Origin of the sequence: Nostoc foliaceum FACHB-393 (assembly GCF_014698505.1) — a bacterium.
In the GTDB taxonomy this organism is placed as follows: domain Bacteria; phylum Cyanobacteriota; class Cyanobacteriia; order Cyanobacteriales; family Nostocaceae; genus Nostoc; species Nostoc foliaceum_A.
Genome location: NZ_JACJTD010000021.1, coordinates 1 through 57,671, shown reverse-complemented (window position 1 = coordinate 57,671; position 57,671 = coordinate 1). Strand labels below are relative to the sequence as shown.

Here is a 57,671-nt window from a genome sequence, read left to right as displayed (position 1 = left end):
AAGCCTGGAGTGAGGATCTGGTAAACCAGTTATGAGCCTATTTTTTAAATATCTTTCACAGGTAATTTTCCTGCCGAGAGGCTGCGCGAACCTCAAATCTCTCAGACACCGAAGAAGATGGCTTGGTAGGCTGGCTCTAATACTGTGTACTTGGGGTTACTGGATACAACCAGTTCAAGCAGAAGGCAGTAGGAATTTGTATCCTAGCGGTACTACTGGTGCTAGAGCCAACCTTGAATGGCGGGCGACAGACAAGTATGGCCCTACAACCCCTGCGGATCATTCTCTTCTGCGGCGCACATTGCTACAGGTGTATGCTAAAGCTGGAGAATACATCCTCTTGGGTTCTAGTTCTGTGGGAGTAGATAGTGGTGATATTTTGATCTATGGCACCAAAACAGGTCGAATAGGTAATGAAACCCTCTCTAATCTTAAGTTCCAATGCTCCACCCAAAGAACTCAGACTCTAAACACAAATCAGGGTAAAATATCTAGCCGTAACCAAGAATTAGCAGGCCCAGACACAATTACAAACCCAGCAACTGCAACAACGGGTGGGGCGATCGCTAACGGCTACGTACCCTGTTACTATCAAGTTCCAGTCGGCGGTGATGGGATTTATTATGTAGCTTTCTATGGAGGTCAAGGAGGTAATAGTAACTTTGATGGAACTCCTACATCAGCAATTGACTTCGACACCAACTTTAAAGATCCATCAGGAACCAGTATAGCTGCGTGGGATGTGACAGTACGCAGCAGCTTGACTTCCACAACAGATATTAACGGGCGACTCTTTGCCGACTACTTAGCACTATTTACTGGAGGCAATGGCAGACCGATCGAATCTTCATTCTACATTGTCACTAAAGATGGTTATCAATATAAAACTGCCCTCAATGGCTTAGACCCCAATGGTTTTGTCATTTATGGCAATGATGTAGGCTACTATGACAGCGATGGAAAAACACCACTCTACCATGATGTTCTGAGTGCAGTTAATAATGCTCTGATGCCACAACTTCAAGGTGGAACAAATTTCGCCTTACCCAACCACGTCATTTTCTTCAATAATCCTCAAACTAGCGCCGGAACAAATGACTCTCTCTTTGCCCGTGGTATCCCTACTGTAGCGACACTTCCAAGCATCAGTAATTCTAGCTTTACTGGTACAGCTGGGGCTAATAACTCTAACCAAAACACAGGTGGAGTTTTTAAATTCGACAGCAATGTAGCAGGCAACTATGAAATAGTCATCAGCAGAGATGGTAATGATGATGATCCTGCTAATCTACAAAACCGAGTACTGCGGGGAACTATGACGGCATCTGGAAGTCAAACCGTTACCTGGGATGGTAAAGATAATAATGGTAATTTTTTCCCCGTTGGCACAGACTACCCTGTTAACATCACAACTCATGCTGGCGAATACCACTTTCCTCTTATAGATGCTGAAAACAGTACCAAGGGAGGGCCAAGCTTTACTCTCCTCAACGTCACCAATCGTTTGGGAAATAATACAGGGTTTTACGACGATCGCGGCTATCGTACCTTGTCTGGGACAAATGTGGGAACACCAGGTAGTCTATTGTGTGGAAATTCCCCACCATCTATATCTCACAGTAACCTGGTAACAGGATTTAATACTACTAGTACTCAGCGTGCCTTTGGTACAGCCACTGGTGGTAACACTAATGAAGTTTGTACAGGCTCCTTCGGTGATGTCAAAGGATTAGATATATGGACTTATGTTCCTAGTAATGCAGTTCTAACTTATTTAAATATTATCCCAACAACTTCTTATCAAGTTTCACCATTGGCGGGTCAAGTTATTATCAACGAGGTGCTTTATAACGAAACTGGTACTACTACTGATACCAATGATGAGTTTATTGAACTCTACAATGCTTCTACATCCCCGGTAGATTTGAGTGGTGTGAGGTTGACAGATGGCAACCTTATCGTCGGTAGTAGTGATGCTGCTGGCGGCTTTCATTATACTTTCCCCAGTGGCACTACTTTACAACCAGGGAAATATGCTGTCATTTGGATTGGTAATAATAATGCCAACCATCAAGCAACAGGAGCAGCTTTTCAAGCTTGGTTAGGACAAACTCCCAAGCTCAACAATTCCGGTGATGATGTTTGGTTATATGATAACCAAAATAAGATTATTGATTATATCGCCTATGGTGCGGGTAATGAGGTTAATACACCTCCCCAAAGTTCTCTAAATTTGTGGGACAACACCTATCAGTCTTCTCTGGCTGGGGCTAACTCGGGCAAGTCTATCAGCTTGACCCCCAATGGTAAAGATACTAATATCAGTGCTTGCTGGGAAGCAACCACCAGTGGAAACGCTAGCACACGGTGTCCAAACTTCCTACAAACTAGAGATACTGATACTACAGGTAGTCGTGTTACCAGCGTTGGAGAAAGTAATAACGGTGCGACTACGGTTAATGCAAAGCTTTTGTTAGTGAAACGCATCACCCGCATCAATAACCAAGATTTAACTGATATTGTGGATGGTCGCAGTGACGTTGCTATTACTGCTGCTAATTATGTCCCAGAACCCTATGCCTCTGATGATAACGATCTTGCATGGTCTGCTGGCTACCTGCGGGGATTGATTAATGCTGGGACTGTTAAACCAGGAGATGAGTTGGAATATACTATCTACTTCCTCTCAAAAGGCCCAAATGATGCTACTAATGTTAAATTCTGTGACTTAGTTCCTGCCAGTACTACTTTTATTCCCACTGCATTTAATGGTAAGACTCCTCGTGATGGTGGCTTAGGAGGAGCAGATCAAGGTATTGCCCTTGCTGTTAGTTCTAGCAGTCCCACAGTTTACCTCAGCAATATAGAGGATGCAAGCGATCGCGGACGCTTTTATGCTGCTAACGATCAAACCCCATCATACTGCGGTGCTAACACCAATGGAGCAGTGGTGGTGAATGTCACACGAAGTCCAGATTTACCCAATTTAGCCAAAGATTTTTACGGCTTTTTTCGCTTCCGAGCCAGGGTGAAATAATCGCAAGTGAGGAATGAGTAGTTATAAGTTAGAAGTTTTGAATTTTTAACTCATCACTCCTAACTGTTGTGCTAACCGCCGCTGACTGGTGGAATCAGTACGACTTCATCCCCATCTTGTAGTAGGGTATCTGGTTCGACAAATATTAAATTAATCCCAAACCGGGTGATGTCACGCCATTGGGAGAGTTCGGGGTGTTCAGCTATGAGGCGATCGCATACTGCTTGGACTGGTATACTATTGGGAAATTCCAGCACCAGTTCCGAAACCCTAAAGGCTTCTTGATAAGCAGCGAACAATTTGACGGTAACGGTGATTGCAGATTTAGACATACAATATGCTTTTGCAGTACCAGCAAGTGGTTTTATACTTGACAAGCACCCTGAACTCTTGGAGTTAATTATACATTACTAACTACATGATTTCATGTCATATTCGGTTAATTTAGTTATGATTCCCACAATCATTGCGCAGCTTCTTGCAAGCTCTTTAGGCTTCTTGGTCTCTCTGCGTTTCAAAACGTAATTTTTTGAAACACAGAGGGAAGCAAATTTTTGCCAAATTTAATATATAGAGTGGCATTCTTTGTGAGTTCAGCTTTCCAGCTAAACTAATCGCAGCCAACATGGCAGGGTGTCACCAAAGCCAATTCTAAAGGTTGCGATCGCATCGGAATTGTAATCATAAACTCTGTTCCCTGCCCAGGTGCTGAAAAACACTTTATTTGGCCACCATGTTTAGAGACAACAATTTCCTGGCTAATTGACAAGCCTAAACCCGTGCCTCTACCTACGGGTTTTGTGGTAAAGAAGGGGTCAAAAAGGCGATCGCGTACTTCCTCTGTCATACCGGGGCCAGTATCGCCAATCCAAATAGTCACAAACTCATTGTCAGTTACTTCGGTGCGAATTCGAATCGTGCTGCGGCAAAAGTAAATCTCCTGGGGCGATCGCTCTTTGTCATACTCTTCTAAAGCATCAATTGCATTTGCCAGTAAATTCATAAACACTTGGTTAAGTTGTCCCGCATAACACTCCACAAGGGGTAGATCGCCATACTCTTTAACGAGTTGAATCCCTAACTGGTTGGAACTGGCTTTAAATCGGTTGTGCAAAATTAGCAGCGTACTATCTAACCCAGCATGAATATCCACTGGCTTCATTTGGACTTCATCCACGCGGGAAAAAATCCGTAACGACTGAATAATCTCGCGGATGCGGTCAGCCCCAACCTTCATCGAACTCAGCAATTTGGGCAGGTCTTCACTGAGAAATTCTAAATCTATCGCCTCAGTCAGTTTCTGAATTTCAGCTAGCGGTGAGGGAGTGTACTTGGCATAGAGGTTCAACAGGTTGAGCAAGTCTTGGGTATATTGATAGGCGTGAGTCAGATTTCCATAGATGAAGTTGACGGGATTATTAATTTCATGGGCAACACCCGCCACCAATTGTCCCAAACTTGACATTTTTTCACTATGAACCAGTTGGCTTTGAGTTTCTTGAAGTTGGCGAAAGGCAAGTTCTAACTTATTGGCTTGTTCTCGATAGCGTGCTTCTGATTCTTGCAGTGCTTGCTCTGTATTAATACGTTCTTGGATTTCCTGTTGCAGCAGCTGATTAGATTGCCCCAGTGCAGATGTCCTTTCTTCCACCCGTTCTTCTAACTCAGATGTCAGTTTTAAAAGGGCGTTCTCTGCCTTAGTTCGATCATGAATCTCCTGCTCTAGACGCACATTTTGCTCTTGTAGTCTTTTGGTTAGGTTTCGTATGCTTAAATGGATTTTGACACGGGCTAAAACCTCTTCATGCTGAAGCGGTTTAGTGATGTAATCGACCGCCCCAAGATTCAACCCTCTGATCTTATCCACCGGATCAGAAAGCGCCGTCATAAAAATTACGGGGATGTCTTTAGTTGACTCTTTAGCTTTCAAGTGCTGGCAAGTTTCAAACCCGTCCATTCCGGGCATGAGTATATCTAACAAAATCAGATCGGGAAGAGCATATTCGACCTGCTCAATTGCATCCTCGCCATCCTGGGCTACCAACACTTGGAAACCAGAATCAGCCAAGAAATCGAATAACACTCCTAAATTTGTAGGGTTGTCATCAACGATTAAGATAATACCGTTTTCAATATTTGAAATACTCATTAATTTACCCCTACGTTTTTTAAAATTTCACGAATTTTTTTAACTTGAAAACCTTTAGCTAATTGACGAAATTCTAAAGAAAAAGGTGCAAAAGTAATATCTAATTCTTCCAAGTAATTAACTCGCTCCACAATCCCTTTGAGATCGCCTTTCATTGCTAAATTCAATAGAACGGCAATTTCCTCTGCCGAGGGAAATACTAATGATTGCTGAGGATTTTCTTGTTTGTTGTCTTTAAATATTTGAGTTTCATCCTCTTCATAAATCCATTCCAGTTCTAAGTGAGTTCGTAACTTTTCTAAAAGCTCTGTTATCCGAATTGGCTTAGGTAAAAAATCATTGCAACCTGCCTCTTTACTTTTGTTTAGATCAAAATCAAAAACACTGGCAGAAGTACCAATTATTATTACATTCTTTAGTTCAGGCGATCGCCTGATCCTACGAGTAGTTTCAAAGCCATTCATTTGAGGCATCATCAAGTCCATCAAGATACAATCTGGCTTTAATTCAGATGCCTTATTGAGACAATCTTGACCATCTATTGCTTCGGCAATTTCAAATCCTAAAGGTGACAGCATCTTGACCAAAATTGAGCGATTTCTTGGTCTATCATCTGCGATGATAAGTTTTCGTTTATAGCCTTTAAAACCTTGGATATTTCGTTGTTCTTCTTTGATAAAATCAGCGTAGTGAGAAACTTCAGGCAAATCTAAATCAAAGAAGAAAATACTCCCTTTCCCTAAGGTACTCTTCACTTGGATTTCGCCACCCATCATCTGAACTAATTGGCGGGTAATTGCCAGCCCTAGTCCAGTTCCTTCGGCTTTGCGATTGTGATCTCCTACCTGCTGAAACGGCAAAAATATCTCTTCTAATTGCTCTGGTGCCATGCCAACTCCTGTATCTTCCACCTGAAACCGAATTTTACCTTCGTGATAGCCGACTTTGAAAGCCACGCCTCCAGTTTCAGTAAACTTAACGGCATTTCCCAGTAAGTTAATTAAAGCTTGGCGTAACCGTTTTTCATCAGCCTTGACACCTGTAGGAAGTTGAGTAATCTGTTCAAAAATTAAACAAATACCTTTTTGTTCGGCGCGGATGCGACAGATTTCAGCAATGCCTTCTAAAAATTCTGGAAAATGAAAATCCGTTTGTTGGAGTTCCATTTTTCTCGCTTCAATTTTAGAAAGGTCTAAAATGTCATTGATCAGATTTAAGAGGTGGTCGCCACACTGATAAATAATACCCACATTATCTTTTTGCGAGTTAGTTAAAGTTTTGTCTCGTTTAAGAATTTGGGCGTAACCTAAAATGCCATTGAGTGGTGTTCTCAATTCATGGCTCATGTTAGCAAGGAAATCACTCTTAGCCCGGTTGGCAGATTGTGCAGTTTCTTCTGCTTTTTGCAGATGCACATTTTTTTCCTGTAACTCTAAAGTTCGTTCTTGTACTTTGGCTTCTAAGCCAGTGTTTGCTAATTTTAAGTCTTTATAAAGACGAGCATTATCAATGGAAATCGCTGCTTGAGATGATAACAGTTGTAATACTTCTAAGCGATCTGATGTAAACGCGCCACTGGTGAGATTATTTTCTAAATAAAGGATGCCGCTAAGTTTTCCTTGATGGATGAGTGGTGTACATAAGACGGATTTGGGTTGATGAGTAAGTATGTATGGATCTGTGGTAAATCTTCCTTCACAAGTCGCATCGTTTAGTACAACATTTTCTTTGGTTCGGGCTACATAGTTAATCAAAGAAATGGGTAGTTCTTGACTAGTTGATCCTGGAATTTTTTGTAGCACAGTTACATCAGTTTTGTCTACTAATCCTGATGCTTCTATTAGCAACTGCCCTGACTTTTCTAAAATTAGGTATCCTGTTTGAGCGCCAGCATTTTCTAACACAATTGTCATTAATTTAGCTAGTAACTTGCCCAAAACTATTTCTCCAGAAAGGGCTTGAGATGCTTTCATAACTGTGGCTAAATCCATCAAGTCTGAAGCACTTTCACCCGTGTAGCTTATCATCCGAGTTGCATCAGTACTGACGGTTTCTCGCTTTGATATCCGAAATAGTTGAGGATATCTTTTTTCCAAGTCTTTGACTTTTGCATTCGCTCCCCAACGGCTATAGCCATAGTAGGCATCGTTGAGATACGTATTAGCAACTTTATCTCTACCACGAGCAAAATAGAACTCTGCTGCCAACTCCGAGGCTAGCGCTTCTTCTTGAATATATCCCTGTTCTCTGGCTCCATTTATTGCTCGATCATAAAACGCGATCGCTTTGATATCTTGTTCCAGTACTCGTGCTTTTTCTGCCTCCACTAGCTCGTACTTATGCTGATAGTTGGCAGGAGAATGCAATGCCCATTGCTTCATTTTTTTCTGATGCGCTGCCACTTGGGTGAGATATTGTTGGCGTAGCTTGCCGCCGTAGGCATCGCTTGTTGATGCGGTGCGATATAAAGCCAGGAGAGTCAGAGAGTGATAAAACTTATGTTCTGCTTTATACATCAGTGCTCGTCCGCCTTGTTCGTATTTTTCTGCCAGCAAGGCATCTTCAGCAGCGCGATCGTAATTTTTAAATAAATAACCCAGAATCAGTTTAGAAACATAAATAGGATAAATAGCCATATAGTTATTGCTATTTATCAGAATTGGCAACATTTTATTTTCATCAAAACTTTCACCAATTAATCGATATGGTTCAGGCGTTTTTTTAATTAAATTTAAACCTGTTTGTCTAACTATGTTCGCATAAATAATTTGAAATTCTTGTTTAGTTCTTTGCATCAAAGCAATATAGTGTGCCTGCTTTTTGAGAACTATTTCTAGATTTTCACCGATAAAAAACAAATGCGTACAATAAAAACAGGCTGAATAAGAAGCATATTCTAAATCTCCTGTTTCCAAACCTCTTTGGACACCCTCTATTAAGGGTTCTATAGTATTAATAGCTGGCTCTTTCCAATGCCTGATAAAATAATTAAATGTTTCATAGATTTTCGCCGTCATTTCTTTAGCATTGAATTGATTCAATAGCTTTAAGCCTAGCTGACCGAATTGATAACCAGAATCCATGTCTTCAAAAGCGCCACATAGGAACATTCCATAAAGTACATACGCATAAGCTGACAGAGGAGAGTTCCCGTCTTTGAGGCAGAGATTGGTCATTTTAAAAACGACCTGTGGATAAAGTTCGGGAGCTGCAATATAAACCGGAGGAATCAGATTTATCAAAACTCGCAGTGCTGCTAATTTATAAGCATCAGTCATTTCTGGCAATTCTATTAAATCCTCAATCCGTTTCCCTCCTAAATTCAATCTAGTCAGTCTTGTTGGGGGTTTGGCTGCTAAAGGTAACCCTAGCATTTTCAGCACTTGCAGTCCGGTATTTAACGCGGCTTGCATTTGGTTTTTAGCAATATAAAACTGCATTTGTGTCTCATACACCTGGACTCTATCAAGCAGAGTTTTTGCTTGTGACAAAACTACATCAGAAAGCATTTCTGCTCGCTCGAAGTTGGTGTTAAGAAATTCTACTGCTGCTGTTTCTACATAGAGATTCAGTGTTAGGTCATACTGACACTGCCAACTATCTGCTGTAAGGAGTTCCAAACCTACATTTAAATATTTAACAGATGATTCATAAGCTGTTGCTGCTTTTGCTTTCTGTCCAGCGATAAGATTGAGTTGAGCCAGTCTATCTTTTTGAGGCTGCTGGGTGATGAATTCAGCACCAACATTTAGTTGGTTGACAATTTCAAAAATGTTTTCTTCAATGTCTGTTTCTGGGGTATGTATTAGTAGCAATTCACCGATTTTTAGGTGAGTCTGTTTTTTCTCGTCATCGGGAATGAGTGAGTAAGACGCTTGCTGCACCCGGTCATGTAAGAATTTATAGGTGATGGGTGATGAGTGCTGAATAATGGGCGATCGCCTTTTCTCAGTCTCCATTTGTTCGGAGTCAAAAACCAGCGGTGTTTTGTATGAATTGTTTAAGGGTAGAACCAAACCTGATTGCAAAGCTTCCCACAAATCTGCTGCTGTTTCTGACTGAGATTTTTTATTAATAATCGCCAATATATCTAAAGCAAATTTGTCTCCAATACAGGCGGCAAATTTTAACACGTTCTGCGTTGTATCTGACAGCTTTTGAATTTGGGTGACCATCAAATCAACGACATTATCAGTTATATTAACTCTATCAATAAATTCAAGATTCCATCTCCAAAAACTGCGATCAAAGTCAAAAACTAATAAGTTATCTTGACAAAGAGATTTGAGTAAATGAGTTAGAAAAAACGGGTTTCCTTGGGTTTTACTAAAAAGTAATTCAGACAGTGGCTTTGCCTTGAAAATTTCAGTGCGAAGAGTTTCGGCGATTAACTGGTTGACATGAGCGATATCCAAAAGCTGGAGGATAATATTATTGACGATCGCACCAGTCTTTTGAATCTCATCCAAGGTCTGAATCAAGGGATGAATGGCACTTACTTCGTTATCTCGATACGCCCCAATTAGCAATAAATATTGGCTATCTGGGTCAGTCATAATTAACTGAATCAGCTTGAGTGAAGCTGAATCTGCCCACTGTAAATCATCCAAAAACAAAACTAGCGGGTGTTCGGGTTGACAAAATACATGAATGAATTGTTGAAATACCCGATTAAATCGGTTTTGCGATTCTGATGACCCTAATTGAGGAACTGCTGGCTGCGGGCCAATAATCCGTTCTACTTCGGGAAGAACGTCTATAACTACTTGACCATTGGAACCAAGGGCATCTATTAGTTTTGATTTCCAAACAGCTATTTGGTCATCAGTTTCTGTAAGCAACTGCCGCATCAAATCTTGGAATGCTTGAATTAATGAAGCAAAAGGAATATTCCGCTTGAACTGGTCAAATTTACCAGATATAAAATAACCACGCTGCCTCACAATTGGTTTGTGAACTTCGTGAACTAAACACGATTTACCAATACCTGAGTAACCAGAAACTAGCATCATTTCCGTAGTACCAGAACTGATGCGATCAAATGCTTCTAATAAAGTAGCAACTTCTATTTCCCGTCCGTAGAGTTTCTGCGGAATGGAAAATTGGCTGTATGAATCTAGCTGACCGACAATAAAGTGGGAAATTTCACCATCCGTTTGCAACTGAGTGAGACAAGTTTCTAAATCGGCTTTTAGTCCTAGAGAGCTTTGATATCTATCTTCAGCAGTTTTAGCTAACAATTTCATTACAATGTCAGAAACCACTGGGGGAATTTTGTGATTTAACTCGTGAGGCGATATTGGTGTTTTTGCAATATGGCAATGAACAAATTCTAGAGGGTCAACGGCATTAAAGGGCAGCAATCCTGTCAGCACTTGATAAAAGGTAACGCCTAAAGAATAGAAGTCAGTCCGGTAGTCAATTGAACGATTCATGCGTCCAGTTTGCTCCGGTGACATATAGGCGAGAGTGCCTTCTAATAAATTGGGATTGCTGATGCTTTGATTTTCTTTTTCTAAACGCGATGCAATACTGAAGTCAATAATTTTAACTTGCCCGGTTTCTGGGTTAATAACGATATTGTCAGGTTTAATATCTTTATGAATAATCTTGGCTTGATGCAATTGAGTGAGAGTGGATGCTAACTGAATGGCTATTGTGAGAAATTCGGTTAATGATAATTGGCGATCGCTAATATAATTTTTTAGAGATTCTGCACCAAAGTCTGCCAAAATTAAGGCTAGACCGTTATGATGATTCTCTAAAGCTAGGGACTTGACAATTCCTTCTATATCTACTAGCGTCTGTGAGATTTTATATTCATGTCTGAGTCGGGTTAGTTCTTCGAGGCTGGGATACTCCGCTTTCAGAGCTTTAACGATCGCAAGGGTTTGATCTAACTGCTTGGAAGCGCGATAAATAACTGTGTTGACACCTTCATGCAGAGCTTCAATAAAGTTGTAACCGGGAAGGACAGGTATCATTTTTCTAGGACTGAGTGGTAATGGGCAATATCCACCACTGTCAAATAAAAGGACAATGAGGTGCTTTCTTTAGCATTCCCAGCCAGCCACAAAATTCTATAAGGCTAAATAAACCTCAACATTTAGAAATATAAGTTTGCTGCTATGTCCTGAAATTTTAATAAAAGTGCCACATCTGATGATTTTGGCAGATTCCTAGTTTTAAGTATTTATTTATATAGCAGCATCACTAATAATATTAACGTGAGTTCCATAAACCTCTCCCTGCCTTGAACTAATGTTCAAGCCTGTCCCTCTCCGACTCGGAGAGGGACGGTTTTGCGTAGTAAAACCAGGGAGAGGTCTTTTTTTAGGGCTAATTAGATGGACACTATATTACTCGTCGAACTCACGTTAATATTAAGGCTGATGTGGCAATTGTTCTGGGAGCAGCAGTTTGGGGAGAAGAACTGTCTCCTGTCTTCAAAGAACGAATTAACCACGTTATAAATTTGTATAAATATGTGGATGTCAGTCCAATAATTTTTACTGGCAAAGTTGTATTATTAGTAGATGATAATATTTCTTAATCCAACATTTCTGGGTCAATCCCTAAAGCGTTAAGTTGTTCAGCAGAGAGCGATCGCAACTTTTCTACAATTATCTCACGCTTTTGTCGCTCAACTTCAGTGCGTTCATAACCCGTTAGCAGTAAATTTCCTTGTGCATCCCACCAGCGCAACCAAGGTAACTCTGCATTCTGATAAAATCCTTGCCAGATTCCTAACTCTACACCCATAGGAGCAATTGGGTAATGTCCTCGTTCATTGGGTTGCATCAGTTGATAAGTATTATCCACTAGATGGTAAACTTCAACTTGCGCTTTTGCTACTTCATAAATTCCATAATAAGGCACTCGAATAGCTTGCTCATAAACCCAAAATTTACCAACATTTCCACTTTCCCCTTGAGATGGTGGTGTGTTATCTCGTTCTTCTGAACCATCTCCAGAGACAAATTCCAACACAATCAAGGGTGCAATATACTCCTTCCATAGAACGTATGAACGCCGCGTTTTACCTTCAAGGGTCGGTGGTACATTGGATACATAAAACCAGTCTGGTGCTTCAGCGCCCTTCTCAGGAGGATCTGTCAATCTCCAGTAGATACCTAAATCTTGCCCAATACAATATTCACTATCAGGATGAAGTTTCTCTAAGACAGGTGTAATCGAGTCAGTGAGTAAGATACTTTGGGGATGCTCTTGCCAGTTTTTCACAAAAGTACCATCTGAGTCTGGTAACTGGGTGTGGTCAGGTAAAGTTAATGCCGATAGCGAAGTCATAGGCTTTAACAAAGGTTTGTCTGATTCTTATTGTAGATTGCTATTTTGCTATTTTTGAATAGACGCGCTACTTAGTTAGATGCCATTCACATCACAAAATTCAATCTTTCTATTATTCTGTTTCGATGCTTTTTAGAGGGCGGGCTGGCCCACCCCACAATAATTACAAACCAGATACCACTCGCCCAGATGCCAAATTCCGCAACAATAGATGCATATAGCGGTTCTTGTTTACGTGAGGTACACCCGTAGGGGCACGGCATTGCCGTGCCCCTACACTTGGCTAATCGTCAGCAACTCTTATTAACTTTTATCCACTAAATAATGTGATTCTCATGAAATACCAGGGTCATCAGCAGTTTTTATCTCTCGCAAAATTCGTTCTACTTGGTTAACTTTTTCACCTCTATTCTGTTCTTTGAAAATATTTAAAGCTTTTTCTAAAGAAGATAACGCCTCATCTTTTTTATTTGTTTGCCACAATGCTAGTGCAAAATTAGTTAGCCCCTCACCATAATTAGGATTAATTTCTAGAGCTTTTTTATATTCAGTAATGGCTTCATCCCAGCGACTTTGGCTAGCGTAAACCATACCGATCGCATTGTGAGCTAGAGCGTATTTTGGCTGGAGGCGAATGGCTTCTTGATAAGAGCTAATTGCTTCTTCTGGTTTCTTTTGCCGAAAAAGCACGTTTCCTAGTTGAAAGTGTCCGAAGGAATCATCAGGGAATTGTTTAATTAATTTGCGTAAATTTTCTTCTGCACCTGTCAAGTCTCCCTGATTAAATAAAGCATTGGCTTGTTGCAGCATCTGCGATCGCTCTGATGGCCCTGTGTCTGAAAACTGTGCTAGTTTTTGCGGTTGTCTCTCAACAGAATGTTCAGACGGATGCAAAGAAACTTTTGCAGAAACCGCTAACGCTAATGGTGATAGACCAATTACACTGATAATACTCAGCGTTATGCCGCTAAAAGATTGAACAAATGCTGATTTCAGTTTGCGCTTCACCTTCATCGCCCTGAATGCCTCAATAATGTTCTAATCTTTATGATAAATTGAGGTGCGTTATCGCGTAATGCATCACGAGACAGACGGTAAAGGCGCACATATATGCGCCCCTACTAAGCTCATTTGGAATTATTTACGTACCTTCCCGCAATTTATCCAATACGCTTCTATCTTCCAATGTCGAAGTATCCCCAGATACTTCTTGACCTGCGGCTAGATTCCGCAGTAAGCGCCGCATAATTTTACCCGATCGCGTTTTGGGCAAAGCGTCTGTAAAGCGAATTTCTCCCGGACGTGCGATCGCACCAATTTCTTTGACGACGTGCTGCTTTAGTTCTTTACTCAGTTCCTCGCTTCCCTGATAAGTGCCTTCTAAAGTTACAAAAGCAACTACTTCTTCACCCTTAAGTTCATCTGGTTTACCCACTACCGCCGCTTCTGCAACCGCTGGATGAGAAACCAATGCTGACTCTACTTCCATTGTACCGAGTCGGTGTCCTGATACATTCAGTACATCATCCACACGACCCATTACCCAAAAGTAGCCGTCTTCATCTTGTCTTGCGCCATCGCCAGCAAAGTAAATATAGTTACCATCTTTGGGTGGAATGTGTTCCCAGTAGGTGCGGCGGAAGCGTTCTGGATCGCCGTAGACTGTCCGCATCATTCCTGGCCACGGATGGCGTACCGCTAGATAACCGCCTTCGTTATTGGGTACGGTGTTTCCTTCCAAATCCACGACATCTGCGATAATTCCGGGGAAGGGAAGAGTTGCGGAACCGGGTTTGGTGGGAATTGCTCCTGGTAGCGGTGTAATCATGATACCGCCAGTTTCCGTTTGCCACCAAGTATCAACAATTGGACAGCGATCGCCACCAATTACTTTGTGATACCACATCCAAGCTTCTGGGTTAATCGGTTCACCGACGGTTCCCAACAAACGCAACGAAGACAAGTTTCGCGCGTTGGGATGCTGTTCACCCATCTTAATAAATGCCCGAATTGCCGTAGGTGCAGTATAAAAAATATTAACGCCGTATTTTTCAATTACATCCCAGAAACAGCCAGGATTAGAAGCACGGGGCGCACCTTCATACATCACAGTGGTTGCACCGTTGGAAAGCGGGCCGTAGACAATGTAGCTGTGTCCCGTAATCCAACCTACATCAGCAGTACACCAATATACATCTGTGTCTTGCAGGTCAAATATCCACTTGGTGGTCATGTGGGTATACAAATTATAACCAGCAGTTGTATGCACTACGCCCTTCGGTTTACCGGTGCTGCCGGAAGTGTAGAGGACAAACAGCATATCTTCGCTGTCCATTGGTTCGGCGGGACAATCTGCTGATACTCCTTTTTGCAAATCATGCCACCAATGATCGCGTCCCCCCAACTGCATATAAGTTTCCTGTCCGGTGCGTTTGACAACGAGGACATTTTTAACGCTGGGAACAGCACCATCAGCCAAGGCTTTATCTACCTGTTCCTTGAGAGGAACGATCGCATCTTTGCGCCAACCACCATCAGCCGTGATTACTAGTTTAGCTGTGGCATCAACTAAACGATCACGCAAAGCTTCGGCACTAAAACCACCAAATACCACACTGTGGGGTGCGCCAATTCTGGCACAGGCTAACATAGCGATCGCAGCTTCGGGAATCATTGGCATATATATACCAACACGATCGCCTTTTTCTACACCCAGTTGCTTCAATACATTGGCAAACTGGCAAACTTCCCGGTGCAGTTGGGCATAGGTGAGGGTACGCGAATCACCTGGTTCCCCTTCCCAAATCAATGCTGCTTTATTTTTGCGCCAAGTAGTGAGATGTCTGTCAAGGCAGTTGTAAGAAATATTCATCTTTCCGCCAACGAACCACTTAGCAAAAGGTGGTTGCCAATCTAGCACAGTATCCCATTTTTGGAACCATTCTAATTCTGTTCCAGCCAAATCTGCCCAAAATTGCTGCGGATCAGCTTTTGCTTGGTCATAGAGGCGCTGATAGTCTTCCAGGCTTTTGATATGGGCGTTTTTTGAGAATTCCGAGCCAGGATGGAAGAGGCGATTCTCTTGTAGGATTGATTCTATAGTTGGTTGAGACATGATTATAAGTGCGATCGCTATTGTTACTAAAAACTATTCTTAGCTCAGTTGTGCTAGACCGTGTTTAGATTTTCGTTAAGCTAGATAGGAATTGCCGAGTTATTTAGTTTACATTGATTTTCATCTAGCAAAAGCAAGCGATCAAGAAAGTTAAAGAGGTTACATTGCAACCTATCTACCGCCAATGTTGCAAAATACAAGTAGTCTTGACAAACAAAGCCTGAAACTATGCCTCTCACCGTCGAAGCTAGCAGCTTATCTCTCAACGATGTTCATCGCTTTCTCAAATTAGAAGAACTTTCCAATGGTTCATTCACAGACTTCTTAAGTCTAGAACCACTCTCTGAGTTTGAACAGCAGGATTTATTGCGAATCAGAAATGACTTCCGTCGCTATTTAAGCGCAGGTAAAATCTCTGAAGGTTTGGTTAAATTTCTAACGATCGCACCATTAATGCGGCTCTCAGGATTTTACGATGTGCCGATTCGGTTGACAATGGAAGATAGCATTGCGATCGCAGTCGAAGATGAAGACAAAAGAATTACCGGACGGATGGATATTTTAGCAATCAACAGTCCTCAAAGTAATATTGCGCCGCTACTTTGGGTTTTAGTGATTGAAACAAAAAATAGTTCGGTCAATGTGATTGAGGGTTTACCTCAATTATTAACTTATGCTTTTAAGAGTTTAGAGCAACAACCATCAGTTTGGGGTTTGGTAACTAATGGACAGCTTTATCAATTTGTTTATCTAAGACATGACAACCAGTCAACTTATGAGTTAATGCCATTATTAAATTTGAGTCAATCTCCAGATGCAATAGAGTTATTACAAGTTTTCAAAGCCATCTGCAAGTTACTAAATTTTCAGTAAAATGAACGTGTAATCGCGGGGCGATCGCTGATGTTTGAACCTGCTGCTGTAAAATTGATCTTAGATGATATTTTAGAAGACGAAGTAATTTTTCCTTCTGGTGATATACTTGGTGACGAACCAGCCTTGGAAAGTGACCTACACCACGATCAAATCGAAGACTTTTTTGTAGTTTTGGGAACTCAGAAAAAAGACCGTAAGAGTTCGGTAGTTTGGCAAGAAAACGGCAAATATCTCAACCTGATCGTGGAAATTTTGTCAAGTTTAGCGACAGCAGTTGATAACAGGTTTAAAAAATGTTTATCAGCATACCTTCCGTACACCAGATTATTTCTGGTTCGACCCTGGAACAATGAAACTTCAGGGATTTCATGGTGTTGAAGGTAAGTATCAATAAATTTAATTAACCACTGATGGACGTTTGTGGAGTCAGCAGTTAGAACTTTATTTGGGAGTTTATGAAGGTAAATTAAGATTCTTCACTACTGAAAATCAATTAATACTATCATCAGAAGGATTGGCTGAACAAAAACGTTTACATGCTCAATCGGCAAAAGAACGCACCGGGCAGAGCAAGAAATTGCTCGACTGCGGGAGGTTTTACGTACACGGGGCATCGACCTAGAGAATATTTAATGACATCAAAAAATTAACTAGAGACCTTTTCAAGTTAAGATTTAGTTATTAGTGTGTAAAAAAAGCGTAATCTTCTGAAAGTAGGGCATCGTTTGCAAGCAAAAGAGATTAAGGATAAGCTAAAGTCCCTTATCGAGCAAGCCTCCTCGATAGATCCTAATTTAGCGAGAAGATTAGATGAAATCAATCGTTGGGTAAAGAATATTAAGCCAGGTTCCCTGACTGCAAAACCATTTGTCCTTGCATTTCTCCTAGAGGTGATTACGGATTCTACAATTTGGCTGATAATCAAATCCTTACCTTCGGAAGAAGAACAAAAAGCAAAGTTCGCTCAAATGACACCGATTGAGAGATATTGGTATGGTTATCTCTTTCCTAGATGGATTAATGCAAGTGACTCCAAATTTTATATTTGGAAGCAAAAATTGATGGCAGGCGAATTTAATCAGGTTGATGATGATATCATTAAATCAATAGCCCAAGATATTGTTCAGAGAGAAGGTAGTTTTTGGCAGCGTTATATTGCCGACCTTTCTATGGCAACCGACCTAATTGTTAGTCGTAACAATCAACCACTGTGCATTCAAATTACCAGTGTTAGTGAAGAACTTAATCAACAAAAGTACCAAGCTTGGCAAAATACACTGCGATCGTGGGAAATAGAGAGAGGACTGTTCTTAAGTTACAATCCCAAGGATGCTAATTTTGTTAACCAGTTAGTCAACGTGGCCCTGTATAACAGTGATTACCTGTCTGGTGGCAAATATTTAAAATTTTCGTGAACTTTCAGAAATTTGATATTTCAGATTTGTGTTCTAGCCTACATACTTACCTGCTAATTACAGCTTTTATGGCTAACAAAAGAGAAACTCACAGCTGCAACAATCAAGTAGATACATTTGCTGAAGCTTTAGCAACGGCGCGACAAATGCAGCAGAACTGGCTAACTTACGGGGTTGATTTTGTCAATTTTTACGTTGAAGATGTGGATGGAGACTGGCTAGAAACGTGGGGACATGACGAAATTTTAGGCAATTCTCAATTAGATGCTATCAAAGAATTTTTGGTAAGTAATGATAGTGTAGCTGTGAAGGTAAGGCAGAATTTAGGAGAGCGATCGCTCTTTGATTTTGCCGTAAACTTAGAAGAATCTTGGAGAATTACTGAGACTAATGACAGGTTATCTGCTGTAATAAATCTGTTAGCTGGTGAAGAAAATAGTATTGATACAGATGACGACATCAGGTTATTGGATTTAGCAAATACTCTAGTGGTAAAGTTGGCAGATATTTTGTAAAATTTTTAGTTTAGTAGTGGTAAATTCAATTGCCCTTCAACTATCGAATTTGCAACGATGATGTTGAGCTACTAAAAGATAATGGTAGCTAGCGATCGCATAATTTTATTTTATTAATTTTTACTATAAGACAGCATTTAGGAGAGCGATCGCTGTTTGATTTTACGGAATAATTGACGATTCCATTCTTTGTAGAGACGGCGATTTATCGCGTCTTCTTAACGTGTCAGTTTTTTAGACGCGATAAATCGCGTCTCTACATGAGGGGTTTCTGGCTTATCCCAAGGGTATTGGGATAAAACTGGTGACTTGTGTGTACACTGTAGCGTTACTAAGGAGAGGGACAAATTTTACATAGTCAAATCAAGGTGAGGTATCTTAATTGCACACACCCTAAGTATTTGTTGCAAAAATTCAATTGTTTATTGCCAATATTCAAACAATTGTTACTCACGTTAAAGCATTTATAAGAAAGGCTTAAGCATTTCTTACAAAGATTAAATATTTTCTTATGAATGTTGAAGCCGTTGTTACTCACGTTAAAGCATTTATAAGAAAGGTTTAAGTATTTCTTGCAAAGATTAAATATTTTCTTATGAATGTTGAAGCAATTGTTACTCACGTTAAAGCATTTATAAGAAAGGTTTAAGCATTTCTTACAAAGATTAAATATTTACTTATCAATGCTGAAGCAATTGTTATTCAGGTTGAAACTGTTCCCTTAAAAAGTACACCCGACTTTAAGCAGAGAAACGGGATTAGCCTTTAACTCTCTGGAATGTAAACATCTGTTATTGTATCCATCAGTGAGGATGTCGCCAGATAAGGTAGGATACTTTGGAACCGATAACAGCTAGTGCGATCGCAACTCTCGCTTTTACTAAAGCATTTGAGAAAACCATTGAGAAATTTACTGAAGCAGCTCTTGGCAAAATGGATGAGCTGCGAAAAAAGATTTGGGGTAAATTACGGGGAAATCCGAAAGCAGAAACAGCCCTCGTTGCTGCTGAAAAAGGCTCGAAACCCGATGTAGACAGGGTTGCTGCTTACTTGCAGATAATTTTACACGAAGAACCGGAGTTTGCTGAAGAAGTAAAAACACTGGCTCGTGAAATTGAGGCTGGTAAGATAGTAGACAAAAGCAATATCACCCAAATCAACCAAGACAACGCCAAGGGATGGCAAACTAAGGTTGAGGGTGGAACAGTTTATCAAGGTGAGATTAACATTCATCATGCACCCCCCAATTCTTGAAGTGAGCCATCATGAACCAAAGCAACCAGGATAATGCCAAGGGCTGGCAAAATAAGGTTGAGGGTGGAATAGTTTATCAAGGGGATATTAGTATCTACAATTCCCCTACTGGGCAGTTACACTCATCTCCTCCAAATAATATTCCCTCTCGCGGTGTCGCCAACTTCGTCGGGCGGGATGAAAAACTTGCAGAGGTGCATAAAAAGTTGCTGCAAAATGACAACGTGGCAATTTTGGCTGTAACTGCTATGGGAGGAATGGGTAAAACTGAACTGGCGACAAAATACGCACAGCGCTACAAAGTCAAATATCCTGGTGGGCTTTGCTGGTTAAATGCCAGAAAACCAGATTTAGCAGCAGAGATTGTGGAATTTGCTAAGTCTTACATGGAACTGGAACTACCGCCAACCTTATTGACTTCCCAGGAACAAGCAAAATGGTGCTGGCGTAATTGGCAACCACAAGCAGGACTAGTCTTGGTAGTATTGGACAATATTGACGATGTGATTAACTGGGAAAATTCTCGCGAAGTACTGCCAACAGATAACCGCTTCTGTATATTGATGACAACTCGGTTGCGAAATCTCGGTTTAACAGTTCAACACATAACTTTGGATGAACTTTCACCAAACGATGCTTTGAATTTGTTGATAGCTTTGTTGGGTGAGAATGATAGGCGGGTGCAAGGTGAACCACAAACGGCAGCAAATTTATGTAAATGGCTGGGATATCTACCTTTAGGTTTGCAATTAGTTGGCGCGTATTTAGCAGAAGATCCAAGTTTGTCTTTGGCAGAGATTTTACAGCAATTACCAGCCCAGCAAAAATCTCAATTGGAAGCCGTATTTGAATTAAGCTGGCAAAAACTCAACTCTATGACACAGCGTGTTGCTAAGTTGTTGAGTTTATTTGCCCCAGATATCATTCCTTGGCAATTGGTTGAATCTGTCAGTCAGTTACTACATTGGACGAAGGCAGATGTTGACGAGGCGAGAAAGCAACTTTTTAAGCACCATTTAATTGAAGTAGCAGAAGGAGAAAGTTGCTATAAAATTCATCCTTTAATTAGAGAGTTTTTGCAAGAGAAATTGGCAGGATTAAACACAGCCGATGACCTCAAAAAAGCCTTTGCCGCAGCATTAGTAGAAATCGCTGATAAAATACCTGAATCTCCTACCCTTGAGGATATCAAGTCAGTGCAACTGGCAATTCCCCATTTAACTGAGGTGGCACAAAATCTAATTGATGTTGTGGAGGATGAAAATTTAACTTGGGTTTTTACTGGTTTGGGCAGATTTTATCAAGGACAAGGTTTGTATACCTTAGCAGCACCTTGGTATGAGCAAGGATTATCAACAGTGCAGACCCGATTGGGAGAAGAACATCCCGATTTTGCCACCAGCCTGAACAACCTGGCAAATCTCTACGATTCTCAAGGACGCTACGACCAAGCCAAACCCCTGTATCTGCAAGCTTTAGACCTGAGAAAACGCCTGCTGGGAGAAGAACATCCTTCAGTTGCCAACAGCCTGAACAACCTGGCAAATTTCTACAATTCTCAAGGACGCTACGACCAAGCCGAACCCCTGTTTCTGCAAGCTTTAGAACTTTATAAACGCCTGCTGGGAGAAGAACATCCCGATTTTGCCACCAGCCTGAACAACCTGGCAAATCTCTACAATTCTCAAGGACGCTACGACCAAGCCAAACCCCTGTATCTGCAAGCTTTAGAAATTTGTCAGCAGGTGTTTGGGGTAAATCATCCCAATACGATTACTGTTCGGCAAAATCTAGAAAATCTTCGGGAGAAAAAGAGTAATAGCCGTAAAGTTAAGAATAATGCTAACAATTCCTTGTGGGAGAACTTTTTATGGTTATTTCATTGAAGCGAAAGTTCTAATCGCCAGAATATCTTCAGATTTTAAATCGTCATAATCTTTGAATATTTCTTCATTACTCATGCCAGAACTGAGCAGTTTCAAAATAAACTCAACTGGATAACGAAGTCCTCGAATGCAGGGTTTACCGTGGCAGATATTTGGATTATGAGTGATGCGTTGTAGAAGTGTGTTATCCATAAACTCTTACCATATTTCTGTTGTCATCTTCTAATTGCTAGATACGAACTGACAGCAGTCCATTGCGATCGCACTAAGCTAGATGTTAAAACTTTGGATGTATTGACTTATACGCAAATTACCCCACTCGCACTACGATCGCATACATTCAACCCTCTTCAAAATGCACCACAACCACGTTAAGCTGAATTAGAGTGACAATTTATTGCGCTTTTTAATATATAAATCTCTGTTCTTGTCAAATTTTAATTTTTTCTGCTTGAGAAACCCGGAATGCTAGACCGAATTTTTGATTACCTCGACTTTCATTTCAGCCTTGAAGCCCTTATAGTTCTGCTGATCCTGGTGCTTTTAGAGGCGCTGTTATCTGCCGACAATGCGATCGCTCTGGCTGCGATCGCTCGCGGGCTGGAAGACAAAGAACTTGAGCGTAGAGCTTTGAACTTTGGTTTAGTCGTTGCCTATGTGCTGCGAATCTCCCTGATTCTTACTGCCACTTGGGTGCAACAATTCTGGCAATTTGAATTATTGGGCGCTGCTTATCTGCTGTGGTTGGTATTCCAACACTTTACCTCGGAAGAATCCAAGGACGAACACCATCACGGGCCGCGGTTTAATTCGTTGTTGCAAGCCATACCCGTGATTGCATTTACAGATTTGGCATTTTCTTTGGATAGCGTGACAACTGCGATCGCAGTTTCTCAAGAAAAATGGCTAGTGCTGACGGGTGCAACAATTGGTATTATCACGCTGCGATTCATGGCGGGATTGTTTATCCGTTGGTTAGACGAATATGAAAACCTAGAGGACGCAGGCTATGTAACTGTAGCTTTTGTGGGCTTGCGTCTGTTGTTGAAAGTGGTGAACGATAATTTAGTTCCACCAGAATGGATCATGATTACTGCGATCTTCCTGATTTTAGGCTGGGGATTTTCCAAGCGTGTTGGCACTGAATTACCCCAAGTAGAACCAGAGAAGAGTGAAGTCTCGAAGTAAGTGAGGGGGATGAGGGGGACAAGGGGGACAAGGGGGACAAGTTTCTTCCTTGTCTCCCCCCTCTTCCTTGTCTCTTCTCCATGCCCCATTCCCCACTCCCTACTGTCTTACTCGCGCAACCAAGGCGTTAAGTGTGGTTGCCAATTGACTAATTCTTCATCCTTAAACCATAGGGCTATTTCCCGTTGCGCGGTTTCTTGAGCATCAGAACCGTGGATTAAGTTGCGACCAATATTCAGGCCAAAATCGCCCCGAATCGTTCCCGGCTCTGCTGTTAAGGGGTTTGTTGCACCAATAATCTTTCTGGCAGATGCAACAACGCCATCACCTTCCCATACCATCGCTACCACTGGGCTAGAAGTGATAAATTCGACTAAACCACCAAAAAAGGGACGTTCTCGGTGAACATCATAATGTTGTTCAGCCAATTCCCGACTGACTTTCAGAAACTTTAAACCAACTAGGGTAAAACCTTTCGTTTCAAAGCGACGGATAATTTCCCCCACTAATCCCCGTTGTACTCCATCTGGCTTAATTGCTAAGAATGTGCGTTCCAAAGCTATCTCCAAAAACTTAATGAATTTTTTATCTGGTCAATTGTCCCCGTTGGCGTAGCGTCTCCTTTAGGAGAAGTTCTGTTTGCCTGTCATTTGTTCAAGGATTTGCCACTTAATGACTAATAACCAATAACTAATGACTCTTGACACATTACTCTTGACCAATCAGAGTTTATCTCAGAAATTATCATTGGGTGCATATACGTTCCCAAATGAATGCGTTAAATTGTTAATTCGTGGGTGAAAAACAGAGGTTAGGAAGAAATGGGTGTTGATTCAACTGCTACATCTGACGAGGTGGTACAAGTACCGTCCAATGGACACAAAGAAGTGAAAAATCATAAGCAAAAAAAGCTGTTACCACCTAGTCCTACCGCAGGAGATTTACCTCGCTCCTGGAAAATTGAGGATAGTGAAGCCTTATACCGAATTGAGGGTTGGGGACAACCTTATTTTTCCATTAGCGCTGCTGGTCACGTGACCGTGGCACCCAAGGGCGATCGCGGGGGTTCTCTAGACTTGTTTGAATTGGTCAATGCCATGAAACAGCGCAACTTGGGACTTCCCATGTTGATTCGCTTTTCTGATATTTTGGAAGACCGGATTGAGCGGTTGAATGCTTGTTTTGCCAAAGCGATCGCCCGCTACAACTACCCTGGTGTCTACCGTGGTGTGTTTCCCGTCAAGTGCAATCAAGAGAGGCATTTGATTGAGGATTTAGTGAAATTTGGCAAACCCCATCAATTTGGTTTAGAAGCCGGTTCCAAGCCAGAATTAATGATTGCTCTGGCTGTCCTGGATACACCAGGAGCATTGTTAGTTTGCAACGGCTACAAAGACCGAGAATATATCGAAACGGCAATGTTAGCCCAAAGACTAGGGCAAACACCAATCATCGTCTTAGAACAGATTGAAGAGGTTGATTTGGTGATTGATGCCAATCGCCAGTTAGGTATTAAGCCAATATTAGGTGTTCGTGCTAAACTCAGTACCCAAGGCATGGGACGTTGGGGAGCCTCTAGTGGCGATCGCGCTAAATTTGGTTTGACAATGCCTGAGGTAATCGAGGCTGTTGATAAGTTACGGGAAGCTAACCTGCTTGATTCTTTGCAGTTGATGCACTTCCACATCGGCTCACAAATCTCTGCCATTAATGTAATTAAAGATGCTATCCAAGAAGCCAGCCGCATTTATGTGGAATTGGCAATGCTGGGGGCAGATATGAAATATCTTGATGTTGGCGGTGGCTTGGGCGTAGATTACGATGGCTCCCAAACCAACTTTTATGCATCAAAAAATTACAACATGCAGAACTATGCCAACGACATCGTGGCAGAGTTAAAAGATACCTGTGCAGAGCGGCAGATTCCCGTACCAACACTGATTAGCGAAAGTGGACGAGCGATCGCTTCTCATCAGTCGGTGCTGATTTTCGACGTTCTTAGTACTAGCGATGTCCCCCTAGATTCACCAGAACCTCCACAAGAGGGAGAATCCCCGATTATCAATTACCTGTGGGAAACTTACCAATCGATCAACAAAGAAAACTATCAAGAGTTCTACCATGATGCGGCACAATTCAAAGAAGAAGCTATCAGTCGCTTCAACTTAGGAATTTTACGTCTCAGAGAACGAGCCAAAGCCGAACGCCTCTACTGGGCTTGTTGTCAGAAAATTCTAGACATCACTAGACAGCAAGAATACGTACCCGATGAATTGGAAGACCTAGAGAAAATTATGGCTTCCATCTACTACGTCAACATGTCAGTATTTCAATCAGCACCAGATTGCTGGGCGATTGATCAGCTATTCCCAATCATGCCAATCCACCGCTTGGATGAAGAACCAACGCGGCGGGGAATTTTGGCAGACCTCACCTGCGACAGTGATGGTAAAATCGACCGCTTTATAGACCTGCGCGATGTCAAGTCGGTTTTAGAACTACACACCTACAAGCCCGGAGAACCCTATTATTTGGGAATGTTCTTGAATGGAGCTTACCAGGAAATCATGGGCAATTTGCACAACCTATTTGGGGATACTAACGCCGTTCACATCCAATTGACGCCCAAAGGCTACCAGATTGAACACGTCGTCAAAGGTGACACCATGAGCGAAGTGGTAAGCTATGTCCAGTATGACTCCGAAGATATGGTGGAAAACATTCGCCAGCGCTGCGAGAAAGCATTAGAAGAAAAGCGCATCACCCTAGCGGAATCTCAGCGATTGCTGCAAACCTACGAGCAGAGTCTCAGAAGATATACGTATCTAAATAGTTAGGAGTTAGGAGTGAAGAGTTAGGAATAAAGTTAAGAGTTAGAAGTGAAGAGGAAAACACAAAATAATAACTCCAAACTTCTAACTCCAAACTTCTAACTTCTAACTTTAACTTGCGTTTGTCCCCAACAATTCCTCTATTGCTTGTCGTTCAACAGGGGTATGGGATGGTGGTGTCTGACGGGCATCGGTAATCAGCCAGTCTAAAGCAGCGGCTTGAACATCGATTGCAGCGCCAGTTTTATCTACGCAATAACGTCCAAACACCAGCTTATCGACTAACCGGACTCCGGGGCCTAGCCGCGACCATTCAAAAATCACGCTGTTTTCGACTGTTGCGCCACTACATATCCAACAATTGGGGCCAATCATCGCTGGACCGACAATTTTAGCTCCGTCTTCTATTCTCGTCATACCGCCAATGTAAACTGGGCCCGTGATATCAACTTTGTCCCAATTTACGGCGACATTTAAGCCAGTGTAAATGCCAGGGGCGACTTCATGACCGGGAATTTGCACATTTTTGATTTCACCCAGCAGCACACCACGAATCGCCCGCCAATAGTCTGGGACTTTACCAATATCTACCCATTCAAAGTCCATAGGGATGGCATAGAAGGGTGCTTTGATTTCTACCAATTTGGGAAATAATTGGCTACCAATGTCATATTCCACATCAGAGGGGATGTAGTTAAAAACCTCTGGCTCAAATATGTAAATACCTGTGTTGATATTAGTGCTGAGGGCTTCTTCAGTTGAAGGTTTTTCTTGGAAAGCTTTGACACGACCATCCTCGTCAGTGACAACCACACCGTAGCTAGAAACTTCTTCCTTGGGGACAGATTTCGTAATAATAGTAGCGATCGACCCTTTAGCTCTATGCCATTTAACCGCCGCAGTTAAATCCAAGTCAATCAAAGCATCACCGCACAACACCACAAAGGTATCATCAAAAAACGGTGAGAAGTCTTGGATGCGCCGCATCCCTCCAGCTGAACCTATTGCTTCTCCCTCCAGTTTACCTTCATCATCAATTTTCCCTTCAAAGGAATAGGCAATCTGCACCCCAAACCGCTGACCATCACGGAAATAGTTTTCTATTTCCTCAGCCAAATGACTAACGTTGACCATAATCTGGTCAAATCCATGTTGGCGTAACAGTTCCAGCAAGAACTCCATCACTGGCTTTTGCAGGATGGGAATCATTGGTTTAGGAATTGTATAGGTAATCGGACGCACGCGAGTACCCTTGCCAGCCGCGAGAATCATCGCTTTCATAAAAATTTATTCCTCAACCACAAGCCAGTTTACTTTCATCGAGTGATACTTAATCATCAGTTTTTATTTCTGCTCTAAGTCATCCTCAAAACAGGGATAACAGGAATTTAGTGGTTATTGCAACCATAGGTATACTTAGATGACAAGCGATCGCTTATCTTTTCAATTTACTCGGATTTTGGGACTGAATCAAAAATCTGTAAATTATCTGTAGGGCTATTTTGCGCTTTTTTAGTTCATTGACTGCTCAAAAGGTTTGTCAGTGTTAGCTGAATCTGTAAGTAGGCGAATTTTAATCTCATGGTAAAACTCCTCTTGAAATAGCTCTACTTTCGATTGAGCCGAGAGTAATAGTAGGGCCCAAAAAACGCTAACTAAATGGCTGTGTTTAGACTCATGTCCAGACCCATTTTGGTATGGTTGCTTTGTCTGAGTCCATAACTCTACAAGTTGTTCTAAATTCAACCAATTTTGTTCTGAATTTAGCTCCCTTGCCGATATATTCAACACCTGCTCCAGTTCCCCAGCTACTTCCGTCAGATTTTCCTGGTGAGCTAACTCCAGCGCCTCCCGCATACTTTGGACGCTAGGCAGACGTCTGGGACGGATAGGTTTGCTGACTTTTTCTACTAGTTTTAGCTGGTTCGCCATAATCTGCAATTGCTTGATTAACTCTTGCAGAGTCACTCGGCGCTTTGGTGGCGGCATTGCCGCTGGACGACGACGCAATTGCCGTTCTAATGGTAGACGATGACCGTGATGTGATATTCCGTCTTCATCTTCCAGTAGGGCATCATCTACTACACCATCTTGGATATCTCCTACTGTTGACAACTGCATCAACGTATTTGCTTTGAACAATACCAGCATTGATGCTGACAAAAATGCCTGTCCAGATTGGGACAAGTCAGCTTCATAACCTCTTCCTATTGCCTCTGGTGCCATCAGTTCTAAGTAACGGTCAATCACCTCAATCACTTGGACATCCCAAGGGTCAATTTCTCCCTGTTCCGCTTGGTAAATCAGGAGTGTGATTGTTTCTAATAGCTCGGAAGCTTCCATCAACAGGTTCTAAGTTAATTAATGAGAATTAAAAGACCATAAATTCAACAGTAAACTCATTGACTATTGGCAAAGCGTGTACTTTATGAATTCCCTTGCGCTTCTTTTATTTAGGAATTGCCTGCTGGCGGTATCCCCTGAAATTTGTAATCAATCACCATTGTGAATTGTGAGATCAGATTGTGCAACTTTTGACCTTGGGCATTGGGCATTGGGTATTGGTATTGGGAAAAGACAAGGAAGACAAGGAAGAGGGGGGAGACAAGGAAGAAAGAAACTTGTTCAATAATTCTCCCTTGTCCCCCTTGTCCCCCTTGTCCCCCTCATCTCCCCCTGCTTCCCCTGCCCCCTGCCCCCTGCCCTCTTAATCAGGGGGCGAGTCATGAGTCATAATGACAGTTGATACAAAATCACTCGGCTTGCCGCTCTTGATCGCATCAAAAGTGCCTTTAATAGTACCAGCAATGGGAACAGCAACAAGCGTCCCCAATAATCCAGCAATCTCAAATCCCATCAAAATAGCAACAAAAATCCAGATAGGATTCAATCCAATAAAGTTGCCGAGTAACCTGGGAGCTAACAGGTTATCTTTAAGCTGCTGCATAAGAATCGCCGCTATGGCAACTTGAACTGCTAACCACCAATTTTGCAGCAGTACTAAAATCGTCACCAGACCAATGCCAAGAGATGCCCCAATAAAGGGAATGAGTTCTGAGATACCGATTAATATGGCAAACAACAGGGCAAAGGGCACCTTCATCACTAAGAAAATTGGTGTCAGGGCTAGCACCATGAAAAGTCCTAGCAACAACTGGCTGAGGAAGAAGTTCTGGAAGTTTAGGCGTAAGGATGCGGTAAGGGGGTCTCCAATATTAGAGGGTAAAAGATTGACCAGACCATACCAGACGCGATCGCCATATAAAAGCATATAGAATGCAAGCACAATGACTAACACTATGTCAAGTAAACCTGATAGCAGTGTCCCAGCAAATCCCACTGCACCAGAAGCTAGCTGTTGCACCAGATTCTGAATGTTGGCATTGATTTGACTGCTTACAACTCTCAAATCAATTGGCAAACGTCGTTGTTTTGCCAGCATCTCAAATTGCTCTAGGTTTGCTTGACTGGCACCTAACCAATCAGGGATCTTATTTAAGAGTTGGATTGTTTGGTCAATGATCAACGGCACTAGGGTCACGCCCAGAATCCCAAATAGGGTTAATGTTGCAAGTAAAACTATGATCACCGCCTGAGTGCGCGTGATCCGAGCACGTTCAAAGAACTTAACCGGGTAATTTAGTAGAAAAGCCAGAATCGCCGCAATGCTCAAGACCGTAATTGGATGCTGGAAGTAGCGAAAAAGCACCGACAGTAGCCAGACATTAAGAGCGATAATTGGACCGCTCAGACCATAAATTAACAGGCTTTGGAGGGAGGTCGAACGGCGCATCTTATGCAACCTAGTTTAGATATTCCTGAGACAATTTGTAAAATTCCTGATGGCACTGATAATTATCATAGATTTTTTTAACAACGGTATATATAGAAAAGCATAAGTGTATCTGATCGCAGGAAGTAAATCAAAATGGACAAAACCGTAGCTGACCTTCGCAAAGACTACACCTTGGAAGGTTTGAGCGAACTCGAAGTAGACCTCAATCCTTTTATCCAATTTAGAAAATGGTTCGATCAGGCTCTAGCAGCACAACTCCCTGAACCCAATGCCATGACCATTGCTACCGTTACACCAGACGGTAAGCCCTCAGCCAGAATGGTGCTGTTGAAAGATTTTGATGAACGGGGCTTTGCTTTCTTCACCAACTACAACAGCCGCAAAGGACAAGAACTGGCAGAAAATCCTCTAGCGGCTTTAGTCTTCTGGTGGGCGGAACTGGAACGTCAAGTTCGGATTTGTGGGTATGTAGAGAAAGTTTCCGAAACTGAGTCCGACCAGTATTTTGATACTCGCCCTGCCAACAGTCGCCTGGGTGCGTGGGTATCTAATCAAAGTGAGGTGATAGAAAGCCGAGAAGTCCTAGAGCGACGTTTACAGGAGTTCTACAGCAAATATGAAAATCAGGAAATTCCCCGACCGCCTCATTGGGGAGGCTTACGAGTGATCCCCACAGAAATTGAGTTTTGGCAAGGCCGCCCCAGCCGTCTGCACGATCGCTTACTTTATAGGCGTTTAGATAATGACACTTGGAAAATTGAGCGGTTGTCACCTTGAAAGAATGAGGGAGCAAGGGGAAATGTAGCTTGAGCTTCCCGCAGGCTGGGGGACAAGGGAGAATTATTGAACAAGTTTCTTTCTTCCTTGCCTCCATCCTCTCCTTGTCTTCCTTGTCTCTTTCCTATGCCCAATGCCCCACATCAGAGCATCTGTAAAATTCAATACATTACCACTGGGTGATCAAATCTTGAATTGCTGCCCGTGCTTCTGATAAAGATTGGGTACGGGCATCACCTTCATTCAGGCTATTAGCGTTAATAAATTGAATGTCTGTAATCCCAATAAAGGCAAAAATCGTCCGTAGGTAGGGTTCTTGGAAGTCGTAAGCAGCGAAAGGAGATGTGGGACTAAAGTCACCGCCGCGAGCTGTAATGATCAGCGCCTTTTTACCCTCAACTAACCCTTTGAAACCGCCTTGAGCATCTATAGCAAAAGTCCGGTTAGCGCGAACGATTTGGTCGATGTAAGCCTTAAAAGTGGAAGGGATATTCAGGTTATACATTGGTACTCCAAAGACGTAGCGATCGGCCGCCAATAACTCATCAATCAGTTCATCAGAAATCCTGATTGCCTCAGTTAATTCTGGAGTATGGGTTTCTGGTAGTGAAAATGCAGCTGCAATCCAAGCTTCATCAACGTGAGGAACTGGGTGACGACCTAAATCTCGATAGGCGATCGCGTCTTCAGGGTGCGCCGCTTTCCAACTACTGACGAATTCCTTAGATAGTTCTCTTGAGTGCGATCGTTCAGCACGGGGGCTGGAATCAATATGTAGAATATTTACCACCAAATATCTCCTGATTAGCTAAGTATTTTTAGGGTTGTTGTTCAAAGATATTGTAACTGCGGTCTTCAAGATAATTGAATCCATGCCGAGAGTTCTTCAATGTTAAGAAGTTTTTAAATACCAGCTTTATCGAGGCTGCTGTCTTATGTATTTCCGCGCCAGATTACGCAAATTACAAAGGTACGAAACATAAACAATCTCTTTACCTAATTCGCTATGACTCATTTTTAGGACTTACGCATTGACAAGAAATACCAAATATGGGGCAAGGTTAAAAAACATATCTTTCGTAAGGGCACAGCATGGTCTATTTACGATCGCAGGATAATAAAGAAAAGCCTGAAACAACCTATTTTAGATAATCCACATCACGATGTATTTGTACAGTGCGTAAGTCCTAAGTTTTATAAAAAGCTGGGCGAAATGTAAAAAAGCCGATGGAGAATGCATCGGCTTAACTGACAATATTCAACAGGTGAATAGTCTACTATTCCTGAATAGCTGCTGCTTTGGGAGGAAACTGAATTCTCGGATCTGGCATGAAATTGTATCTCAAGTACAATCCACCCGAGACAAACAGGATAATCAATAAAGCACCAATACCAAGGGGACTAGGAAGCCAGAAAATAGCTTCTATATGGTTTAGCTCACCAGGCTGGAGTTTCCACACCAGTTGATTGCCATTCTTTTCTGGGGTAATGGCAGTTTCAGTTTGTTGAATATTTTTGGCTCCCCAAGGAGTCTTCAGGCTAAAGTCCAAGTCGAGAATTGAACCAGCATTAGCCAGAACGTTACCTTTGCTGGCAATTAGAGACAGCGATCGCAAATCCAAATCATAAATCAACCGATTTCGGACTAAAAGTAAAAAATTGCTTTGTTCCAAGAGGACGTTTGATTCAATTTTCGGTAGTTCTGAGTCAGATTTGCTCTGCACAGACTCAGAGGGCTGATTAGCACGGGAGTTAAAAAATTCGTTGAACTTCTCTTGCAATTCCCTACCACTACTAAAAGGAATTGTGACGATGATTTCTTCTTGGGAAACTCGCTGTGTTTTACCCTCAAGTTTACGGGTGCGGCGCTCTATGCTATTTAACCATTCATATACATAATCGCCACTAAAACTAGTTAGCCGCTCTCCTAGCTTAATATGCTGTACTATTTCGCCACTATTTGAATTATCAAAGTTAAGCCCCACATCGTACTTAACACAGCCAGATAGTAGCAGGGATGTTAACAGCACTAGCCACAGAATAGGATTCCGCATGGGAAAGACACGGTTACTTCGATTTCGACCAATTAATGGTGAGAGAAATTCCATTTTTGCCAACACAAAACTAAATGGTCTGATTAACCACAAGAAAATTTTTCCTAAAGTTGAAGAATTCATAACTAGAAATCTCTCCAAAAGTCAAACTTTTTAACTTATCTTGACTTTTGTGGCAGTCATGTCTTCTTCCTTAGTTAGCGTAGCGTCTTGTAGAGAAGGGGAACCACTAAGGGCGATAGTGCAGCCTACGCCAGTTCTAGAATGGGGGAACCTTCCTCCGAGTGATAGCTCCTACGTCGCGATCACCACTCACTTTTACCACTGAACTTACCGCAATAAACTGGCTCCCCTGGAGAAACAAACTGCCGAAAGGGTTTGTCTGACACTTGAAGGGCGGAAAGTTGGATCTATTACGCCTTGACAGACAACTTTATTTTACTTAACATGACTTCAGAAAATTGCCAAGAAAGTCCAATCATTAACAATACCTGTGCCAAATTGACATTTCAGTAATTACCGATTGTGATACTACTGAGTGCGGAATGTGGCTTACATTCCATTCCTGCTTTAGCCACTCTATGATCTCTAGAGTTCTATTAAGCTTCATATAAAATTGGTATCAACAGTAAATTTTCTGTCAAAAGTTTATTGAATGACTACCAATTTGCAAAAACATTGTGGTACAGTCTTCCAAGAGTAATTACTTAACGATAAAAAATATTTTTCGGTATAGCACAAGAGTTACATATACTTTCTGTGTCATTTTGGGAGTAAAGAATTTTAATGATAGCTATAACTTAAATAAAAAAAGTTGAACTAACTGGCGTGACAGAAAATAGTCCAGTTAGTTGCTCTTAGCTGAGAATATCAAAGCTACATCGTGTAGGTTCTTTAATCGGTAAACTATGTAATGGAACCACCTAAAAATTCATCAAGTTTGCGACAAAAAGCTGTTATAGGGGTATTGTGGTCTGCTCTAGATAGTTGGGGTAGACAAGTTATCTCCCTTGGTGTTTTCTTCGCACTTGCACGCTTACTCGGTCCAGAAACTTTTGGTCTGGTTGCTCTTTCTAGTGTGTTTTTGGGTTTTTTGCAAGTTTTTCTTGACCAAGGTTTTTCTCAAGCAATTGTGCAACGACAAGATGTAGAAAGAGAACATTTAGATACTGCCTTTTGGACTAATTTGGTAGTCAGTTTGCTGGTAGCAATACTAAGTATTGCTGGCGCTGGATTTATTGCTGAATTATTCAAAGAACCAGAGATTACGCCAATTATCCGCTTTCTATCTCTCGGCTTTATAATCAGTGCTTTTAGTAGCGTTCAGGAAGCAATTTTCCAACGTAAACTAGCTTTTAAATCTCTTGCCATACGCTCATTGGTAGCAGTAGTTATTGGCGGCATAGTAGGTATAGCTATGGCGTTTACGGGATTTGGAGTTTGGAGTCTTGTTGGTCAGCAATTAACCAATAGTTTTGTACAAGTTTTAGTACTTTGGTGGGTAAGTGATTGGCGTCCAGGATTTAGATTTTCTCAAAGACACTTCAAAGAACTATTTGCCTTTGGGGTGAATGTAATGGGGATGAATTTCTTTAATTTCTTAAATCGCCGCTCTGACGATTTTTTAATAGGTTATTTTCTGGGTTCTACTGCATTAGGATATTACAGCGTTGCATATCGTTTGCTGCAAACTTTAACGCAATTACTAACTAGCATTATTGTAAAAGTTTCTCTTCCTACTTTTTCCAGGTTACAGCAAGAACCTGAGAGATTACGTAATGCACTTTACCAAGCAATCCAATTTACTAGTTTAATTACTTTCCCAGGGTTCCTGGCCACAGTAATATTAGCACCTGAAATAGTGACGGTTATATTTGGAGAAAAGTGGTCACCAAGTATTCCAGTAATGCAAGTTTTGAATCTTGTAGGTATTCTTTATGCTTATTTTTATTTCAACGCTTCTGTAATGATGGCTATGGGCAAACCTTCTTGGAAATTAGCTTTAGATTTTGTACAAGCCGTTAGTAATGTTATTGCCTTCGCTATAGCAGTTCAATGGGGAATTGTTGCTGTTGCAGCAGCATACGTCATCAGAAGTTATTTGATGGCACCTCTTAATATTTGGGTGGTTTGGAAGTTAATTCATATTGATGTGAGGACTTATATCCGCCAGGGTGCTGTTTCTCTAGCAGGAACATTAATTATGCTAGCGGTTATATTTGCTATAAAATATTTTTTGAGTAATGTAATTAGTTCTTCTGCGGTACTAGCTATTGCTGTATTGGGAGGTATCATAGTATACGTATTGTCAATTTTCGTGATTGCGCCAAAACTATTTTGGCAGGTAGTCAATATTGCCCGTTAAGCTAGTAAATAAAAGAAAATTGGATGACACAGAATCAACAAATTGAAAATAATAGCGTACCTTCTGAGGTAACTAAGTTATTAGAAACCGTAATTGATGGTGGTTATTGTATTGGTTGTGGCGCTTGTGCTTCAATAAGTGGCTCTCCTCTAAAAATGCAACTAGATGAATATGGCAAGTTTAAAGCGACTATTGATCCATTAGTAGATCAGTCATTTTTGAGAAATTCAGTGCAATCTGTATGTCCTTTTTCAAAGGAAAGTTTAAATGAAGACGAGATTAGCCAACCATTATTCAGTAATGATTGCCAATATCATGATAGAATCGGCTACAATTTAGCTACTTATGCAGGCTATGTATTAGAGGGTAATTATCGCGATCGCGGTAGTTCAGGAGGTATGGGAACCTGGCTTGTGAGTAGTCTTCTCAGTGAAGGACTAGTCGATGGTGTAATTCATGTTCATCAACGCCATCCCACCGCATCAGACCCTAGACTATTCTCCTACCAACTTTCAACAACTATACAGCAAGTACATAGTAGTGCTAAGTCACGCTATTACCCTGTGGAAATGTCTGAGGTGATACAGCTAATTCGTGAACGACCAGGACGTTACGCAATTGTTGGTATCCCATGTTTTATTAAAGCTGTTCGTCTGTTGATGCGACAAGATCAATTACTAGCTGAAAGGATCAAATTCTGCGTAGCCCTAATTTGCGGACATCTTAAGAGTATGCGCTTCGCCGAGATGTTTGCTTGGCAAAGCGGTATCGCACCTGGTAATCTTTTAGCAATTGACTTTCGCAAAAAATTACCAGATGCAGACGCCAACCGCTACGGTGTTGAAGTGACTGGAGTTCAAGAAGATGGACAGATAGCCACTCATGTTATGCCTGTACGCGACCTCTACGGTACTGATTGGGGGTTGGGCTTCTTTAAGTACAAAGCATGTGACTATTGTGATGATGTAGTAGGGGAAACAGCAGATGTCACGGTTGGTGATGCTTGGCTACCTCAGTACGTTAAAGATAGTAAAGGCACAAACGTTGTAGTTGTGCGTCACCCAGTCATTCATGACATGATTGAGCGTGCTATGAGTGCGAGGCAATTAAAGCTTGACCGTATTAGCGCCGATGAAGTTTCTCAATCACAAAAATCAGGTTTTCAGCATCGACGAGAAGGTCTGGCTTATCGTTTGTACTTAACCGATTTAGAGGGTAAATGGCGTCCTCAAAAACGGGTTCAACCAAAAGCTAACCATCTCAAGCGCAACCTTCAAGAGCGGCAACTTCTAAGGGTAGCTCTAGCAGCAGAAAGTCATATTGCTTTCAAGGATGCCGTTGATGCTGGTAAATTTTCTTTGTTTAAGCAGCGGCTAGAACCCCTAGTGCAGAGATATCAAAAGCTATATAAGGAAGCATTATGGAGACGAGCAACGTGGCGGATTAAACGACTATTGAAAGGGCTATTGCTGAAGATTGGTGCTTAATTTCTATATTTTCATGAATGATGATTTTGCAAAAATATACAAAGAAATCATTTATGAAAAATAGAAAATATATATCAAATAATTTTGCTCTCAAGCCATTATCCAATTAGTTGCTTTTTATATAGCTCACGAATATTCTGTTTTAAAGATTGATAAAGGTTAAAATGTCATGAATGCAATCATTACTGGAATTACTGGATTACGTAATAGAGGGGTTGAAGCATTAGTTATTCCTACTCTTGAACAGTTACTACAACGTCAGCCTAATCTGGCTATCGATGTGTTAACCCTGACACCTGACTATGATGCAATGCGATTGGAGATTTTTGGTTCAAAGCCAATAAAAGATCATCTAAGAAATGCTAATTCAACAAGGCTACGCAAATTACGTAGCAATCTTTCTCAGTTTTACAAGCCTTTGTCAATTGATTACCAATCTAATGTAGAAAATATCCGTCAAGCATCAATTGTGATTGCTTCAGGAGGAGATGTATTCAGTTCGGACTATGGGGGACTAAATAGACATTTGTTGCCATTAGAGTTAGCGTTGAATGCTGGTGTGCCTGTTGTATTTCTGGCTCAATCAATTGGCCCATTCAAAACTAAAGAAGAGGCTGATGCTTGGGTGGAAGTTGCTCGACGTTCCAAGTTGATTACAGTTAGAGAAAAACTTTCCTACAACTATGTTACTAAAGATTTAGGTTTAGATCCTTCACTAGTTAAGCATACTGCTGATCCAGCCTTTTTGCTGAACCCACCATCTCCAGAGATTATAGCTAAAATACTCAGTAACTACGGTATTGACCAAGATAGACCTAAAATTGCGATCGCGCCTAGTCAGGGTATTTGCCGTTACGCTGCTCAAGATTACGACAAGCATGTTAATGTCTGGTCTCAGGTAGTACAGCTCATGATTAACGAATTGAAAGCGCAGGTATTGATAATTCCTCATGTTCAAGAAATCGATGCGAATAATGATGATCGAATCTTTGCTACCCAATTGCTAAAAGCCCTTAACTACAATCCAGATGTTCGGCTTGCGGGTGCAGATCATACTGCATCAGAGTTTAAAGGCTTAATTGGAGCTTGCGACATGATTGTAGCGGAAAGAATGCATCCCGCGATCGCTGGGCTTTCCAGTGGGATCTGTACTATGCCAGTTGGTTATTCAGTCAAAGCAGAGGGGATTATGAGCGATCTTTTCGGTTCTGAAGCAATGCACAATGGACTACTGATCTCAATTCAACAATTTCTAAATGCTGATGTAGCTTGTGAAGCAATTATTCAGTGTTGGAATAAACGTCACGAGGTAGCTAACCAACTGAATCAAGTACTGCCAAAAGTTAAGCAAGCAGCAGCCACCAACTTTGATATGATTACGGAAATTTTGAAATAGAAGTATTGCCATTGAACTGAAGTATACATAGCCCTGGTTGGTAGACTTATACCAGTAATAACTACCTACGGCAAATTAGTAAAAAAGGTAATTATTACTATACTTAAGTCAGCCAACCGTGCAAAACTGTATAATATTGTAAAATCATTGGTTAGGTCGAGATATATATGTTATTTAGTTGAAATTATTTAAAATGGAACACATAAAATCGATTTTTCTACCTCAAGTAACTGACGATAACCCTTACACAAAGCAGTTGATTGATAACTTAGAAAAACTAGATATTAAAGTTGAATTTCCAAGTCTTCAATCTTCAAGAACCTTTTTTTTACCCGAAGTAGTCTTACATGGTAAGGCAGATATTGTACATTTACATTGGTTACATCCATTTTTTATCCACTCAACAAATATAGTGGTTAACTTACTTAAATTATTGATAGTGATATTTGAGCTAGTTGTCCTAAAAATGATTGGCATAAAAATTATTTGGACTGTACATAATCTTAAAAATCATGAAAACATAAACTTAACTTTAGATCGGATTTACAACATTGTTGTAGCTAAATTATCTAACGGTATCATTACTCATTGCCAAGCGGCGAAAGAAGAAGTTATCAAAGAGTTTTCCGTAAAGAAGAAAGATAAAATCTTCGTTGTTCCACATGGGAATTACATAGAGTGTTATGAAAATAAGATAGAAAAAGTAACTGCCCGAGAAAGTTTAGGTTTAAAAGATTCTAATCTTGTTTTTCTTTTCCTTGGTACGATTCGCCCCTACAAAGGAGTGTTTGAACTTATAGATACATTCAATCAACTATCTAGTGACAAAGTCCAACTAGTAATTGCTGGCAGAGTTCACAACGATAATCAAGAAATGACGGATACGCTTAAACAAAAGATTGCTAATAATCAAAGAATTAAGTTAATTCCAGGCTTTATTCCAGCTGATAAAATTCAACTGTACATGAATGCTTGTGATGTAGTTATATTTCCATACCGAGATATTTTGACATCGGGCGCAGTAGTTTTAGCAATGTCCTTCGGCAGAGCCTGTATAGCACCACGCAAAGGTTGCATTGGAGAAGTGCTTGACGATACAGGGGCATTTTTATATCAGATAGATGATGAAAATGGTTTAAAGAAAGCCATGAATTCTGCTTTAGAAAAGCATTCTGAACTATTTTTTATGGGACAGCACAACCTCCAGTTAGCTCAACAGTATAATTGGGAACACATTGCTAAGATGACAGCAGATGTATACCGTTATTGCTTATAGCGCTTCCTATCCAGATGCGGTACAACATTACATCACGAGGTGTAGGGGCACGACACTGCCGTGCCCCTACAGACGTACCTCACGTAAAGGAGAACCGCTATGTAAAAATTAACTAATGCTGGGACACAATAATAGTAGAATGTTGTGCTTGGGCAAGAGAAAAATATTTTGTGCTTGTGTTGATGTAATTGTTTAGGACAGTTACGAAACAGCTGCTAATTTTATTTTTTGGATCTCTTTATACTTAGCAAGGATAACTGGCTTTAGTAGGTAGAGTAATCCTGAAAGGATTGAGTTCGCAATTTCATCCTCTACTAATGACTATCTATGTAACTGTGAGTAAATATCCTAGAAAACTCAACTCTTACCGTTTTGGTGCGGGGCTGAAAACGCCCCGCAAGCAAGAGTTCCAAGGGTGAAAAAACGAAGTATCATCCAAACACCCTAACTAAAAGGTTATTAGGACAAGACATTACTAGAAAGTCTTTTATTCGTGTTCAGTTGAATAACTCCACATTTAGCCGAAATTACTGCTCATACGAAATTACTGCTCATAGTAGGTGAATCATCTAATGTAAGTTGGTATCAGTTTGGCGTTCCTGAGAAATTCAACCAAACCAAGTATGAAATGGTTAAACCAATGGCAATTAGCGCCACCCAGATAAAGCGATTATCTTTGGTATTGACCTGACTGAGGTCTACGAATTCTGGTTCTGTAGGTTTAGGCTTCTGCTGGACAGAAGATTTAGTAGGTTTAGCAGGTATAGAAATTTTGAGTTCATTATCAGATAGTGCGGCTAAATCGGGGATTTGGGTCATCCACTCGCTGGGTCTTTTCAGCTTTGGTGCTTTTAAAATGTAAAGCATCCGTCGCGCTTGTTTGCTAATTTCAAAATGGGCATGGCGTTTGAGTCTTTCGCAAAGAGCGATCGCATCATCGGTGCGTCCAGCAGCTTCATAAGCTGTCACCAGATAAATTTCTACTTCGCCCCCAAGGCGAGTATTACGAGCTAACAGGGCGCTGGCCTTTTCTAAATTTTCTATGGCTTCGCGGTATTGCCCATTTTCAAAGGCAACTTTCCCAGCATGGTAGCGGGTTTTAGCAATTTCTAAACTTTCTGTACTCACGTCTTCTATAAAAAATCAGCACTGTTTTAATTTTGCCAATGCCAGCAATCTTTTTGGAATCTTTTCAGAAGCTGGCAATCTGAAAGTAAATAAACTTCTAAAATTTTAACTAAGTAGCTGCAATAATTTTCTGATTAAAAACTCTGGTATCAAATGCAGGTGAGCAAAATATGTTGAAAATCAAGCATTCGCAACTGAATTGGCTCTTAGCAGGCATGACTTTAGCAGTGATGGGTGTAACCATTGCTCCAGCTGCTGCCCAGCGTGTGATAGTAATTGACGGTGGTTATGGAATCAGGCGATCGCCTGCTGTCGGTTCCTTTATTTATGGTAGTCCGATTCCCACACCTATGCCTGTAGACCCAGCAACGGGACTGATGCCACAACGCAATAATTACCCTGATTATTCCTATCCCCAGGTAAGGCAAAACGTGAGAAATTCCACACTGATTAATCCAACAATTCGAGACTCAACCGTAGTTAATCCGGTGATTATCAACAATTCATGGCGTAGTACACCATTTAGCGGTGGGCAATCGCGGGTTATTATTACCTATCCTCGGTAAAGTGAGGTTAGGGAGCAGACTAGGATAATTCCTGTAGAGACGCGATTAATCGCGTCTCTACTCCTAACTCTTACGAAGTAAACTGCGAACCGAGAATCATTGTCCCAATCCCAACGTCAGTAAAGATTTCTAGTAAGAGGGCGTGAGGAATGCGACCATCGATGATGTGTGCTGCACGAACTCCTTGAGCGAGCGATCGCACACAACAATTCACTTTAGGGATCATCCCACCACTGACTATACCATTGGCAATCAACTCGCGGGCTTCGCGGATATCTACTTTTGGAATCAAAGTAGATTGGTCTTTGTAATCTTTTAAAATTCCACTTGTGTCGGTCAGTAAAATTAACTTTTCTGCTCCTAGTGCAGCAGCGATTTCTCCAGCTACAGTATCGGCGTTAATGTTATAAGCTTGCCCTGTCTCGTCTGCGGCTACGCTGGACACTACCGGAATATAGCCATTGCTAGCGAGGGTGTCCAAAATCTTGATATTCACATTGCTGACTTCCCCCACAAAACCGATGCCTTCTTGACCTTGGGGACGGGCTGTAAATAGATTACCGTCTTTGCCGCAAAGTCCTACAGCCAATCCACCAGCTTGGTTAATTAGCGCGACAATTTCTTTGTTAACTCGACCAACTAAAACCATTTCCACCACATCCATTGTGGCGGCATCAGTGACTCGCAGACCATTCTTAAATTGTGGTTCGATTCCCAGCTTATCTAACCAGCTGTTAATTTCTGGGCCGCCGCCGTGTACTACAATCGGACGCAAGCCCACGCAGGATAAGAATACAATGTCGCGGATAACTTTGTCTTTGAGTGTGCTATCTTTCATAGCTGCGCCACCATATTTGACAACAACAGTGCGACCGGCGAATTGTTGAATATAAGGTAGTGCTTCGCTTAGTACACGCACACGAGTGGCTTCAGCTTGCCTGATGTATTCAGAATCGTTGACCGTCATGAGGAGCCGCCGTTGAGAGTTAAAACCTATTTCAGTCAGTGTAGAAGACTTTGTAACTCGTCACAATCTCTAATGTTAAAGTCGAGTATGTTTGTACTGATCAGCCATAGCTGTTTGGTTCTGTTACAAGAGAAAATGCAGGAGTACATCAATAACGGTGCATTACTAGGCTGGTTAATTGATCGGCAGAATCGAAAAGTCTACATTTACCGTCCTAATCGAGAACTTGAAATTTTGGAAAATCCCGAAGCAGTTATCGGCACTCCAGAATTACCAGGATTTGTCTTACGGATGGCTAAAATTTGGTAACTTGAGTCTTCCTTAATGAGAAACTTGTGGTTTAAGAACGTTAGGAATTGCCTCAAGTATTCGCTTGGCAATGTCTTCAGGTGTATCTGCCTCTTGCACCGTGATATGCAAATCAGCTTGAGAGTAAAGTGGTGTTCGTTGTTCGAGAAGCGATCGCAATTTACCTTTAGGATCAACATCTTGCAGCAGTGGTCTTGTGGTATCCTCAGCTAAACGGTTATAAATTAGCTCCACTGGCGCATCTAGCCACACTATCAAACCGTGGTGCAAGTAACCCCAATTTTCTCGCCGCAGTACAATGCCTCCACCGGTTGCTATAGTCAACTTTGTAAAAGCACAGACTTGTGAAAGCACATCACTTTCTAGCTTGCGAAACCCTGCTTCGCCAACTTCTGCAAATAACTGATTGATAGATTTACCTGTTGCTTGGGAAATGACATCATCGGTATCTACAAACCCATAACCCAGTTCCTTTGCCAGTAAGCGCCCTATTGTCGTCTTACCAACGCCCATCATCCCAATTAAGTAAAGGTTGACTCCTTGTAATAAGCTGCTCACCAGTTGCTTCGCTCCAATTATGAGTTCTGTTAGCGGTAGTGGGGCGTTTAGCCCGTGCTGAGTCACAGTTTCCAATTATAAACTCAACGACTCATACCTGCGTATTCAACCGATGTTCTAGAAAAGCAATCGCCAATTAGCTGATATTTTCGATTCTGCTTTTGCTAGCAAACGCATCATACAGCTCCAGTTTTTTATTTTACTGAGTATTCTGCCTGGTTACTCAGCATTTATTCTATGTATTTATATAATCGATTACAAAGAAAAACTCTAACAGTACTGCTACTACGGCTTCGATAAACTCCATTAGCAATTTCCGCAGAATTAGAAGCGTAAAGTAAACCTTTGAGTAATTTATTTTCAATGGATAATAAGGCTTTTCCCTGTGCCAATATCAAATTTACGTATAACTTTTCTAACTTTCAATTATTTTTAAATTCTACAAATTCATCTTCTAATTGATTTGAATTAACTGCCGTTATTACTGTTGTTAATGTATTTAAAGTAACTTAGGCAGGAGATTAACGATTTTTCTGTGAAATTACCATCAGTAATAAATGATGAATTTCTCAGGAATGTAGTAAATTTTCTGAAGTAACTTGGTAATTGCTGCATAGCGATCGCTATGCTTAACGAAAAAATTAATATAGCTTGTTTGAAACTTTATCCAAACAATTTCTGTCTATCTAAATAATCCGAATTTTCACTCTGGTGGTTAATTTTAAGTATACACAATACTGTGTTTCTACCAGCACCGTGTAGTTATTCTAAAAATCTAGTTATAACAAGCCCCAAACAATTAAATGTTTCTGATAGAGGTGTAAATGATGACTTTTTTACTGCGATCGCCCAAAAAAACTTTGCAATTTTGAAGTTTCGGCACAAAGACTACTGCATATTTCACCCCAATAAGCCTGAATGAATAAATATAGGATGAATGAGGCGTCAACTATGAATAGAATTCGTGACGTTGTACAAAAAGCTTTAGCAACTGGCTATTTGACAGTGGAAGCTGAAAATCAACTACGACAACTGTTGACTACCCGATATGACTTGGAAGATTTTAATGCTTTCATGACTTTGCAGGAAGCTGCCATGACTGGTAAGGTCAAGCAGGAGTCTAGAGAGCGGTGTGGCATCAAGTAGAGACGTAGCCTCCTACATCTCATCGACGGGGGCGTTTATCATCATCCTCAAAATCATCATCATCATCAAAAAAGTCCCAATCATCATCATCAGCTTGATTGGTAGCCGGCGGCTGATAAGGGGGGATAATTACCCGGTAATCAGCATCGTAAACAGATTCAGTTTTTCCCGCAGCCGTATTTTTTGGCTCACGGTAGCTGTAGGAATAAACTGAACCAGACTGAGAACTGCTTTTGACTTCTGATTGACGTTCATAAGTTTTAGAGTCTCTAGGCTGTTGAGCTTGAGGATTAGGATTAGGCGCTTCCTCTGACCTTTCATCAAAATTCCAATCATCATCTCTACTGCCATTTGTCTCCCAATCATCAAATACATCACTAGTAGGCTCTTCTTTTTTACTAGCTGGTGGTGGAGAACTGGCAGGACGAGATGTAGGTTCTTCTCTACGGTTTCCCTTCGCACGAGGCGGAGTTACGCTTCGGCGGTCAGAAGTTTGGCGTTGTCCTCCCCCAAAATAATTGGATAAGTTAAACAAGGTAGCAATCAATACAGTTGTGAAAGCACCAGTGGTAGTACTGAACAAAATCCATATCGCTAGTGGTAATGGTTGAGTTCGCACGCCCAAAAATACTAGCGATAGGGCAGGTGAGAAATTTTGGACTAACAACAGTGTTAGTCCTCCCAGTACCGCCACCAATAGAATTAAGCGAATTACAGCCATAGCAATTTTGTCAGTTGTCATTTATCAGTGGTCAGTAGTCAGTGGTCAGTTATCAGTCTGATTATTCTTCACTGATTACTGTTTACTTACTACTGACACTATCAGCCATCTCTATCATTACCCTTTTAGGACTATTGTGAAATTTTCGATGAGTCCACTGAGGGCGTTAGCGACGACCTTGCCACCGCTGAATTGGGATGCAGTCAATATCTAGTTGATCTAAAGCACGGGCAACTACAAAATCAACTAAATCCTCGATGGTTTGGGGATTATGATACCAGGCGGGAATAGCAGGGACAATTCTCACTCCAACTTCTGCTAGAGAGGTTAAGTTACGGAGATGGATGAGGCTAAAAGGAGTTTCCCGCGGGACAATGACCAGTTTTCGTCCTTCTTTGAGTTGGACATCCGCCGCTCGTTCTAGTAAATCGGAACTCAAGCCAACCGCTAGCTTTGCCACTGTGCTCATACTGCATGGAATGATCATCATCCCCAGAGTGGCAAAGGAACCACTGGCAATCCCGGCTCCAACATCACTCCAAGGATGACAGCGGAGTTTGCCCGAAAGTGCAACTCCAGCTTGCTCTCGCCAGAATTGCTCTTGCCCGGTTGGTTCTGCTGGCATCCGAATTTCCTGTTCTGATTGCCAAACCATGTAAGTAGATTTAGAGGCAACCAATTCAATACTATAATCCGCTTCTAGCAAAAATTTGATCGCGCGAACAGCGTAAATCAGACCAGATGCGCCCGATACGCCTAAAATTAGAGGCTTAGTGTTATTTGGCACGTAAAAGTTAGTTAATTTTACTCATCCTCAGAGTAGGGATCTAGATCGTCAGGCTCAATATCATTTGGCAAGTAGAGGTCTGAAAGATCGTCATTGGAAGCATTACCAGTTAAACCTTTGGCTACGCCATCGCTGCCGACTGTTACCAAATCAATTTGCTGACGGTAGTAATCGACACTTTTAACTTGTACAGCGACGCGATCGCCTAGTCTATAAGAAGCGCGATTTTTGCGACCAAACAGCGCCTGTTGTCTGGCACGATATTCATACCAATCGTCTTTGAGAGAACTGACGTGTACCAATCCTTCCACCCTCAAAGGCACACCAGGATTATTGCTGGATTCGACTTCAGCGGCTGGGACTTCAATTTCCACAAAGAAACCGTAGGATTGAACCCCAGTAATTACGCCTTGAAATACCTGACCGATGCGCTGCTTCATCAGTTGGGCTTTTTGCAGTCCGGCTAAATCGGCTTCAGCTTCTTGGACTTCTTTTTCTCGGTCGTTGATTTGGACAATTACCCTAGTCAAATCGCTTTGCAATTCTTGTTGTAATTCGGGGGGTAAAACGTTCCAGTTAATTTCCTCGTGGCTGGAGGAGTGGCGCAGGTTAACGCGCTCTCTCACACGGGTATTGCGGCGATCGCGTCCGTTTTCGAGTAGCGTGTAATACACTCTTTGCATCAGCAAATCTGGGTAACGCCGCAAGGGAGCGCTAAAGTGGACATATTGCGGTAGTGCCAGACCAAAGTGAGAACCTTTAGTGGTGCTGTACGCAGACGGCTTAAGTGTATCTTGTAATAAGTAGGTAAGAACTTGCTCAGAGGGAGATTCAGCAAAAGCTGTGGTCAAATGTTGATAATCTAAGGGTTGGATATCGACTTCTGGATCTAGTGTGAGGTCAACGCCTAAATTGACTGCCAATTTCAGCATTTCCTGGACATCTTCAACATCGGGTGTACCTTGGACTCGCCAGATGGCGGGAACACCAAGAGCATTTAAGTGAGTTGCTACTAGTTGATTAACTAACAGTACCAACTCCGTGAGTAGCGATCGCACTGGTAAATCATTGACCACCACAGCGCCGAGAATCCCCTCATCATAGTAAGCGTTTTGGCTAGGCGGCAGATTCAACTGGAGGCTACCACGAGTCAACCGTACCTGTTTCACGCCTGTTTGCAAGGCTTGGAGGTCTTGCAGTATTTGAGAAATCTGTGGAGATTGATCTTGAGCTTCACCTGTAAGAATTGCTTGAGCTTGTTCTGTACTCAGTGCAGTTTCTACGTTGATCACACTGGGTTGAATTTCCCATTCCAAGACTTGTCCTGATTGAGGATCAATTGTAATTAAAAAAGAGATAGTTAAGCGATCGCTCCCAGCTACCAAAGAACAGCGCTCTGCTACAGTCGGCGGTAACATTGGCAATACCAATTCTCCTAGATACACTGATTTACCCCGTTTGAGTGCTTCTCTATCTAGAGGTTCGTCAGGTTGGACATAGTGAGAAACATCAGTGATATGAACGCCCAAAAGCCAGTTTCCGGCTAAGTTTTTTTCTAAACTAAAAGCGTTTTCTATAACTTTGGTGTCGCCATTTACCCCTTCAATGGTGAAGGTAAACAAATTACGCAAATCTAGCCGATTTTTCAGGTCTGCTTTGAGCAGCTTTTTGGGCAACTTGGTGGCTGCTTCTAGAACATGATCAGGAAAAGTCCGGGAAAGGTCGTGTTTGCACGTAACTAAATCTATATCAGCAGCGGCTTCGGCATCGCTGCCGAGGATTTGTACCACTCGACCAAGGGGAGGATATTGTGCCAACGGGTAACGCAAGACTTCCACATGAACAAGATGATCGATCGCTTCTTCCAACTTCGCTTCGTTGGGTTGGATCTTGAGTTCAAACAGCAACCGATCATCTAAGGGCACAGCCCGGAAACCAGTTTCCACCTGCTTAATTCGTGCCAGTAACGTGTGGTTGGAACGTTCTAGAATCAGCTTCACCTCTCCTTCAGGAGAGCGACGGCGACTGCCTTCTTTGAGAACTCTGACCAAAACGCGATCGCCATTCCAAGCATTACTCAGATGACTTTCGCGGATGTAAATATCCTCGGCTCCTTCCACATCTTGAATAGCAAAGCAAAAACCTTTACTAGAGCAACGGAGTTTTGCCTCGATTATTCCCTCTTCTGAGACACGGCGGTACTTGCCCCGTTCTTTTACTAAAATGCCGATTTTTTCAAGAACATCTAAGGCAATGTGAAGTTTTTGTAAGCTTTTTTCATCTTCACAGCCAAGTTTCTTTTCCAAAACTTTCCGAGCTACCAATTTATCATCGGTGAAATTGGCAAGGAGTGTAGCGATTGAAAATTCCATGCAGTGAACCGACCTTTGGTCAAAACATCATTTTTTGTTTAATCTGGTTCTTTCCTGTATACCCTCACGGCTTACAGAAACAAGCTGGAAACGAATTGCCCTGAGGCAAGGCTTTCCAAGTTCCAAGGAAAGGAAGCCGACCCACGGACAACTCTGGGCGTCTACGAACTTCTCACTGCACCATGCTCTCAGAGTTCGCCTGCGTTCAAGTCTCTTCACCTAACCAAACTTAGAAAGCACGCCTGATTTAAGATTTAGCCCCGCTAGGTAATTACGCGACGGGTTTTTGAGAAGCTGGGTTTTAGAGAATCCATGCTGCCCAAAAGCGCTATGCAGGGGAGCCACTGCGGTCTTGGGGTTTCCCCAAGTGGAGCAAGTGGTGTGGAAACTACAGGTGTTTGATTGTCTAGAGTGAAGGTAATTTTACGCCATTAGACTCTGATTTTAACTAGGAGGAACTGCCGATGAACCCAATTTTCCCACATGTAGAATCGGTAACAATTAGGTGAGCAGCTTAATAAGCAGTGAGGGCGAACCTTATCTTCATTATTGTAGATTTAGAGCGCACTTCCAGAAAATAGTTCTAGATATCGACTTGGGTAATCAGTATAGCATTGCAGGCAAGACTACCCAGGTAAGTTAGCACTAGCCAAACAATTTCCTCAAAAAAGAGCTACTGCTACAATTAGGACAAAAGGCAAAGCAAGAATATTACCTTGATGACCCAAAGCAGAGAATTATACCTGCTCACCGCCTACCAAGAAACTGATGACAGATAGTAAGCAATTAAAAATGTTCGCGTAGCGTCTCGTAGAGAAGAAATGCAATATTGGCAAGCATCCTGGGTATCGAGTAGATGTAAATTAAAGTAAGGGTAGTTTACCTTGCTTGAGCATACAGGCAGTATCAACCCCGTTATTAAAAAGATTTAGATTGGTAGCAATATTATGTTGGCTCAATTCCAGAGCTTGTATCCCAAGGGCAGTCTGATTTCTGAATTAGTGCAAATTTTTCAAGGAAAATATATTGTCCGGGCAAGCGTGCAAATTGAAGGCGTAACCCGTGCTACGGGTATGGCAGCAGCAGAAACAGTAGAAGCAGCAGAAGACCAAGCCAGAACCAGGGCGCTGATAGTTTTGGGGATTACAAATGCGCCACCCGAATCAGTGACATTTACCTCAAATTCAATTTCCCCAGTGCAGCTAAACCCTTCCTTAAATACCAAAAGTGGATTGAATGAGTCTGCTGCCTATTCCTCTGTAAAAGATGAGGATTTTGTTGGTAGTCAGTGGTCAGTGGTCAGTGACAAAGAAATATCTTTGCCGCCTTCCAGAGTACGGAACATTAAACCAGAAGTAGTAACAACCAACAACGAACAGTACGGTAACAGCAGTGCTGTTCCCATACCAACGGAGACACGAAGCGCAAGTACAAGCAATACCTATAGCGAGGATTTAGGTCAAAATTTTCCTGTGACTGCCAACCGGGAGCTAGAATTTGCTCCTCCAGTTGAAAACTTGGAAGTAACGTCTAGTAACGAGATTGAAAATCAAACCTTTCCAGCAATTTCTGCCAATAATGTCACACCATTTACACCTCGGAGTTACAGCCCTCAAGAGGATGTCGCCACCCCGCCAGCGACAGGAAAGAGAAAGAAGAAAGCTGAACCCGTGGATTTATCGGATGTAATTGCTAAAACAGATGTCGAACTTCAGCGCTTAGGCTGGACACCAGAACAGGGACGGGAGCATCTAATTAAAACCTACGGCAAGCGGGGGCGTACTTTGCTAACCGAAGAAGAATTGCATGGATTCCTCAAATTCCTCCAATCTGAACCAGACCCAATAGCGGGATTTTGATTAGTCATTAGTCATTTGTAAGAACTAATGACTAAATCGGTATTAAGTACTTGAGCAGGCCACCAATTCCAAAAATAACCCCTCTTCACTTATGAAGAGGGGTTATTTTTAGGGGTTCAGGGAATTAAAAGTGGTAAATCACCATTAGCCAATCGTGGCTATTAATTAACAACAGCAACTGCTGGGCGGCTACCAGCGGCGTGACGGTCAATAACTTGGTCAATTAAACCGTATTCTCTGGCTTCCTCTGGCGACATGAAGAAGTCACGTTCAGTATCTTCAGCAATCCGCTCAATTGGCTGACCTGTATGTTCAGCTAAATAGTCGTTTAGCCGCCGTTTGTGGTAGAGAATTTCCCGCGCCTGAATTTCAATATCAGTCGCCTGTCCTTGAGCACCACCTAAAGGTTGATGAATCATAATCCGAGAATGAGGTAGACTCATTCGCTTACCCTTTGCACCAGCACTAAGGAGGAAAGCGCCCATACTCGCCGCCAATCCGGTACAAATTGTACAGACATCAGGGCGAATGTGTTTCATAGTGTCAAAAATGCCCATACCAGCCGTCACCGAACCACCGGGAGAATTGATGTACATATAAATGTCTTTCTCCGAGTCTTCGGCATCCAAATACAGCAGTTGGGCAACAATCAAGTTCGCAATGTTGTTGTCAACTTGTTGTCCCAAAAAGATGATGCGCTCACGCAACAGCCGTGAGTAGATGTCAAAGGCGCGTTCACCTCGACCCGATTGTTCAATAACGATAGGAATCATGGAAGCGTGTTTGTGGCTACTTTAAATACATTTTATCGGTGACAGCACGAAACTGGGGTTTATCTCTACTGTTCCCAAGCAGATAAATCAAACCTTTCTCGTTTTTCCTTCTCTAATAAGGGAGCAAAAGGTGCTTTTGCAAGAAATTCAACCCCTAAGGGCACTTTTTAGTGGCAAAACGTGTCTAAGACAATATCCCATGTGGGGAATAACAAACCAAAAAACTCCAATTATCGCCAATCTTATGCCTCGGCTTTTGCTGTGTACCCTTCTTGGCGATGTGGTGATAAGACCAATAACCGGAATTAGACTTGCTTAGGGAATTTTGTTAACTTCTAGTAACATTTTAAACATTTTTTTAGGATTTCCCTCAGCAATTATCAAGTTATTTTTGTTAGATTCAGTAAATCGATAGTACGAGGTGTATTTAGAATAACCAGTCCTACTTCAATGCTATCCACCCAGAGAGAGACGTGCCATGCAGGAAAAACTTGTACAAGCCGCCATCATCACCTTCTTGCTGCATCTGATAGCAGGACTTAGCCCAAATACTATGATTCAGACAAAGGCAGCATCACCTGTGCCAGAAACACCACCAAATATCGTTAGCTTGCTATTGCGATCGTTTCAGTAAAATATTTTACAAATTGCACAGGTGTGGGCGATATCAAAGACATGTAGTACTACCTCTTACCCAAGGGATAATTCGCTCGTAGGATTTCTTGCTTATGTACATAGCCGTCTAGGCTAACACTCCTGGGAACAGGATAGACTGAGCAGAGAAGGCAACTACTTGCATTTGATCATGACTAATCGCCTTGCTGAAGCTAAGAGCCTCTATCTCCGCAAACACGCCGAAAACCCGATTGATTGGTGGTCTTGGTGTGACGAAGCACTTGCAACTGCAAGGGCGCAGAATAAACCGATTTTTCTCTCCATTGGCTACTCTAGTTGCCATTGGTGTACTGTCATGGAAGGCGAGGCTTTTTCTGATATTGCGATCGCTGACTACATGAATGCCAATTATCTTCCCATCAAAGTAGACAGGGAAGAAAGACCTGACCTCGATAGCATCTATATGCAAGCTTTGCAGATGATGAGTGGTCAAGGGGGTTGGCCTTTAAACGTATTTCTTTCCCCAGAAGATTTGGTGCCCTTTTACGCTGGTACTTATTTCCCTGTAGACCCGCGCTATGGTCGTCCTGGATTTTTGCAGGTGTTGCAAGCTCTTCGCCGTTACTACGACACAGAAAAAGCAGAATTACAGCAACGCAAAGCCTTAATTATTGAGTCGCTGCTCACGTCTGCGGTGTTGCAAGACGGTACAACAAATGAGCTTGAAGACCGTGAATTACTCCGCCAAGGTTGGGAAACCAGCACAGGTATAATTACTTCTAGTCAATCTGGCAATAGCTTTCCGATGATCCCCTATGCAGAATTAGCATTGCGGGGAACTCGATTTAATTTTGAATCTCGGTATGATGGCAAGCAAGTTTGTACCCAACGGGGACTAGACTTAGCGCTGGGTGGCATTTATGACCATGTGGGCGGTGGCTTTCATCGCTATACTGTTGACCCTACTTGGACAGTACCCCACTTTGAAAAGATGCTCTACGATAATGGACAGATTGTGGAGTATATAGCAAATTTATGGAGTACAGGAATACAAGAACCAGCGTTTGAGAGAGCAGTTGCTGGTACTGTACAATGGCTGAAGCGGGAAATGACCGCGCCTGAAGGTTACTTCTATGCTGCTCAAGATGCCGACAGCTTCATTGCATCCACGGCAGTAGAACCAGAAGAAGGAGCCTTTTACGTCTGGAGTTACAGCGAACTACAACAACTTTTAACACCTGAAGAATTAACGGAATTAGAACAGTTTACTGTGACACCTAACGGTAATTTTGAAGGACGTAATGTCTTGCAAAGACGCCATGCAGGTCAACTGAGTGCAACGCTGGAAACGGCACTGAGCAAGCTGTTTACCGCTCGCTATGGCGTTAGTTCTGAGTCTCTAGAAACTTTTCCCCCGGCTCGTAACAACCAAGAAGCAAAAACTGCTAACTGGCCAGGTCGGATTCCTTCAGTGACAGATACGAAGATGATTGTCGCTTGGAACAGCTTGATGATTTCCGGGCTGGCGAGGGCTGCTGGGGTTTTTCGACAACCGTTATATCTGGAATTAGCAGCACGAGCAGCAAATTTTATTTTGGAAAATCAGTTTGTCGATGGGCGTTTCCACCGACTCAACTATCAAGGAGAACCCACCGTTTTAGCTCAGTCTGAAGATTACGCCTTTTTTATTAAAGCTCTCTTGGATTTACAAGCTTCCAACCCGGAGCATAAGCAATGGTTAGAAAAAGCGATCGCTATCCAAGATGAATTCAACGAATTTCTCTGGAGTGTAGAACTAGGTGGTTACTATAACACATCTAGTGATTCTAGTCAAGATTTAATTGTGCGGGAGCGTAGTTATGCTGATAATGCCACACCATCAGCTAATGGAATTGCGATCGCTAACCTTGTCCGTCTCGCCCTACTCACCGATAATCTAGATTATTTGGATTTAGCAGAACTTGGTTTGAAAGCTTTTAGGAGTGTAATGCATCGCGCTCCCCAAGCTTGCCCCAGCTTGTTTACAGCTTTGGATTGGTATCGCAATTCTACCTTGATTCGCAGCACCACTGAGCAAATAAACTCTTTGATCCCCAAGTTTCTGCCGGTGGCTGTGTTTGCCATCACATCTGATTTACCAGAGGGAAGCGTGGGGTTAGTTTGCCAAGGTTTGAAGTGCCTTGCACCAGCGGCAAATGTAGAGCATTTATTGCAGCAAGTCCAGAAAAGTCAAAATAGAGGATAATTTTGGCAACATTAGACGCATAACCATGAATTAGGTGAAGTGAGAATGACGATCCGAAGCGAATTAACTGCCATTGTGTTAGCTGGGGGTAAGAGTTCTCGCATGGGTCAGGATAAAGCTCTGATTCCCATTCAAGGAGTGCCGTTGTTACAGCGAGTTTGTAGCATTGCTCAAAGCTGTGCTGATGTTGTTTATATAGTTACTCCCTGGCCAGAACGCTATCAAGACTTGCTTTTGCCTGGTTGCCAGTTTATTCGGGAAGTGCCTTTATCTGGAGAATCTCTAGCCCACGGGCCTTTAGTTGGATTTGCCCAAGGATTAGCCGAAGTACAGACAGAATGGGTGCTGCTGTTAGCTTGCGATTTGCCCAGGTTGCGGGTTGAGGTGTTGCAAGATTGGGTAACTAGACTTGATAGTGTGGGAGATAATGCGATCGCAGCTTTAGCTCATCATCCGAAAGGCTGGGAACCTCTATGTGGTTTCTATCGCCGTAGGTGTTTGCCACAACTTTTAGAGTTTATCAACCAAGGGGGGCGATCGTTTCAACAGTGGCTTCGGCAATATCCTGTAGAAGTTTTGCCCTTAGTAGAACCCGAAATGCTGTTTAACTGTAATACACCAGAGGACTTGGCTTCAAGTTAATTCAAAGTATAAAATGCTAGTCTTTAACGATTAGTTCACTTTTATATCATCTACCATGCCTATCTACGGCCCCGATGCGATTAATTTTGACGGTGTAGATGGTCATCGTTATTGGTTTCAAGAGCCTTTTTCTTATACTGGCGTAGCTGATATTGATGAACGATTAAGTGGCTTTCCGGTTGCTGTCTTTCTGCCACATAATCGACTTGCACGAGATACGCCTTTAGTGATTGGTTTGCAAGGAATGAGCGCTCCCTATAGCTGGAACGCCTTCATCGTATCGGCCCTGACACAGATGGGCATAGCTGTAGCTTTGTTCGATACACCCTTGGCTGGTGAGCGTAGCTTGGTGCGTACCTTCACGGCGATGGCAGACCATGAGATTAAGCCTTTAATTGACAGGGGTATCTCATTTGACACTGAGTTACTTTTATGCTTATTTCGCAGGACTGCGGCTGATATTGCCAGAGTCCGTGACTTTTGTGGCGATCGCTATGGACTCAGTAATCGTCGACTGGCATTATTCGGCGTTAGTATGGGAGTTTTGCAAGCCGCCTATGCCTTTACTGCTGATGGAGTTGGGGAGCGTTTACTGGGTGCGATCGGTCATGCCGATCTCCAGTCTTTTGCCAAAAGTTGGGGCTACTTGGTCTTACCAGATTTAGCAGCTTCCCCATTAGGTGGAGTAGCAGAAGCATTGCTGGAACGAGTGCAACCCAATCTCAAACCCGTAGTTAAGCTTTTACAATTAGCCAAAAATCTGAAATATCCAGATGAGTATGCTTGGGCGTGCAACCCAATGACCTACATTGAGCAGGTACAGCCTCCGCGTCGGGTTCGTTTTTTAGTGGGCGCTAGCGATCGCATTGTGAATATTCGAGATGCCCGTGCTTGCGCTGGGCGCTTTCTGGATGGTGACTGTTATGTAGTTCCTGGTATGGGACATGGCACCCACAAATGGGGGCCATTATTTGTAGACCACGTGCGTTATTTCCTCACGACGCAATTGGGTGATTGGCGAAATTGACGCTCATACCATTTCTTTTTAAATTATTTATCGGGATTCCTCCTGCCTCCTTAACGAGTGCGACAAAATTTGCGATCGTTATCATTCTGAGGATATTGCCAAGAATAGGCAAAATGGCTAACACCCTTCAGTTGGGGGGCGTATTGGCGAAGTGCCTGCATTTGTGCTTCTAGGGATGGACGATTACTAATCGATTCTCCCCATTTGCCGGCTAAAGCTGGAATCACTTGAGTACCAGGTTTTGTCATACTCAAAACCCGCTGCACTTGCGCCACAATACAACTGACATTATTGCAATTTCCATAAGCCATAGGATGCCACTGCAATGTAGTGGGGAAGCGATCCCAAGGTTGCAAACGGGAATCATACCCTTGTCCTACAGTTTGGTTTCCATCTGGGAAAAACACGACTCCCGTGGAAATACCTTGCTGTTTTGCTGGGTAACTGGCTACGGTGACAAAATCTAGAATTCCTTGCATGGCGTGGGCAACGGCGAGCTGCCACAATTCCCATTGCAAAAGTGGTTGTCTGTCGGTTGCAGAGAGGATTGATTTTTGCGCTGGTGAGGGAGTGCGTCCTTGCCAAAGGGGTTCGCCTTCTTGGGGATAAAGTTTATCAACTTCCGCTATATCTCCAGGGGTGACGTATCCCTTACTCAAAAAGCGGCGAATCAAGTCCAGCCCTTTGTAATTCTGTGCCCGTTTAAACAAAGCTTCTTGGATTGCGGGACTAAATAGCCATAAATCTGAAACTTTAGTGGCGATGGAATCACTTCCTGCTTGGCGCGGATAACGCACGTAGTCTAATAAAATGCCATCTGGGCGACGGCGCAAAACTTCTTGTACTAATTGGTAATAGTCGCGTTTTGCTTGCAGGTTGTAGGGGTCGATAAATAGTTGAGAGCCATTATCTACCACATATAAGCTCGTTTGACCTTTGCCATTACGAGCGATCGCACTTTCTCTATCTCGGCGCTGGGCGTAAGTATAGCCAAAATTGGTAGTAAACATCCAGGCGTAAACTTTTAAACCGCGTTGCCGACCTTTTTGAATTGCTGTGGCGAGTAAATCGACGTTTTCTGCCCCTGGAGTGCGAATCACAGAAGGCCAAACCGTCGGGTTAGCTGTTGCTGGCAATAATACCTGCCCGTCGTAAAATACTTCTAAATAAACTTGGTTATAGCCACGGTTGACAATCCGATCCATAACCTGATCAATTGTTCCTGGCTGAATGTCACAGGGATACAAGCGCAACCAGAGAGCTTGGATTTGAGGCCAAGTCCGAGTACGGCACTCCTGTAATTCCTGTGCCTGTTTTTTGACTAAGTTTTGGTAGCGGGTTTGGGCATCTTGCTTGCCTTTGAGGGCTGATAAACGTAAGTTTTCTTTTTCTTGCGCCGCCGCTGATGATAACTGACAGTACTGGGGGGTTACTTGCGCTCTTACTGGCTCACTCCCAAAGTTGGGTAGTAATGAACTACTAGTGAAAACAACAGCGAATAGGCGCCGCCAAAATAATGTTGATCTTGCAACGTTCAACGGATGATTAGACATACCTAGCAGTAGATGGACACAATAATCATCGACCCCAACTGAGATAATTGTGGGCAACGTGTATCAAATTATATAGTTAAGTTGTAAGGGTTTTAAAACCTATTTTTTCAAGACTGCCAAAGGACTATTTGTGTTGCCGGATTTTTTTATAAAGATATAAATGCATACAGGGCAGTATAAAACACCAGAATACAAAGTAAGTTTAGTCTACTATTGGGTAGATTTTGCCTCTATCTTAGTTAGTGACAATCTGCCAAAAGCAGTAGGATTTTTGAACCAAGAATACCTGAGTTTTAGCTTTTGTCATGACCCAAATCTTTTTAATCTCTGACTTCGTTGATATCCCACTTAAAAGCTTATAGCTATATAGCTAAATTTCATTAAAACTATCAATAAACAAAACAGGAGGTGAGGAAACGCATCTACGCAACGATAGCGGAGTCAATAAAAGCTACATTTGCTATTTTTGAATGTGGTGCTGAGTATATTTTTTATGCCATTCTTACCCCAGAAGGAATTTTAATATGTATCGTCGTTGGCTCTTATCTGCTTTAGCACTTTTGATGAGTATAGTTTTAGCTGCTTGCACGACTGCAACCACTCAGCAGACAGAAATAAAAGTTACAAATCCTACTGAGACGATAAACACAAATTCTCAGCAATTACCAAAAGGATCAGCACAAAGAGTTGTTGCTCTTTCTTCTCTTTCTGCTGACATTATCTCTCGACTTGATCAAACAAAAATTGTCGGAATCACTGGTAGTAAATTATTTAATAATGATTCAAGATTCAAGGATATTCCCCGTGTTAGTGAAGGACAAAGCCCGCCAAATCTAGAAAAAGTGGTAGCACTCAAACCAGATTTAGTTATTGGTGCAGAAGGATTTTCTAATATCCCAATTCAAAAACTTCAGCAGCTAGGAATTCCAACCTTGATGACTAAGGTGAACAACTGGAAATCTTTAGAAGAACTTACTAAAAACCTTGCTAAATCAATTGATGCTGATCCTCAGCCTTTGTTAAATCGTTACAAAACTTTCTTGCCAGAAAAAGCAACTCAGGGTTTTTCTACTCTTGCGCTGGTTAGTCGTCAACCAATTTTAGCGCCTAATAAAAATAGTTGGGCAGGAGATTTGCTGGCGAAATTTCAGGCGAAAAATATAGCAGCAGATTTACAAGGAAAAAGTCCAATTGGTGGCTATGTGACGCTTTCGGCTGAGAAAGTTTTAGAAGCAAATCCAGAGGTGATAATTTTGGTGAATCCCCCGCAAGGAAATTCGGAAGTAGCGCTGTTAGATTCGCTGAAAAAGGAAGCTTTTTGGCAGCAATTGCAAGCAACTAAAAATAACCGAGTTTATGTGTTTGATTATTTTGGCCTAGTGAATCCAGGTAGTATAGATGCAATTGAAAAGGCTTGTCAGCAGCTTAAGCAAGTATTGTTTGTATCACAGGGTACTTAGCCCAATAAATATAATTTAAAATCTTGTTTTCAAGTTCTACCTTGATAAATAAGGGAGGCGGAACCTCCCGATAGGCATTCCCAGTCTCTGACTATTGGTGACAACTTAAGAAAAAGGTAAGCTTGTCAACAGGTGCATCAAGGGAAAAAACGATGGGAAATCCAAGAGTCGGAAACCCAGATCACAAGCGGGATAGAAACATGCCAGCGCCAGAAAAC

General features: G+C 42.1%; 44 protein-coding genes and 1 pseudogene. 24 read left to right on the top strand and 21 right to left on the bottom strand.

Annotated elements, in window-relative coordinates:
* Window positions 1-31: 31 nt before the first annotated feature.
* Complete coding sequence (locus H6G92_RS18325) at window positions 32-3,037, top strand: lamin tail domain-containing protein (protein WP_190895066.1); 3,006 nt, start codon at window positions 32-34, stop codon at window positions 3,035-3,037.
* A gap of 71 nt (window positions 3,038-3,108) precedes the next feature.
* Here H6G92_RS18325 and H6G92_RS18320 read toward each other — a convergent pair whose 3' ends face one another.
* From H6G92_RS18320 to H6G92_RS18310, 3 genes are all read right to left on the bottom strand, one after another.
* The gene (locus H6G92_RS18320) at window positions 3,109-3,369 is read right to left on the bottom strand and encodes a MoaD/ThiS family protein (RefSeq protein WP_190895065.1); all 261 of its coding nucleotides are present in this window, start codon (window positions 3,367-3,369) and stop codon (window positions 3,109-3,111) included.
* A 278-nt stretch (window positions 3,370-3,647) separates the two neighbouring features.
* Complete coding sequence (locus H6G92_RS18315; RefSeq protein WP_190895064.1) at window positions 3,648-5,186, bottom strand: hybrid sensor histidine kinase/response regulator; 1,539 nt, start codon at window positions 5,184-5,186, stop codon at window positions 3,648-3,650.
* Window positions 5,186-11,170 (bottom strand): hybrid sensor histidine kinase/response regulator, encoded by a 5,985-nt coding sequence (locus H6G92_RS18310; RefSeq protein WP_190895063.1) that lies wholly within the window; start codon window positions 11,168-11,170, stop codon window positions 5,186-5,188. Before H6G92_RS18310 ends, H6G92_RS18315 begins: the two co-directional genes overlap by 1 nt.
* 374 nt (window positions 11,171-11,544) lie before the next feature.
* Between H6G92_RS18310 and H6G92_RS18305 the strand changes: the two are divergent.
* Window positions 11,545-11,709: pseudogene (locus tag H6G92_RS18305) on the top strand (YdcF family protein); the annotation flags it as partial.
* 26 nt (window positions 11,710-11,735) lie between these two features.
* Here the strand turns inward: H6G92_RS18305 and H6G92_RS18300 are convergent.
* The 3 genes from H6G92_RS18300 to acs form a co-directional block, all read right to left on the bottom strand.
* The gene (locus tag H6G92_RS18300; RefSeq protein ID WP_190895062.1) at window positions 11,736-12,494 is read right to left on the bottom strand and encodes a Uma2 family endonuclease; all 759 of its coding nucleotides are present in this window, start codon (window positions 12,492-12,494) and stop codon (window positions 11,736-11,738) included.
* Between the two features lie 333 nt (window positions 12,495-12,827).
* Window positions 12,828-13,508, bottom strand: a complete 681-nt coding sequence (locus tag H6G92_RS18295) for a tetratricopeptide repeat protein (protein WP_190895061.1) — start codon at window positions 13,506-13,508, stop codon at window positions 12,828-12,830.
* Window positions 13,509-13,635: 127 nt separating this feature from the next.
* Window positions 13,636-15,609 (bottom strand): acetate--CoA ligase, encoded by a 1,974-nt coding sequence (acs, locus tag H6G92_RS18290; RefSeq protein WP_190895060.1) that lies wholly within the window; start codon window positions 15,607-15,609, stop codon window positions 13,636-13,638.
* A gap of 228 nt (window positions 15,610-15,837) precedes the next feature.
* Here acs and H6G92_RS18285 point away from each other — a divergent pair, with 228 nt between their 5' ends.
* The 6 genes from H6G92_RS18285 (at window position 15,838) to H6G92_RS18260 (ending at window position 21,555) form a co-directional block, all read left to right on the top strand.
* Complete coding sequence (locus H6G92_RS18285; protein ID WP_190895059.1) at window positions 15,838-16,482, top strand: restriction endonuclease subunit R; 645 nt, start codon at window positions 15,838-15,840, stop codon at window positions 16,480-16,482.
* Between the two features lie 30 nt (window positions 16,483-16,512).
* Window positions 16,513-16,863, top strand: coding sequence for a hypothetical protein (locus H6G92_RS41155; RefSeq protein WP_390625452.1), 351 nt, complete (start codon window positions 16,513-16,515; stop codon window positions 16,861-16,863).
* A gap of 347 nt (window positions 16,864-17,210) precedes the next feature.
* On the top strand, window positions 17,211-17,900 hold the full coding sequence (locus H6G92_RS18275; protein WP_190895058.1) for a hypothetical protein: 690 nt from the start codon (window positions 17,211-17,213) through the stop codon (window positions 17,898-17,900).
* Between the two features lie 68 nt (window positions 17,901-17,968).
* Window positions 17,969-18,415 (top strand): hypothetical protein, encoded by a 447-nt coding sequence (locus tag H6G92_RS18270; RefSeq protein WP_190895057.1) that lies wholly within the window; start codon window positions 17,969-17,971, stop codon window positions 18,413-18,415.
* Window positions 18,416-19,252: 837 nt separating this feature from the next.
* A complete protein-coding gene (locus tag H6G92_RS18265; RefSeq protein ID WP_190895056.1) occupies window positions 19,253-19,669 on the top strand; it encodes a hypothetical protein in 417 nt (138 codons plus the stop codon).
* 11 nt (window positions 19,670-19,680) lie between these two features.
* Window positions 19,681-21,555 (top strand): tetratricopeptide repeat protein, encoded by a 1,875-nt coding sequence (locus H6G92_RS18260; protein ID WP_190895055.1) that lies wholly within the window; start codon window positions 19,681-19,683, stop codon window positions 21,553-21,555.
* On the opposite strand, the gene H6G92_RS18255 is transcribed toward H6G92_RS18260, so the two are convergent.
* Window positions 21,544-21,747 (bottom strand): DUF433 domain-containing protein, encoded by a 204-nt coding sequence (locus H6G92_RS18255; protein WP_190895054.1) that lies wholly within the window; start codon window positions 21,745-21,747, stop codon window positions 21,544-21,546. The genes H6G92_RS18260 and H6G92_RS18255 overlap by 12 nt on opposite strands.
* A gap of 273 nt (window positions 21,748-22,020) precedes the next feature.
* Between H6G92_RS18255 and H6G92_RS18250 the strand changes: the two genes are divergently transcribed.
* Window positions 22,021-22,743: a TerC family protein gene (locus tag H6G92_RS18250; protein ID WP_190895053.1), complete on the top strand. Its 723-nt coding sequence runs from the start codon at window positions 22,021-22,023 to the stop codon at window positions 22,741-22,743.
* A 107-nt stretch (window positions 22,744-22,850) separates the two neighbouring features.
* Here H6G92_RS18250 and ndk read toward each other — a convergent pair whose 3' ends face one another.
* On the bottom strand, window positions 22,851-23,300 hold the full coding sequence (ndk, locus tag H6G92_RS18245; RefSeq protein ID WP_190895052.1) for a nucleoside-diphosphate kinase: 450 nt from the start codon (window positions 23,298-23,300) through the stop codon (window positions 22,851-22,853).
* Window positions 23,301-23,564: 264 nt separating this feature from the next.
* On the opposite strand from ndk, the gene speA reads away from it, so the two are divergent.
* Window positions 23,565-25,580 carry a biosynthetic arginine decarboxylase gene (gene speA / locus H6G92_RS18240; RefSeq protein ID WP_190895051.1) on the top strand — a complete coding sequence of 672 codons (2,016 nt, stop codon included), beginning with the start codon at window positions 23,565-23,567 and terminating at the stop codon, window positions 25,578-25,580.
* A gap of 105 nt (window positions 25,581-25,685) precedes the next feature.
* Here speA and H6G92_RS18235 read toward each other — a convergent pair whose 3' ends face one another.
* The 3 genes from H6G92_RS18235 to H6G92_RS18225 all read right to left on the bottom strand — a co-directional run bounded on the left by H6G92_RS18235 (window position 25,686) and on the right by H6G92_RS18225 (window position 29,367).
* Complete coding sequence (locus H6G92_RS18235; protein WP_190895050.1) at window positions 25,686-26,855, bottom strand: sugar phosphate nucleotidyltransferase; 1,170 nt, start codon at window positions 26,853-26,855, stop codon at window positions 25,686-25,688.
* A gap of 231 nt (window positions 26,856-27,086) precedes the next feature.
* Window positions 27,087-27,917 (bottom strand): segregation/condensation protein A, encoded by an 831-nt coding sequence (locus tag H6G92_RS18230; RefSeq protein ID WP_190895049.1) that lies wholly within the window; start codon window positions 27,915-27,917, stop codon window positions 27,087-27,089.
* Window positions 27,918-28,281: 364 nt separating this feature from the next.
* Window positions 28,282-29,367: an AI-2E family transporter gene (locus H6G92_RS18225; protein WP_190895048.1), complete on the bottom strand. Its 1,086-nt coding sequence runs from the start codon at window positions 29,365-29,367 to the stop codon at window positions 28,282-28,284.
* Window positions 29,368-29,502: 135 nt separating this feature from the next.
* On the opposite strand from H6G92_RS18225, the gene pdxH reads away from it, so the two are divergent.
* A complete protein-coding gene (gene pdxH, locus H6G92_RS18220) occupies window positions 29,503-30,147 on the top strand; it encodes a pyridoxamine 5'-phosphate oxidase (RefSeq protein WP_190895047.1) in 645 nt (214 codons plus the stop codon).
* Between the two features lie 169 nt (window positions 30,148-30,316).
* Here the strand turns inward: pdxH and H6G92_RS18215 are convergent, their stop codons facing one another.
* Window positions 30,317-30,937 carry an FMN-dependent NADH-azoreductase gene (locus H6G92_RS18215; protein WP_190895046.1) on the bottom strand — a complete coding sequence of 207 codons (621 nt, stop codon included), beginning with the start codon at window positions 30,935-30,937 and terminating at the stop codon, window positions 30,317-30,319.
* Window positions 30,938-31,424: 487 nt separating this feature from the next.
* Window positions 31,425-32,324: a DUF3153 domain-containing protein gene (locus tag H6G92_RS18210; protein ID WP_190895045.1), complete on the bottom strand. Its 900-nt coding sequence runs from the start codon at window positions 32,322-32,324 to the stop codon at window positions 31,425-31,427.
* Between the two features lie 790 nt (window positions 32,325-33,114).
* On the opposite strand from H6G92_RS18210, the gene H6G92_RS18205 reads away from it, so the two are divergent.
* The 4 genes from H6G92_RS18205 (at window position 33,115) to H6G92_RS18190 (ending at window position 38,725) form a co-directional block, all read left to right on the top strand.
* Complete coding sequence (locus H6G92_RS18205; RefSeq protein WP_190895044.1) at window positions 33,115-34,566, top strand: MOP flippase family protein; 1,452 nt, start codon at window positions 33,115-33,117, stop codon at window positions 34,564-34,566.
* Between the two features lie 23 nt (window positions 34,567-34,589).
* Complete coding sequence (locus H6G92_RS18200) at window positions 34,590-36,053, top strand: Coenzyme F420 hydrogenase/dehydrogenase, beta subunit C-terminal domain (RefSeq protein ID WP_190895043.1); 1,464 nt, start codon at window positions 34,590-34,592, stop codon at window positions 36,051-36,053.
* Window positions 36,054-36,222: 169 nt separating this feature from the next.
* Window positions 36,223-37,449 carry a polysaccharide pyruvyl transferase family protein gene (locus H6G92_RS18195; protein ID WP_190895042.1) on the top strand — a complete coding sequence of 409 codons (1,227 nt, stop codon included), beginning with the start codon at window positions 36,223-36,225 and terminating at the stop codon, window positions 37,447-37,449.
* Between the two features lie 193 nt (window positions 37,450-37,642).
* Window positions 37,643-38,725 carry a glycosyltransferase gene (locus tag H6G92_RS18190; protein ID WP_199344869.1) on the top strand — a complete coding sequence of 361 codons (1,083 nt, stop codon included), beginning with the start codon at window positions 37,643-37,645 and terminating at the stop codon, window positions 38,723-38,725.
* Window positions 38,726-39,310: 585 nt separating this feature from the next.
* On the opposite strand, the gene H6G92_RS18185 is transcribed toward H6G92_RS18190, so the two are convergent.
* Window positions 39,311-39,853: a tetratricopeptide repeat protein gene (locus H6G92_RS18185; RefSeq protein ID WP_190895041.1), complete on the bottom strand. Its 543-nt coding sequence runs from the start codon at window positions 39,851-39,853 to the stop codon at window positions 39,311-39,313.
* Window positions 39,854-40,023: 170 nt separating this feature from the next.
* Between H6G92_RS18185 and H6G92_RS18180 the strand changes: the two genes are divergently transcribed.
* Window positions 40,024-40,419: a hypothetical protein gene (locus tag H6G92_RS18180; protein WP_190895040.1), complete on the top strand. Its 396-nt coding sequence runs from the start codon at window positions 40,024-40,026 to the stop codon at window positions 40,417-40,419.
* Window positions 40,420-40,489: 70 nt separating this feature from the next.
* On the opposite strand, the gene argB is transcribed toward H6G92_RS18180, so the two are convergent.
* Entirely contained in the window at window positions 40,490-41,386 is an 897-nt protein-coding gene (argB, locus tag H6G92_RS18175) for an acetylglutamate kinase (protein WP_190895039.1), read from the bottom strand.
* A gap of 87 nt (window positions 41,387-41,473) precedes the next feature.
* Between argB and H6G92_RS18170 the strand changes: the two genes are divergently transcribed.
* On the top strand, window positions 41,474-41,695 hold the full coding sequence (locus H6G92_RS18170; protein WP_390625511.1) for a Uma2 family endonuclease: 222 nt from the start codon (window positions 41,474-41,476) through the stop codon (window positions 41,693-41,695).
* Between the two features lie 12 nt (window positions 41,696-41,707).
* On the opposite strand, the gene H6G92_RS18165 is transcribed toward H6G92_RS18170, so the two are convergent.
* Window positions 41,708-42,253, bottom strand: coding sequence for a shikimate kinase (locus H6G92_RS18165; RefSeq protein WP_190895126.1), 546 nt, complete (start codon window positions 42,251-42,253; stop codon window positions 41,708-41,710).
* A gap of 951 nt (window positions 42,254-43,204) precedes the next feature.
* Between H6G92_RS18165 and H6G92_RS18160 the strand changes: the two genes are divergently transcribed.
* Complete coding sequence (locus H6G92_RS18160; protein ID WP_190895038.1) at window positions 43,205-43,399, top strand: hypothetical protein; 195 nt, start codon at window positions 43,205-43,207, stop codon at window positions 43,397-43,399.
* A gap of 19 nt (window positions 43,400-43,418) precedes the next feature.
* On the opposite strand, the gene H6G92_RS18155 is transcribed toward H6G92_RS18160, so the two are convergent.
* The 3 genes from H6G92_RS18155 to H6G92_RS18145 all read right to left on the bottom strand — a co-directional run bounded on the left by H6G92_RS18155 (window position 43,419) and on the right by H6G92_RS18145 (window position 47,279).
* Window positions 43,419-44,120, bottom strand: coding sequence for a LapA family protein (locus tag H6G92_RS18155; protein ID WP_190895125.1), 702 nt, complete (start codon window positions 44,118-44,120; stop codon window positions 43,419-43,421).
* Between the two features lie 166 nt (window positions 44,121-44,286).
* Complete coding sequence (locus H6G92_RS18150) at window positions 44,287-44,907, bottom strand: flavin prenyltransferase UbiX (protein WP_190895037.1); 621 nt, start codon at window positions 44,905-44,907, stop codon at window positions 44,287-44,289.
* Window positions 44,908-44,924: 17 nt separating this feature from the next.
* A complete protein-coding gene (locus H6G92_RS18145; protein ID WP_190895036.1) occupies window positions 44,925-47,279 on the bottom strand; it encodes a ribonuclease R family protein in 2,355 nt (784 codons plus the stop codon).
* A gap of 947 nt (window positions 47,280-48,226) precedes the next feature.
* On the opposite strand from H6G92_RS18145, the gene H6G92_RS18140 reads away from it, so the two are divergent.
* Window positions 48,227-49,138, top strand: a complete 912-nt coding sequence (locus tag H6G92_RS18140) for a hypothetical protein (RefSeq protein ID WP_190895035.1) — start codon at window positions 48,227-48,229, stop codon at window positions 49,136-49,138.
* 161 nt (window positions 49,139-49,299) lie between these two features.
* Here the strand turns inward: H6G92_RS18140 and clpP are convergent, their stop codons facing one another.
* Complete coding sequence (clpP, locus tag H6G92_RS18135; RefSeq protein ID WP_190895034.1) at window positions 49,300-49,911, bottom strand: ATP-dependent Clp endopeptidase proteolytic subunit ClpP; 612 nt, start codon at window positions 49,909-49,911, stop codon at window positions 49,300-49,302.
* Between the two features lie 478 nt (window positions 49,912-50,389).
* On the opposite strand from clpP, the gene H6G92_RS18130 reads away from it, so the two are divergent.
* The 4 genes from H6G92_RS18130 (at window position 50,390) to H6G92_RS18115 (ending at window position 54,440) form a co-directional block, all read left to right on the top strand.
* Complete coding sequence (locus H6G92_RS18130) at window positions 50,390-50,545, top strand: hypothetical protein (protein WP_190895033.1); 156 nt, start codon at window positions 50,390-50,392, stop codon at window positions 50,543-50,545.
* A 171-nt stretch (window positions 50,546-50,716) separates the two neighbouring features.
* Window positions 50,717-52,771 carry a thioredoxin domain-containing protein gene (locus H6G92_RS18125; protein ID WP_190895032.1) on the top strand — a complete coding sequence of 685 codons (2,055 nt, stop codon included), beginning with the start codon at window positions 50,717-50,719 and terminating at the stop codon, window positions 52,769-52,771.
* 45 nt (window positions 52,772-52,816) lie between these two features.
* On the top strand, window positions 52,817-53,413 hold the full coding sequence (locus tag H6G92_RS18120) for a molybdenum cofactor guanylyltransferase (protein WP_190895031.1): 597 nt from the start codon (window positions 52,817-52,819) through the stop codon (window positions 53,411-53,413).
* A 55-nt stretch (window positions 53,414-53,468) separates the two neighbouring features.
* On the top strand, window positions 53,469-54,440 hold the full coding sequence (locus H6G92_RS18115; protein WP_190895030.1) for an alpha/beta hydrolase: 972 nt from the start codon (window positions 53,469-53,471) through the stop codon (window positions 54,438-54,440).
* Window positions 54,441-54,490: 50 nt separating this feature from the next.
* On the opposite strand, the gene H6G92_RS18110 is transcribed toward H6G92_RS18115, so the two are convergent.
* Window positions 54,491-55,993 (bottom strand): family 10 glycosylhydrolase, encoded by a 1,503-nt coding sequence (locus H6G92_RS18110; RefSeq protein ID WP_190895029.1) that lies wholly within the window; start codon window positions 55,991-55,993, stop codon window positions 54,491-54,493.
* 524 nt (window positions 55,994-56,517) lie between these two features.
* On the opposite strand from H6G92_RS18110, the gene H6G92_RS18105 reads away from it, so the two are divergent.
* Window positions 56,518-57,453 (top strand): ABC transporter substrate-binding protein, encoded by a 936-nt coding sequence (locus H6G92_RS18105; RefSeq protein ID WP_190895028.1) that lies wholly within the window; start codon window positions 56,518-56,520, stop codon window positions 57,451-57,453.
* The last annotated feature ends 218 nt before the right edge of the window (window positions 57,454-57,671 follow it).

Excerpts from the sequence above, each read along its gene's own strand:
- H6G92_RS18325 (WP_190895066.1), top strand. The coding sequence starts at position 32 with ATGAGCCTATTTTTTAAATATCTTTCACAGGTAATTTTCCTGCCGAGA.
- H6G92_RS18320 (WP_190895065.1), bottom strand. The coding sequence starts at position 3,369 with ATGTCTAAATCTGCAATCACCGTTACCGTCAAATTGTTCGCTGCTTAT.
- H6G92_RS18315 (WP_190895064.1), bottom strand. The coding sequence starts at position 5,186 with ATGAGTATTTCAAATATTGAAAACGGTATTATCTTAATCGTTGATGAC.
- H6G92_RS18310 (WP_190895063.1), bottom strand. The coding sequence starts at position 11,170 with ATGATACCTGTCCTTCCCGGTTACAACTTTATTGAAGCTCTGCATGAA.
- H6G92_RS18300 (WP_190895062.1), bottom strand. The coding sequence starts at position 12,494 with ATGACTTCGCTATCGGCATTAACTTTACCTGACCACACCCAGTTACCA.
- H6G92_RS18295 (WP_190895061.1), bottom strand. The coding sequence starts at position 13,508 with ATGAAGGTGAAGCGCAAACTGAAATCAGCATTTGTTCAATCTTTTAGC.
- acs (WP_190895060.1), bottom strand. The coding sequence starts at position 15,609 with ATGTCTCAACCAACTATAGAATCAATCCTACAAGAGAATCGCCTCTTC.
- H6G92_RS18285 (WP_190895059.1), top strand. The coding sequence starts at position 15,838 with ATGCCTCTCACCGTCGAAGCTAGCAGCTTATCTCTCAACGATGTTCAT.
- H6G92_RS41155 (WP_390625452.1), top strand. The coding sequence starts at position 16,513 with ATGTTTGAACCTGCTGCTGTAAAATTGATCTTAGATGATATTTTAGAA.
- H6G92_RS18270 (WP_190895057.1), top strand. The coding sequence starts at position 17,969 with ATGGCTAACAAAAGAGAAACTCACAGCTGCAACAATCAAGTAGATACA.
- H6G92_RS18260 (WP_190895055.1), top strand. The coding sequence starts at position 19,681 with ATGAACCAAAGCAACCAGGATAATGCCAAGGGCTGGCAAAATAAGGTT.
- H6G92_RS18255 (WP_190895054.1), bottom strand. The coding sequence starts at position 21,747 with ATGGATAACACACTTCTACAACGCATCACTCATAATCCAAATATCTGC.
- H6G92_RS18250 (WP_190895053.1), top strand. The coding sequence starts at position 22,021 with ATGCTAGACCGAATTTTTGATTACCTCGACTTTCATTTCAGCCTTGAA.
- speA (WP_190895051.1), top strand. The coding sequence starts at position 23,565 with ATGGGTGTTGATTCAACTGCTACATCTGACGAGGTGGTACAAGTACCG.
- H6G92_RS18235 (WP_190895050.1), bottom strand. The coding sequence starts at position 26,855 with ATGAAAGCGATGATTCTCGCGGCTGGCAAGGGTACTCGCGTGCGTCCG.
- H6G92_RS18230 (WP_190895049.1), bottom strand. The coding sequence starts at position 27,917 with ATGGAAGCTTCCGAGCTATTAGAAACAATCACACTCCTGATTTACCAA.
- H6G92_RS18225 (WP_190895048.1), bottom strand. The coding sequence starts at position 29,367 with ATGCGCCGTTCGACCTCCCTCCAAAGCCTGTTAATTTATGGTCTGAGC.
- pdxH (WP_190895047.1), top strand. The coding sequence starts at position 29,503 with ATGGACAAAACCGTAGCTGACCTTCGCAAAGACTACACCTTGGAAGGT.
- H6G92_RS18210 (WP_190895045.1), bottom strand. The coding sequence starts at position 32,324 with ATGAATTCTTCAACTTTAGGAAAAATTTTCTTGTGGTTAATCAGACCA.
- H6G92_RS18205 (WP_190895044.1), top strand. The coding sequence starts at position 33,115 with ATGGAACCACCTAAAAATTCATCAAGTTTGCGACAAAAAGCTGTTATA.
- H6G92_RS18200 (WP_190895043.1), top strand. The coding sequence starts at position 34,590 with ATGACACAGAATCAACAAATTGAAAATAATAGCGTACCTTCTGAGGTA.
- H6G92_RS18195 (WP_190895042.1), top strand. The coding sequence starts at position 36,223 with ATGAATGCAATCATTACTGGAATTACTGGATTACGTAATAGAGGGGTT.
- H6G92_RS18190 (WP_199344869.1), top strand. The coding sequence starts at position 37,643 with ATGGAACACATAAAATCGATTTTTCTACCTCAAGTAACTGACGATAAC.
- H6G92_RS18180 (WP_190895040.1), top strand. The coding sequence starts at position 40,024 with ATGTTGAAAATCAAGCATTCGCAACTGAATTGGCTCTTAGCAGGCATG.
- argB (WP_190895039.1), bottom strand. The coding sequence starts at position 41,386 with ATGACGGTCAACGATTCTGAATACATCAGGCAAGCTGAAGCCACTCGT.
- H6G92_RS18170 (WP_390625511.1), top strand. The coding sequence starts at position 41,474 with ATGTTTGTACTGATCAGCCATAGCTGTTTGGTTCTGTTACAAGAGAAA.
- H6G92_RS18160 (WP_190895038.1), top strand. The coding sequence starts at position 43,205 with ATGAATAGAATTCGTGACGTTGTACAAAAAGCTTTAGCAACTGGCTAT.
- H6G92_RS18155 (WP_190895125.1), bottom strand. The coding sequence starts at position 44,120 with ATGGCTGTAATTCGCTTAATTCTATTGGTGGCGGTACTGGGAGGACTA.
- H6G92_RS18145 (WP_190895036.1), bottom strand. The coding sequence starts at position 47,279 with ATGGAATTTTCAATCGCTACACTCCTTGCCAATTTCACCGATGATAAA.
- H6G92_RS18140 (WP_190895035.1), top strand. The coding sequence starts at position 48,227 with ATGTTGGCTCAATTCCAGAGCTTGTATCCCAAGGGCAGTCTGATTTCT.
- clpP (WP_190895034.1), bottom strand. The coding sequence starts at position 49,911 with ATGATTCCTATCGTTATTGAACAATCGGGTCGAGGTGAACGCGCCTTT.
- H6G92_RS18130 (WP_190895033.1), top strand. The coding sequence starts at position 50,390 with ATGCAGGAAAAACTTGTACAAGCCGCCATCATCACCTTCTTGCTGCAT.
- H6G92_RS18125 (WP_190895032.1), top strand. The coding sequence starts at position 50,717 with ATGACTAATCGCCTTGCTGAAGCTAAGAGCCTCTATCTCCGCAAACAC.
- H6G92_RS18120 (WP_190895031.1), top strand. The coding sequence starts at position 52,817 with ATGACGATCCGAAGCGAATTAACTGCCATTGTGTTAGCTGGGGGTAAG.
- H6G92_RS18115 (WP_190895030.1), top strand. The coding sequence starts at position 53,469 with ATGCCTATCTACGGCCCCGATGCGATTAATTTTGACGGTGTAGATGGT.
- H6G92_RS18110 (WP_190895029.1), bottom strand. The coding sequence starts at position 55,993 with ATGTCTAATCATCCGTTGAACGTTGCAAGATCAACATTATTTTGGCGG.
- H6G92_RS18105 (WP_190895028.1), top strand. The coding sequence starts at position 56,518 with ATGTATCGTCGTTGGCTCTTATCTGCTTTAGCACTTTTGATGAGTATA.